General features: G+C 66.1%; 56 protein-coding genes, 4 tRNA genes and 1 pseudogene (1 of these 61 running past the window's edge). 24 read left to right on the plus strand and 37 right to left on the minus strand.

Features of this window, described 5'->3' with window-relative positions; all coding sequences use genetic code 11:
- From ACFR9U_RS12465 to ACFR9U_RS12495, 7 genes and pseudogenes are all read right to left on the minus strand, one after another.
- Positions 1-266 (minus strand): annotated as a pseudogene (locus tag ACFR9U_RS12465) (30S ribosomal protein S12); the annotation flags it as partial.
- Between the two features lie 594 nt (positions 267-860).
- Positions 861-1,286: a NusA-like transcription termination signal-binding factor gene (locus tag ACFR9U_RS12470; RefSeq protein WP_247380638.1), complete on the minus strand. Its 426-nt coding sequence runs from the start codon at positions 1,284-1,286 to the stop codon at positions 861-863.
- 6 nt (positions 1,287-1,292) lie between these two features.
- On the minus strand, positions 1,293-2,516 hold the full coding sequence (rpoA2, locus tag ACFR9U_RS12475; protein ID WP_247380636.1) for a DNA-directed RNA polymerase subunit A'': 1,224 nt from the start codon (positions 2,514-2,516) through the stop codon (positions 1,293-1,295).
- Positions 2,517-2,519: 3 nt separating this feature from the next.
- Complete coding sequence (locus tag ACFR9U_RS12480) at positions 2,520-5,435, minus strand: DNA-directed RNA polymerase subunit A' (protein WP_247380634.1); 2,916 nt, start codon at positions 5,433-5,435, stop codon at positions 2,520-2,522.
- The gene (gene rpoB, locus ACFR9U_RS12485) at positions 5,436-7,262 is read right to left on the minus strand and encodes a DNA-directed RNA polymerase subunit B (protein WP_247380632.1); all 1,827 of its coding nucleotides are present in this window, start codon (positions 7,260-7,262) and stop codon (positions 5,436-5,438) included.
- 4 nt (positions 7,263-7,266) lie between these two features.
- Positions 7,267-8,829, minus strand: a complete 1,563-nt coding sequence (locus ACFR9U_RS12490) for a DNA-directed RNA polymerase subunit B'' (protein WP_247380629.1) — start codon at positions 8,827-8,829, stop codon at positions 7,267-7,269.
- Complete coding sequence (locus ACFR9U_RS12495) at positions 8,829-9,056, minus strand: DNA-directed RNA polymerase subunit H (protein WP_247380626.1); 228 nt, start codon at positions 9,054-9,056, stop codon at positions 8,829-8,831. The genes ACFR9U_RS12490 and ACFR9U_RS12495 overlap by 1 nt, the downstream gene beginning before the upstream one ends.
- A gap of 358 nt (positions 9,057-9,414) precedes the next feature.
- On the opposite strand from ACFR9U_RS12495, the gene ACFR9U_RS12500 reads away from it, so the two are divergent.
- The 6 genes from ACFR9U_RS12500 (at position 9,415) to ACFR9U_RS12525 (ending at position 14,411) form a co-directional block, all read left to right on the plus strand.
- Positions 9,415-9,487: transfer RNA gene (locus ACFR9U_RS12500), tRNA-Asp, on the plus strand.
- Positions 9,488-9,526: 39 nt separating this feature from the next.
- Positions 9,527-9,599: transfer RNA gene (locus tag ACFR9U_RS12505), tRNA-Asp, on the plus strand.
- Positions 9,600-10,362: 763 nt separating this feature from the next.
- The gene (locus ACFR9U_RS12510) at positions 10,363-12,168 is read left to right on the plus strand and encodes a hypothetical protein (RefSeq protein WP_247380623.1); all 1,806 of its coding nucleotides are present in this window, start codon (positions 10,363-10,365) and stop codon (positions 12,166-12,168) included.
- A 163-nt stretch (positions 12,169-12,331) separates the two neighbouring features.
- The gene (locus ACFR9U_RS12515) at positions 12,332-12,988 is read left to right on the plus strand and encodes a hypothetical protein (protein WP_247380621.1); all 657 of its coding nucleotides are present in this window, start codon (positions 12,332-12,334) and stop codon (positions 12,986-12,988) included.
- A gap of 84 nt (positions 12,989-13,072) precedes the next feature.
- A complete protein-coding gene (locus tag ACFR9U_RS12520; RefSeq protein ID WP_247380619.1) occupies positions 13,073-13,372 on the plus strand; it encodes a winged helix-turn-helix transcriptional regulator in 300 nt (99 codons plus the stop codon).
- 82 nt (positions 13,373-13,454) lie between these two features.
- Entirely contained in the window at positions 13,455-14,411 is a 957-nt protein-coding gene (locus ACFR9U_RS12525) for an AAA family ATPase (RefSeq protein WP_247380617.1), read from the plus strand.
- A 3-nt stretch (positions 14,412-14,414) separates the two neighbouring features.
- On the opposite strand, the gene ACFR9U_RS12530 is transcribed toward ACFR9U_RS12525, so the two are convergent.
- The 8 genes from ACFR9U_RS12530 to ACFR9U_RS12565 form a co-directional block, all read right to left on the minus strand.
- Complete coding sequence (locus tag ACFR9U_RS12530) at positions 14,415-16,103, minus strand: DUF7519 family protein (protein WP_247380615.1); 1,689 nt, start codon at positions 16,101-16,103, stop codon at positions 14,415-14,417.
- The gene (locus ACFR9U_RS12535) at positions 16,100-17,452 is read right to left on the minus strand and encodes a DUF58 domain-containing protein (RefSeq protein WP_247380614.1); all 1,353 of its coding nucleotides are present in this window, start codon (positions 17,450-17,452) and stop codon (positions 16,100-16,102) included. The genes ACFR9U_RS12530 and ACFR9U_RS12535 overlap by 4 nt, the downstream gene beginning before the upstream one ends.
- The gene (locus tag ACFR9U_RS12540; RefSeq protein ID WP_247380612.1) at positions 17,452-18,165 is read right to left on the minus strand and encodes a DUF7269 family protein; all 714 of its coding nucleotides are present in this window, start codon (positions 18,163-18,165) and stop codon (positions 17,452-17,454) included. Before ACFR9U_RS12540 ends, ACFR9U_RS12535 begins: the two co-directional genes overlap by 1 nt.
- Positions 18,162-21,245 carry a transglutaminase TgpA family protein gene (locus tag ACFR9U_RS12545; protein ID WP_247380610.1) on the minus strand — a complete coding sequence of 1,028 codons (3,084 nt, stop codon included), beginning with the start codon at positions 21,243-21,245 and terminating at the stop codon, positions 18,162-18,164. Before ACFR9U_RS12545 ends, ACFR9U_RS12540 begins: the two co-directional genes overlap by 4 nt.
- 129 nt (positions 21,246-21,374) lie before the next feature.
- The gene (locus ACFR9U_RS12550) at positions 21,375-22,478 is read right to left on the minus strand and encodes an aminotransferase class V-fold PLP-dependent enzyme (RefSeq protein WP_247380608.1); all 1,104 of its coding nucleotides are present in this window, start codon (positions 22,476-22,478) and stop codon (positions 21,375-21,377) included.
- Between the two features lie 49 nt (positions 22,479-22,527).
- Complete coding sequence (locus tag ACFR9U_RS12555; RefSeq protein ID WP_247380606.1) at positions 22,528-23,505, minus strand: fumarylacetoacetate hydrolase family protein; 978 nt, start codon at positions 23,503-23,505, stop codon at positions 22,528-22,530.
- A 42-nt stretch (positions 23,506-23,547) separates the two neighbouring features.
- The gene (locus ACFR9U_RS12560; RefSeq protein ID WP_247380604.1) at positions 23,548-23,898 is read right to left on the minus strand and encodes a fluoride efflux transporter FluC; all 351 of its coding nucleotides are present in this window, start codon (positions 23,896-23,898) and stop codon (positions 23,548-23,550) included.
- The gene (locus ACFR9U_RS12565) at positions 23,898-24,311 is read right to left on the minus strand and encodes a fluoride efflux transporter FluC (protein ID WP_247380602.1); all 414 of its coding nucleotides are present in this window, start codon (positions 24,309-24,311) and stop codon (positions 23,898-23,900) included. The genes ACFR9U_RS12560 and ACFR9U_RS12565 overlap by 1 nt, the downstream gene beginning before the upstream one ends.
- Before the next feature lie 95 nt (positions 24,312-24,406).
- On the opposite strand from ACFR9U_RS12565, the gene ACFR9U_RS12570 reads away from it, so the two are divergent.
- Positions 24,407-24,850 carry a DUF7382 domain-containing protein gene (locus ACFR9U_RS12570; RefSeq protein ID WP_247380600.1) on the plus strand — a complete coding sequence of 148 codons (444 nt, stop codon included), beginning with the start codon at positions 24,407-24,409 and terminating at the stop codon, positions 24,848-24,850.
- On the opposite strand, the gene ACFR9U_RS12575 is transcribed toward ACFR9U_RS12570, so the two are convergent.
- The 5 genes from ACFR9U_RS12575 to ACFR9U_RS12595 all read right to left on the minus strand — a co-directional run bounded on the left by ACFR9U_RS12575 (position 24,851) and on the right by ACFR9U_RS12595 (position 29,688).
- Positions 24,851-25,591, minus strand: a complete 741-nt coding sequence (locus ACFR9U_RS12575; RefSeq protein ID WP_247380599.1) for a protein-L-isoaspartate O-methyltransferase family protein — start codon at positions 25,589-25,591, stop codon at positions 24,851-24,853. It abuts the gene before it with no gap.
- A 177-nt stretch (positions 25,592-25,768) separates the two neighbouring features.
- On the minus strand, positions 25,769-26,395 hold the full coding sequence (locus ACFR9U_RS12580) for a protein-L-isoaspartate(D-aspartate) O-methyltransferase (protein ID WP_247380922.1): 627 nt from the start codon (positions 26,393-26,395) through the stop codon (positions 25,769-25,771).
- 2 nt (positions 26,396-26,397) lie between these two features.
- The gene (locus tag ACFR9U_RS12585) at positions 26,398-27,069 is read right to left on the minus strand and encodes an HVO_0476 family zinc finger protein (protein ID WP_247380598.1); all 672 of its coding nucleotides are present in this window, start codon (positions 27,067-27,069) and stop codon (positions 26,398-26,400) included.
- Positions 27,070-27,155: 86 nt separating this feature from the next.
- Positions 27,156-28,112 carry an aminopeptidase gene (locus ACFR9U_RS12590; protein WP_247380597.1) on the minus strand — a complete coding sequence of 319 codons (957 nt, stop codon included), beginning with the start codon at positions 28,110-28,112 and terminating at the stop codon, positions 27,156-27,158.
- Between the two features lie 37 nt (positions 28,113-28,149).
- Positions 28,150-29,688 carry a long-chain-fatty-acid--CoA ligase gene (locus ACFR9U_RS12595; RefSeq protein WP_247380596.1) on the minus strand — a complete coding sequence of 513 codons (1,539 nt, stop codon included), beginning with the start codon at positions 29,686-29,688 and terminating at the stop codon, positions 28,150-28,152.
- A 103-nt stretch (positions 29,689-29,791) separates the two neighbouring features.
- On the opposite strand from ACFR9U_RS12595, the gene ACFR9U_RS12600 reads away from it, so the two are divergent.
- The 3 genes from ACFR9U_RS12600 to ACFR9U_RS12610 all read left to right on the plus strand — a co-directional run bounded on the left by ACFR9U_RS12600 (position 29,792) and on the right by ACFR9U_RS12610 (position 31,664).
- Positions 29,792-29,953, plus strand: coding sequence for a hypothetical protein (locus ACFR9U_RS12600; protein WP_247380595.1), 162 nt, complete (start codon positions 29,792-29,794; stop codon positions 29,951-29,953).
- Positions 29,954-30,144: 191 nt separating this feature from the next.
- Positions 30,145-31,164: a type II glyceraldehyde-3-phosphate dehydrogenase gene (locus ACFR9U_RS12605; RefSeq protein WP_247380594.1), complete on the plus strand. Its 1,020-nt coding sequence runs from the start codon at positions 30,145-30,147 to the stop codon at positions 31,162-31,164.
- A gap of 113 nt (positions 31,165-31,277) precedes the next feature.
- Positions 31,278-31,664, plus strand: coding sequence for an Hsp20/alpha crystallin family protein (locus ACFR9U_RS12610; protein WP_247380593.1), 387 nt, complete (start codon positions 31,278-31,280; stop codon positions 31,662-31,664).
- Between the two features lie 195 nt (positions 31,665-31,859).
- Here ACFR9U_RS12610 and ACFR9U_RS12615 read toward each other — a convergent pair whose 3' ends face one another.
- Complete coding sequence (locus tag ACFR9U_RS12615) at positions 31,860-32,231, minus strand: hypothetical protein (protein WP_247380592.1); 372 nt, start codon at positions 32,229-32,231, stop codon at positions 31,860-31,862.
- A gap of 152 nt (positions 32,232-32,383) precedes the next feature.
- Between ACFR9U_RS12615 and ACFR9U_RS12620 the strand changes: the two genes are divergently transcribed.
- On the plus strand, positions 32,384-33,223 hold the full coding sequence (locus ACFR9U_RS12620; RefSeq protein ID WP_247380590.1) for a hypothetical protein: 840 nt from the start codon (positions 32,384-32,386) through the stop codon (positions 33,221-33,223).
- A 10-nt stretch (positions 33,224-33,233) separates the two neighbouring features.
- Here the strand turns inward: ACFR9U_RS12620 and ACFR9U_RS12625 are convergent, their stop codons facing one another.
- Positions 33,234-34,100 carry an ATP-grasp domain-containing protein gene (locus ACFR9U_RS12625; protein WP_247380588.1) on the minus strand — a complete coding sequence of 289 codons (867 nt, stop codon included), beginning with the start codon at positions 34,098-34,100 and terminating at the stop codon, positions 33,234-33,236.
- Between the two features lie 89 nt (positions 34,101-34,189).
- Here ACFR9U_RS12625 and ACFR9U_RS12630 point away from each other — a divergent pair, with 89 nt between their 5' ends.
- On the plus strand, positions 34,190-34,468 hold the full coding sequence (locus ACFR9U_RS12630; RefSeq protein WP_247380586.1) for a hypothetical protein: 279 nt from the start codon (positions 34,190-34,192) through the stop codon (positions 34,466-34,468).
- 231 nt (positions 34,469-34,699) lie between these two features.
- Here the strand turns inward: ACFR9U_RS12630 and ACFR9U_RS12635 are convergent, their stop codons facing one another.
- Positions 34,700-35,230, minus strand: coding sequence for a 50S ribosomal protein L16 (locus ACFR9U_RS12635; protein WP_247380585.1), 531 nt, complete (start codon positions 35,228-35,230; stop codon positions 34,700-34,702).
- A 209-nt stretch (positions 35,231-35,439) separates the two neighbouring features.
- Here ACFR9U_RS12635 and ACFR9U_RS12640 point away from each other — a divergent pair, with 209 nt between their 5' ends.
- Entirely contained in the window at positions 35,440-36,486 is a 1,047-nt protein-coding gene (locus ACFR9U_RS12640; protein ID WP_247380583.1) for a glutathione S-transferase family protein, read from the plus strand.
- Here ACFR9U_RS12640 and ACFR9U_RS12645 read toward each other — a convergent pair whose 3' ends face one another.
- Entirely contained in the window at positions 36,487-38,529 is a 2,043-nt protein-coding gene (locus tag ACFR9U_RS12645; protein WP_247380581.1) for an HsdM family class I SAM-dependent methyltransferase, read from the minus strand. It lies immediately after the preceding gene.
- Positions 38,530-38,638: 109 nt separating this feature from the next.
- Positions 38,639-38,773 carry a hypothetical protein gene (locus ACFR9U_RS12650; protein ID WP_282594369.1) on the minus strand — a complete coding sequence of 45 codons (135 nt, stop codon included), beginning with the start codon at positions 38,771-38,773 and terminating at the stop codon, positions 38,639-38,641.
- A gap of 290 nt (positions 38,774-39,063) precedes the next feature.
- On the opposite strand from ACFR9U_RS12650, the gene ACFR9U_RS12655 reads away from it, so the two are divergent.
- The 5 genes from ACFR9U_RS12655 (at position 39,064) to ACFR9U_RS12675 (ending at position 41,579) form a co-directional block, all read left to right on the plus strand.
- Positions 39,064-39,555, plus strand: coding sequence for a hypothetical protein (locus ACFR9U_RS12655; RefSeq protein WP_247380579.1), 492 nt, complete (start codon positions 39,064-39,066; stop codon positions 39,553-39,555).
- 90 nt (positions 39,556-39,645) lie between these two features.
- Positions 39,646-39,822 (plus strand): hypothetical protein, encoded by a 177-nt coding sequence (locus tag ACFR9U_RS12660; RefSeq protein ID WP_247380577.1) that lies wholly within the window; start codon positions 39,646-39,648, stop codon positions 39,820-39,822.
- A 54-nt stretch (positions 39,823-39,876) separates the two neighbouring features.
- Positions 39,877-40,467, plus strand: coding sequence for a hypothetical protein (locus tag ACFR9U_RS12665; RefSeq protein WP_247380575.1), 591 nt, complete (start codon positions 39,877-39,879; stop codon positions 40,465-40,467).
- A 24-nt stretch (positions 40,468-40,491) separates the two neighbouring features.
- Positions 40,492-41,334, plus strand: coding sequence for an aldo/keto reductase (locus tag ACFR9U_RS12670; RefSeq protein ID WP_247380573.1), 843 nt, complete (start codon positions 40,492-40,494; stop codon positions 41,332-41,334).
- A 71-nt stretch (positions 41,335-41,405) separates the two neighbouring features.
- Positions 41,406-41,579 carry a hypothetical protein gene (locus ACFR9U_RS12675; RefSeq protein WP_247380571.1) on the plus strand — a complete coding sequence of 58 codons (174 nt, stop codon included), beginning with the start codon at positions 41,406-41,408 and terminating at the stop codon, positions 41,577-41,579.
- Position 41,580: 1 nt separating this feature from the next.
- Here ACFR9U_RS12675 and ACFR9U_RS12680 read toward each other — a convergent pair whose 3' ends face one another.
- Complete coding sequence (locus ACFR9U_RS12680) at positions 41,581-41,934, minus strand: cupin domain-containing protein (protein ID WP_247380570.1); 354 nt, start codon at positions 41,932-41,934, stop codon at positions 41,581-41,583.
- Between the two features lie 110 nt (positions 41,935-42,044).
- Here ACFR9U_RS12680 and ACFR9U_RS12685 point away from each other — a divergent pair, with 110 nt between their 5' ends.
- Positions 42,045-42,791, plus strand: a complete 747-nt coding sequence (locus ACFR9U_RS12685; protein ID WP_247380568.1) for a DUF429 domain-containing protein — start codon at positions 42,045-42,047, stop codon at positions 42,789-42,791.
- 63 nt (positions 42,792-42,854) lie between these two features.
- Here the strand turns inward: ACFR9U_RS12685 and ACFR9U_RS12690 are convergent, their stop codons facing one another.
- The 6 genes from ACFR9U_RS12690 to ACFR9U_RS12715 form a co-directional block, all read right to left on the minus strand.
- Positions 42,855-43,049: a cold-shock protein gene (locus tag ACFR9U_RS12690; RefSeq protein WP_247380565.1), complete on the minus strand. Its 195-nt coding sequence runs from the start codon at positions 43,047-43,049 to the stop codon at positions 42,855-42,857.
- A 2-nt stretch (positions 43,050-43,051) separates the two neighbouring features.
- The gene (locus ACFR9U_RS12695; RefSeq protein ID WP_247380563.1) at positions 43,052-43,246 is read right to left on the minus strand and encodes a cold-shock protein; all 195 of its coding nucleotides are present in this window, start codon (positions 43,244-43,246) and stop codon (positions 43,052-43,054) included.
- Positions 43,247-43,248: 2 nt separating this feature from the next.
- Positions 43,249-43,443: a cold-shock protein gene (locus ACFR9U_RS12700; RefSeq protein WP_247380561.1), complete on the minus strand. Its 195-nt coding sequence runs from the start codon at positions 43,441-43,443 to the stop codon at positions 43,249-43,251.
- Positions 43,444-43,967: 524 nt separating this feature from the next.
- Entirely contained in the window at positions 43,968-44,636 is a 669-nt protein-coding gene (locus tag ACFR9U_RS12705; RefSeq protein WP_247380559.1) for a hypothetical protein, read from the minus strand.
- 113 nt (positions 44,637-44,749) lie between these two features.
- Positions 44,750-46,282: a PQQ-binding-like beta-propeller repeat protein gene (locus tag ACFR9U_RS12710; protein ID WP_247380557.1), complete on the minus strand. Its 1,533-nt coding sequence runs from the start codon at positions 46,280-46,282 to the stop codon at positions 44,750-44,752.
- A gap of 285 nt (positions 46,283-46,567) precedes the next feature.
- A tRNA-Phe gene (locus ACFR9U_RS12715) sits at positions 46,568-46,641 on the minus strand.
- Between the two features lie 192 nt (positions 46,642-46,833).
- Here ACFR9U_RS12715 and ACFR9U_RS12720 point away from each other — a divergent pair.
- Positions 46,834-47,106, plus strand: a complete 273-nt coding sequence (locus ACFR9U_RS12720) for a hypothetical protein (RefSeq protein ID WP_247380556.1) — start codon at positions 46,834-46,836, stop codon at positions 47,104-47,106.
- A gap of 91 nt (positions 47,107-47,197) precedes the next feature.
- Here ACFR9U_RS12720 and ACFR9U_RS12725 read toward each other — a convergent pair whose 3' ends face one another.
- From ACFR9U_RS12725 to ACFR9U_RS12735, 3 genes are all read right to left on the minus strand, one after another.
- The gene (locus ACFR9U_RS12725; protein ID WP_247380554.1) at positions 47,198-47,545 is read right to left on the minus strand and encodes a DUF7344 domain-containing protein; all 348 of its coding nucleotides are present in this window, start codon (positions 47,543-47,545) and stop codon (positions 47,198-47,200) included.
- A gap of 80 nt (positions 47,546-47,625) precedes the next feature.
- Positions 47,626-48,291: a winged helix-turn-helix domain-containing protein gene (locus ACFR9U_RS12730; protein ID WP_247380552.1), complete on the minus strand. Its 666-nt coding sequence runs from the start codon at positions 48,289-48,291 to the stop codon at positions 47,626-47,628.
- Between the two features lie 314 nt (positions 48,292-48,605).
- Positions 48,606-48,679, minus strand: a tRNA-Val gene (locus ACFR9U_RS12735).
- A gap of 84 nt (positions 48,680-48,763) precedes the next feature.
- On the opposite strand from ACFR9U_RS12735, the gene ACFR9U_RS12740 reads away from it, so the two are divergent.
- Both ACFR9U_RS12740 and ACFR9U_RS12745 read left to right on the plus strand, forming a co-directional pair.
- A complete protein-coding gene (locus tag ACFR9U_RS12740; RefSeq protein WP_247380551.1) occupies positions 48,764-49,267 on the plus strand; it encodes a DUF192 domain-containing protein in 504 nt (167 codons plus the stop codon).
- A gap of 57 nt (positions 49,268-49,324) precedes the next feature.
- Complete coding sequence (locus ACFR9U_RS12745) at positions 49,325-51,259, plus strand: ABC transporter ATP-binding protein (protein WP_247380549.1); 1,935 nt, start codon at positions 49,325-49,327, stop codon at positions 51,257-51,259.
- A gap of 2 nt (positions 51,260-51,261) precedes the next feature.
- Here the strand turns inward: ACFR9U_RS12745 and ACFR9U_RS12750 are convergent, their stop codons facing one another.
- Positions 51,262-51,486, minus strand: coding sequence for a DUF7511 domain-containing protein (locus ACFR9U_RS12750; RefSeq protein WP_247380547.1), 225 nt, complete (start codon positions 51,484-51,486; stop codon positions 51,262-51,264).
- 167 nt (positions 51,487-51,653) lie between these two features.
- On the opposite strand from ACFR9U_RS12750, the gene ACFR9U_RS12755 reads away from it, so the two are divergent.
- Together ACFR9U_RS12755 and ACFR9U_RS12760 are read left to right on the plus strand one after the other, a co-directional pair.
- Positions 51,654-52,403: a creatininase family protein gene (locus tag ACFR9U_RS12755; protein ID WP_247380545.1), complete on the plus strand. Its 750-nt coding sequence runs from the start codon at positions 51,654-51,656 to the stop codon at positions 52,401-52,403.
- Between the two features lie 27 nt (positions 52,404-52,430).
- Positions 52,431-52,610, plus strand: a complete 180-nt coding sequence (locus ACFR9U_RS12760; RefSeq protein WP_247380543.1) for a hypothetical protein — start codon at positions 52,431-52,433, stop codon at positions 52,608-52,610.
- Positions 52,611-52,681: 71 nt separating this feature from the next.
- Here the strand turns inward: ACFR9U_RS12760 and ACFR9U_RS12765 are convergent, their stop codons facing one another.
- A protein-coding gene (locus tag ACFR9U_RS12765; RefSeq protein WP_247380541.1) for a DUF5790 family protein crosses the window boundary here: on the minus strand, positions 52,682-53,140 show its 3' portion. The gene runs 15 nt beyond the window's last position; the window shows 459 of its 474 coding nt (coding positions 16-474); its start codon lies off the right edge, out of view; its stop codon occupies positions 52,682-52,684.

The raw sequence follows: 53,140 nt of genomic DNA on the forward strand, positions 1-53,140 counted from the left end.
ATCGCGCCGTCACCAGGACAGAACGCAGTCACCTGCTTCCCGTTCTTGATGAGCTGGACGCGGACGCATTTCCGAACTGCGGAGTTCGGCTGCTTCGCTTCGACAGCTGTCTTTTCGAGCACGATACCGCGACCCTGAGGTGCACCCTCGAGGGGGTCGGACTTCTCGCGAAGTCCCCGCTCTCGGCGCGCGTACTTCGAGTCGGACCAGCGGTGCTGCTGCCGGTCCTTCTTGAGCTTCCGCGCGGCGTATTTGCCGTTCGCCATAGTACCGTCGAATATCCAACGGAGCTACTTAAGCACAGTCTTTCGGAGCCACCTTTTTTAACGGGAGAATCGCGCTCGCCTGTGGCGAGCGCTCAACCCCCGTCAAAAATCTGGACCAAAAAAGGCTGCCGGTTCGTCGCTGCTCACGGGCTTCGCCCGTTCGCTCCGAGACGCTCGCTGCGCTCGCGCCTCGCCCGCCTCACCGGCAGTGAACCGCGCGCCACTGGCGCGCGGATGCTTATGTCCAGTCCAATCCGTTGGAACTGTTTCAGATTCGAGGTTTCAACAAATCTTTTGACTGTGGAGTGGCCACTTACAGATGGCTTGAGGGTCATTCCGGGATTCATCCCCTCGGATGATTTTTCCGGACGATTACTGCGATACCACCAGGTCAGCGACCGAACTTTGCCGGTTATCCAGTGAGCACGAGTGACCACGGGGGAGCCCCCAAGACAAGCATCTGCGAGCGAAGCGAGCGGTTCACGGAACTCGCGCTCTGCGCGAGTTCCGCTTTTTTAGCGTGGATTTTTTGCGCGAGCGGTGCCCGCAGCGGGTCGAAGACCCGCGAGGACACCCGAGCGGAAAAAGGTACGCTCAGGTTAGCTGAATGTCGTCCACGTCGAAGTGGCGTTCGGCCATCAGCCGGGCGGCTTCGATGTTGCGCCCGCCCTTGCCGATGGCGACGCCGGTGTCGTCGTGGTCGACCTCTGCGTAGGCGACGGTGTCTTCGTTCTCGCTGATCGTGACGTTGTACACGGCGGCCGGCGCGAGCGCGTTCGCGACGAAGTCCGCGGCCGCGTCGGCGTCTTCGATGAGTTCGACCGGACGATCCAGTTTGTCTTCGATCCGCTCGACGTTGCGTCCCCCCGGCCCGATGGCATCACCCATGTCGCCGGCCTTCACGACGAAGATGATCCGGTCGTGATCCTCGTCGACCACGCAGTCGCGAATCGTCACGCCGACCTCGTCCTCGAAGAGGGCGATGTACCGGCGCTCGCGGTCCGAGAGGGTGACAGTCATCGGCGCTTAGTCGGCCCCTTCACCGTCGCCGCGGGCAGGCGAGGAACCCATCCGGAGGTTCACGTCGCCGGTACCGAGCTTGATGGGCTTGCCGACGATGACGTTCTCCGTGACGCCGTTGAGGTCGTCGACTTCGCCGTGGATGGCGGCGTCGAGCAGGTGGTTGACCGTCACCTCGAACGCTGCCCGGGCCAGCACGGACTCCTTGTTCCCGGAGATGCCGTGGCGACCGATGGACTCGATTGTCCCACGATTTGTCATGATGTCCGAGACCAGCATCAGGTGACGGATGTTCACGTCGTCGAGTCCCTGCTCTTCGAGCGTGTTCATCGTCTCCTCGATGATCGACTCGCGGGCCGCCTCGACGCCGAGGTTCCGGTAGATCTCGTGGATGTTGTTACAGGTCGAACGGCTGGCGTCGACGCCCTCGATCCCGAGGACGTCGCCCAGTTCGGACCCTTCGGTGTAGAGGACGAACTCGCCGTCCGGTGCCTGGTCGGTCTCCTCGCGGCGGATGACGACGCGATCGATCTCCTCGATCCCTTTGAAGACGATTTCGCGCAGGTCCTCGACGAGCTGGAGGAGTTCGCGGTAACTCGGCTGGTCCGGGCCGAACTCGATGACAGTCTCGTCGAGCTGGACGACCTCGACGCCGAGTTTGGACTCGATGGTCTCGGAGATCTCGGCGACGATGTCCGAGAGGCGGTCGACGGTCGGCCAGCGTTCCTGGAGTGTGTCCGGGTTGAGGTTCACGCGAACGAGCATGTCGGCGACGTCCGTCGAGATGTCACCGAGCGCGAGGATGCGCGTCGCCTCGATTTTCCAGACGACTTCGTGGGCGCGCTCGCGGTTCTCGGCGAACTCGTCCTCGAGGTGGACCGTCATCATCGGCGTGTCCGGCGTCTTCCGGGCGTCCACCAGCTCGATGAGCCGGGGCAGACCCTGGGTGACGTCGATCTCCGCGACGCCCGCGTAGTGGAACGTGTTCATCGTCATCTGCGTCCCCGGTTCCCCGATGGACTGGGCACTGACGGTGCCCACGGGGTCGAGCGGGTCGACGCGCGTGTCGAGATAGCGGGTCTCGACTGCTTTGGCGATGTCGTCGGCCTGTTCGACGCTGACGCCGTCGCGCTGTTCGATGGTGCTGTACACCTCGTCTTTCAGCCGTCGCGGGAGGTTGGTGTCCTCGACGACGGCCTCGATGTCTGCGGATACGTCGTACTCTGTCATTGTTTAGTCGTCACTCTGGGCCATCCACCAGTCGTCGGCGTGTTCGGAGAGGTTCGTCGGCGCGGCCTCCTCGCCGAGGAACTGCTGTTTCTCGGTCTCGTCCGCGAACTCCGCGTCCATGACGCGGTCCGCGATCTGTTCGACGTCGATGTCGTTCTCCTCGCCGGAGGAGACCTTCACCGGACTGGTGCCGTCTTCGCCGAACTCGAACTGGACGATGGTGTCGCTGGTGTCGCGCACCGTCCCGTCGTACTGCGTTTCGAGTTCCGAGAGGGCGTTGATGAGTCGGCGCTGCAGGTAGCCGGACTTGGAGGTACGGACTGCCGTGTCCACCAGGCCCTCGCGACCACCCATCGCGTGGAAGAAGAACTCCCGCGGGTTCAGCCCGCCGCGGTAGGAGTGCTCGACGAAGCCGTGTGCCTCCGCGGACAGGTCGTCTGGCTTGTAGTGAGACAGGGTGCGGTCCTCGTAGCCGCGGTTGATCCGCTCACCGCGGACTGCCTGCTGACCGACACAGCCGGCCATCTGGGTCAGGTTGAGCATCGACCCACGAGCCCCGGACTCGGCCATCACGACCGCCGGGTTGTCGTCGTCGAAGTGCTCCTCGGCGATGTCACCGGCGGAGTCACGCGCCTTCCCGAGCGTCTGCATGATCTTCATCTCCAGGGTCTCGTCGACGGTTCGGCCCGGGAGCGATTCGAGTTCGCCCCGGTCGTAGGTCTGGATGAGTTCCTGGACGCGCTCGTAGGCGTTCTCGATGGCTTCGTCGATCTGCTCTTCTGCTTCCCGGGAGATCGACTCGTCGTCGATCCCGATCGAGAACCCGAAGTGCATGATCGAACGCATCGCCAGGGACGCGACCTCGTTGATGAAGATGCGGGCACGCGTCTTCGAGTACACCTTGGCGATGGTGTCGACGATCTCGCCGCCGAACGCACCGACCGCGTCCTCGTCGATGGTGCCCTGCGTCATCTGGCCGTCCTCGATGACGACGGTGTCGCCCGCCGAGGACGTGAACTCGACGTTCAGGTCGTCGGGCAGCAGTTCCGAGAACAGCGACCGCCCGGTCCAGTACGGCACGCCGTCTTCCTCGCCGTCGGGTTCGGGCAGTTCGTCGATCCGCGTCGCACGGAGCAGGTCCAGCGCCTGCGTCTCGTTGAAGTGCGGGTTCTGGTTCGTGAGGAGATAGGTCCCGCTGATATGGTCCTGGATGGCCCCGATGATGTTCTCACCGAAGCGCGGGGAGAGGATCTGTTCCTGGACGCGCATCAGGACGCGGGCCTCGGCACGGGCCTCCTCGTTCTGCAGCGCGTGCATGTTCATCTCGTCCCCGTCGAAGTCTGCGTTGTACGGCGGGCAGACGACGGTGTTCAGCCGGAACGTCTTGTACGGCATCACGACGACCTCGTGGGCCATGATAGACATCCGGTGCAGCGAGGGCTGCCGGTTGAAGATCACGATGTCCCCGTCGATGAGGTGGCGGGACACTTCCCAGCCGGGTTCGACCTTCTCGGCCAGTTCCTCGCAGTTCTTCTCGGTGACCTTCAGGCGACGTCCGTCGGGCCGCTGGACGTAGTTCGCGCCCGGATGGGCCTCCGGTCCGTTGGAGACGTAGCGTCGTGCCTCCTCTAAGTTGCGCTCGTTGACGTTCATCGTCTGGGTCATCTCCGTCGCGACCCGGTCCGGCACGCCGACCTCGTTCAGCGAGAGCGTCGGGTCCGGCGAAATCACGGTACGCGCCGAGAAGTTGACGCGTTTCCCGGACAGCGAGCCACGGAAACGCCCTTCCTTCCCCTTGAGACGCTGGGAGAGCGTCTTCAGCGGACGACCCGAGCGGTGGCGGGCCGGCGGCGTTCCCGAGATCTCGTTGTCCATGAACGTCGTGACGTGGTACTGGAGCAGTTCCCAGAGGTCCTCGATGATCAGCTGCGGAGCACCCGCCTCGCGGTTCTCCATGAACCGCTGGTTGATGCGGATGATGTCCACCAGCTTGTGCGTGAGGTCGTCCTCGGAACGCTGGCCGTTGTCCAGCGTGATGGACGGGCGAGCCGTGACCGGCGGGACCGGCAGCACGGTCAGGATCATCCACTCGGGTCGGGAGCGGTCGGGCTCGATGCCCAGCACCTGGATGTCCTCGTCCGGGATGTCCTCGAACCAGTCCCGGATGTCGCTGGGCATCAGCTTGTTCATGTCCTCTTCCGTGAGATCGACGTCGAGCGCGCGCTCGATGGCCTTGCGGTCTTCCTCGCGCGGGCGGAACTCGCCCGAAAGGATGTCCTGGACGCGGCCCTGGTCGATGCCGGTCTCGTCGGCGAGTTCGACCGGGGAGACGCCGCGGTCGTCCTCGTCGTCGGGGTCCGGCTCCATCGCCTTCGCGATGCGGTCCGGGTACTCCGAGGAGAGCACCTGCTGGACCTCGTAGTACGTGGTCGGCTTCTCGTGGTTGATGTCGTACTGCTGGGCGCCGCAGAACGGACAGTGGTCCTTCTTGCGGGCCTGCCGGATGGCGGCCTTGGTCACGTCGTTCAGGTCGTCCTGCAGTTCGCGGGCGCGACGCAGGCGACTGACGAACTCCTCGCGTTCCTCGTCGTTGAGACAGAGCCGCGAGCACTCGCGGCAGGTCCCGCGCAGCAGTCGGCGGATGAGTTTCGCGAAGCCGACGTGGATGACGGGCGCGGCGAGTTCGATGTGGCCGAAGTGGCCGTTACACGACCCGGAGTGTTTCCCGCAGGTCTTGCACTCCAGCCCGGGGTCGATGACGCCGAGGCGCGGGTCCATCAGTCCCATGTCGATGGGGAACCCGTCGTCGTCGTAGGTGTCGGCCGTGATGACCTTGGTGGCGCTCATGTCCCGATACTCCTCGGGGTCCATCAGCCCGAAACTGAGCTGACCGATCTCTTTGGGTGCGTGTTGACTCATTTATACTGCGTCCTCCAGTTCGATGCGCGGCGCAATGCCGAGCGCCTTCATCTCGTCGAGCAGGAGCTTGAATGCGTACGACATCTCGATCTCGTGGATGTCCGTCTCCTCGTCGCAGTTCGGGCAGTACACCCGACGCTGGTCGACGTTCTCGACGGCCGCCATGCCACAGTTCGCACAGATGTAGATCCACTCGCGGTCGGACTCGTCTAAGAGCCGTTCCTTGAGCGTCATGGCCGCACCGTGTCCGATGAACACGTCGCGTTCCATCTCCCCGATACGCAGCCCACCTTCGCGTGCGCGACCCTCGGTGGGCTGGCGGGTGAGCACCTGCACCGGCCCGCGCGAGCGGGCGTGCAGCTTGTTCGAGACCATGTGGTAGAGCTTCTGGTAGAAAATCGTCCCGACGAAGATCTCCGCGTCGATCTTCTCGCCGGTGACGCCCGAGTACATGACCTCCTTTCCGCTGGACTTGAAGCCCTTCTCCTGGAGCCCACCGCGAAGCTCGTCCTCGTCCTCGCCGGTGAAGGCGGTCCCGTCGACGCGGCGACCCTCGAGGGACCCGACCTTGCCGCCGAGCATCTCCAGGACGTGGCCGACCGTCATCCGCGACGGCAGCGCGTGCGGGTTGACGATCAGGTCCGGGACGACGCCCTGTTCGGTGAAGGGCATGTCTTCCTGGGGTGCGATGTGGCCCACGACGCCCTTCTGACCGTGTCGCGACGCGAACTTGTCCCCGAGTTCGGGGATTCGCTCGTCACGAACAGAGACCTTCGAGAGCTTCGAGCCGTCCTCGCCCTCCATGAGCGTGACGGTGTCGACGACCCCGGACTCGCCGGAGCGCATCGTCACCGAGGTCTCACGCCGCTTCTGGGGCGAGAGACCGCCCATGTCGTCCGGTTCTTCGAGGAACCTCGGTGGACTGGTCTTCCCGAGGAGCACGTCGTTCTCGCCGACCTGCGTCTCGGGGTTGACGAGGCCGTCCTCGTCGAGGTGGGTGTAGGCTTCCTCGCCGCGAGCCCCGCGGACGTCGTCGTCCGGGATCTCGAAGCGGTCTTCCTGGCCGCCGGGATAGCGGCGTTCCTCGCCCTCGTAGGTCCGGAAGAAGTGCGAACGCGCGAGCGCGCGGTCGACCGAGCCGCCGTTGAGCACGAGCGCGTCCTCGATGTTGAACCCTTCGTAGCTCATGACCGCGACGACGAAGTTCTGTGCCGCCGGGCGGTCGTCGTAGCCGATCTGTTCGGTCGTCTGGGTCTTGACCAGCGAGAGCTGCGGGTAGTGCAGGAGGTGCTGGCGGGTGTCCGGCCGAATGCGGTAGTTCGCGCTCGGCAGGCCCAGCGACTGCTTGATCATCCCCGATCCCATCGTAATACGCGGCGAGGCGTTGTGTTCGGGGTAGGGAATCATCCCGGCACCGATCCCGAAGATGAGCTGCGGGTCGACTTCGAGGTGGGTGTGGTCCGTGGTGAGGTCGTCCTCCTCGACGGCGACCAGGATGTCCTCTTCCTCTTCGGCGTCGATGAATTCGACGTAACCGCGCTCGACGAGGTCGTCGAAGCCGAGTTCGCCGGCTTTCAGCGCCGCGACCTCCTCGTCGGAGACGAGCGGCTCGCCGTCCTCGACGATGAGGAGCGGGCGGCGCGCGCGGCCGGCGTCGGCGTTGACGATGACCTCGTCCGTGCGGTCCTTGACCGAGACGTTGACCATCTCGCTGACGTCGCCGCGTCGGCGCGCCTGTCGAATGTCATCTGCGAGCTTGTGCGGGTCGGGATGTGTCCCGACCAGACTACCGTTGACGTATACTTTCGCTTCTCGTCCTTGACTCATATCTTTAGTCGTCCGCTGGCTGCTCGATGGACTCGATGCCGGGGATCCCCTCGACACCCATCGACGCGAGTTCCTGTTTGAGGTGCTGCTGGTCTTCGATGTCCTGTGACAGCTCCATCGCCTGTGCGAAGTTCTTCACCAGCCCACAGTTCGGGCCCTCCGGGGTCTCGGAGGGACAGATGCGACCCCACTGGGTCGCGTGCAGGTCACGCGCCTCGAAGTGGGGCTGGCTGCGGGAAAGCGGCGAGCGAAGGCGACGCAGGTGGGACAGCACACCCATGTAGTCGGTGCGGTCCACGAGCTGGCTCACGCCGGAGCGGCCCCCGACCCAGTTCCCCGTCGCGATCGGGTGTTCGAGCCGCTCGGTCAGGACGTCCGACCGAACGACCGTCGACACGGAGAGCTGCCGGTTGCGCATGTTCGCGCGCTCGAGCTGGTACTTCACGTCGCGTGCCAGCTTGTTCAGCGCCGTCCGGAACAGGTCCTTCATCAGGTCGCCCGAGACCTTCAGGCGCTTGTTGGCGTAGTGGTCCTTGTCGTCGGATTCGCGCCGGCCGAGCGCGAGCTCGAAGCAGGCTTCGGCCATCCGGCAGAGGTAGTACGCCTTGTTGATGCGCACTTCTTCCTCCTCGACCCCGTCCTCGTGGAGGTGGGGCAGGAGGTACCGGTCGATGACGTAGTTGGCGCGCTTGAGCTGGTAGTTCTTGCCCTGGCCGGAGGCGACGCGCTTCCCGAGGGTCTCGATCGCCTCGTTGGTCGTCTGGACGTCGGCGGCCTCCAGGTTCTCGAGCATGAACTTCACGATCTCGGGGTCGTCGCTCACGCGGTGGACGATCTCCTCGTCGGATTCGAGTCCGAGCGCGCGCACGAGCGTGACGAAGTTGATCGAGCCCGAGACGGAGGGGAACGACACTTCGAGCAGGCCCTCGCGGTTGCGCTCACACAGTACGAGCGCGCGATAGCCCCGTCGCTGGCTGAAGGTTTTGGCGACCTGGATCTCGTCGCCGTACTTCGTGTCGTACTCGGCGAGGATCTTGTTCGGTGCGAGGTCTTCGGAGGTCATCAGCACCCGCTCGGACCCGTTGACGATGAAGTAACCGCCGGGGTCGGCGGGGTCTTCGCCGATGTCGATGAGTTCCGCATTGGAGAACCCGGAGATGTTGCACTTCCGGGAACCGACCATGATCGGCATGCGACCGATCTTCGTCTCGGTCTGGTCTACGACGTGTTCTTCTTCCTCGTTGCCACCCTTGATGATGGCCATCTCCATGAAGACGGGCGCGGCGTAGGTGATGTTCCGCAGCCGGGCTTCCTGGGGGTAGAGGAGTTCTTCGGAGCCGTCCGCCTCCCGCACGCGCGGGGTGACGACGCGAACGTCACCGAGTTCGACGTAGACGGGCTCTTCGCCCTCCTTGTCGCCGATGTCGGTTTCGATGGTCTCTTTTTCGTCGACCACCCGCTGCATTCCCCGGTCGAGGAAGGAGTTGAACGACCGGAAATGGTGTTCTGCGAGCCGTTCTCTCGAAAAGTACTCACGCGAAATCTCGCGTCGGTCTTGCGTATTCATTATTCCACCACGAGGCGATATACGGTCGCCTGATCGGTCGTGCGGGAGTCCCGGGTGATCTCGATGACGTCGCCCACCTCGGCATCATCGGGGAGCGCCGGGTCCGCGCGTTTGATTTTCGGCAGGTCTGTTCGATCGATGTTGTACTCTTCGAGGACCTCCTCAAGGACGTCCTCGTCGAGCACGCTATGCTCGGGTACGAGTTCGTGTTCGCTTACATCTACCATGGGTTGTGGCTGGACTGGCTGGAGAAGGTTGCTGTCACGAGATACTACAGCGTCCTTGCGCCGGAGCCCATTTAAGGCTTGTCAAAACACGTCGAGCGGCGCTATCCGACCCGCCCAGGGCCGACCGTGGGAGGGAGCGACGAGCGAACCTATCCCAACAGACGGGAACTGAGCACATAGGAGTTTGGGTTACCATGAGTAACTCCTGTGCGAGAGTACGGACAGGAGCGACCGTCGTACGATACTGAGCGGCGTGAGAACCGAGAGTCGATCGGCGGTGGAGTCGTGGGAACGCATGACGACGCAGGTTCGTTTGGAAAGTCTTAATACTCCCACCCGGAAAGGAGGAAATGCGTTCGCCCGGATGGTGTAGTGGCCCATCATACGACCCTGTCACGGTCGTGACGCGGGTTCAAATCCCGCTCCGGGCGTCCTTCTTCCGCGGACTTCAGGAAGAAGCTGATGTGTTCGCCCGGATGGTGTAGTGGCCCATCATACGACCCTGTCACGGTCGTGACGCGGGTTCAAATCCCGCTCCGGGCGCTTCTCTGAATTTTACTCACCCAGCGACGCGTTTCATCGCGTCGCGTTCGTAGAATGTGTGTACGACTGAAAGGGATTTGAACACAAGGAGTCGCAGCCGTCGAACGAAGCGAGACGGACCGTCTCCGCACGGGTTCAAATCCCGCTCCGGGCGTCCTTTTTCCGAACTCAGTTCGTGAGCGACCAGCTTGTCTGTGTCGCGAGCCCCGAGTTCGGGAAATAGCCAGTGGGATTTGAACCCTGCCAGTCGCGCGCAGCGAAGCGAGCACGTCTGGAGTCTGGTTCAAATCCCGCTCCGGGCGCTTCTCTGAATTTTACTCACCCCAGCGACGCGTTTCATCGCGTCGCGTTCGTAGATTCTGTGTGCGACTGAGAGGGATTTGAACACAAGGAGTCACAGCCGTCGAGCGAAGTGAGACGGCTCGTCTCTGCATCGGTTCAGATCCGTCACTCCAAGCGCATCTCTGCTATTCGTTCGCTATGGCGGTGTGTCGCCGCGTCCATCGAGAAAGCGGCCAGGGGACACGTCCACAGTCAGGGAGGTAATCCGCAGTGAACTGCCGAGTCGCGGTCGGAAGGATTCTCTGAGCGGGGACAGGAACGTCGGCAGACAGGTGTGAACGATTGGGCCACTTTAGGTAACTGCTCGGAATACTCCCGGTCGCGCCGAGCGGGACTGTCCGGCGCACGAGGTGGATAGTATGAGCACATCACGCAGGAATAGTCAGCAGTGTCGGGAGCCGTTACAGCGGAGGACGCGCCGATGACGCGACCACGAGCCGTTCGGCAACTCGCCGCACTCGCGATGGGAGTCCTCGTCGTCGTCGCGACTGTCGGGTACGCCGGGCCGATTCTGGCACGCGAGAACGCAGCGAACCAGCAAGACGCCATCGAAGCGGGCATCCAGAAAGGCGTCCGGCTAGCACAACAGCAGGGAGCGACTGTGACGCAGCGGCAGGTCGCAGCCATCCGACAGGGAGCGGAGGCTGCAGTCAGCCAACGACAGCAGGTCACGACCAAGCAGCTTCAGGCCGCCGTTGCAGGTGCGACAGTCGGAATCCTCACCCAGACGCAGCGAGCGTCGGTCAAACAGATCCAGGCGATCGCCAGCGGATCGATCAGCGGTGCCGTAACCCAGTCCCAGCGAGCGTCGGTCGAGCAGGTCCAAGCCGCCGCTCGCGGGGCCGCTAACGGCGGGCTTACGCAAACACAAGACGCCAACGTCAGGCAGTTACAGGCCGCCACCGCAGGTGCGAGTTCGGGAGCGGTCGCTGCCACGAGGCAGAACCAGCGAGCGTCGGTCGAACAGATTCAGATGGCCACCAAGGCGGGGGTCACAGGGTCGCTCACGCAGCGGCAGCGAGCGACCGTCACGCAGATCCAGGCCGCCGCCAGGGCCGCGTGTTTCGGGGCACTGACCCAGCGGCAGACGACCGACGTCAAGCAGATCCAGGCCGCAGTGCGGGGCGGAGCGAAAGGAGGCCTCGCCCAGACGCAGCGAGCGTCGGTCAAACAGATCCAGGCCGGCGTCGCAGGCGGGACGAGAGGAGCCTTAGAGCAGACCCAGACGACCAACGTTAAACAGATTCAGGCGATCGCACGGGGTTCGTGTGAAGGGGCCGTAACGCGGGCAGCCCAGGACCAGATTGTGAACGTGCGGCAGGTGCAGGCAGCCGCCCGAGGAGCGGCTTTCGGGGCCGGCAGCGTCACCCAGCGACAGGACGTGAGCGTCAGACAGCTCCAGACGATCACGGGTTCGAGTGCCGCTGGGGCACTCTCGCAGTCCCAGGTCGCAACCGTCGAACAGGTCCAGGCCGCTGCGACCGGTGCCGCAGGTGCCGCGGTCCAACTCAACGTCCAGACCGTCTCCATCCAACAGCTCCAGGTCGCCGTCGTCAACTCGGCGGCGTCGGCCGCTGAACGGGCCGGAGAGCGTGACTGGGCCGCCCAGCGGACTGCCGCAGCCGCGATCTCGAACGTCGACGCGGAGTTCTCCGGAGACGTCCGAATCGACGTCACGTTGCCACCGAGCGACGAACAGCCACTCACGCCGACAACGCCGACCACGCCGGAGTCACCAACGTCGCCCGAATCACCGACCACACCCGAGTCGCCAACGTCGCCCGAATCACCGACCACACCCGAGTCGCCAACGTCGCCCAAATCACCGACCACACCCGAGTCGCCAACGTCGCCCGAATCACCAGCCACGCCAGGATCGCCGATCACCCCAGTGTCACCGAGCTCGCCAGTGACGCCAGGGTCACCAGCTTCACCCAGTTCCCCGGAGTCGCCGATTTCCCCGGGGTCGCCGGTCACCCCGGGGTCACCCGTCACTCCGGTCTCGCCCGGGTCACCGATCTCGCCGAGCACGCCGGCATCACCGATCTCGCCGAGCACGCCGGCATCACCGATCTCACCTGGTGACCCAGTCGAAACGCCCTCGCCGGGAACGGCCTCACCCCAGGAGCCGGTCGAAACACCGGCACCCGTCGAGACGCCTGAGCCTGTCGAAACGCCGGAACCGGACGACGCTGAAGAAGGCGACGGGGCCACTGAAGACGGCTAACACCGTGAGCGGAACGCGAGGGGAACCAACCCCTTTCAGGACGTCACCGTCCAGACGGACTCGCGGTCAGTTTAGCTGTTCCGCGTCTCGAACGTCGGTAGACCCCTCTATCGAGTGATAGATCAGACCAAAGCGTATAGTGCCGGGGTGAGAAACGGAGGGTATGAGCAGCCGAGATGAAGCGCCGCGGGAGATGCCCAAGGCGCTGGTTGAGGATTTCCTCGAACAGGAAGCGGGGACGCGAGCGTTTCTGGACGAGTTACAGAAACTCGCGGCCGAGGGGCGACACGACGAGGTGCGCGACCGGCTGCGTGATTTCGCAGAACACTCCCAGGGAGCCTTCTTCACCGTCGCGCTGAGTCTGGGCGGCACCGCGCAGTTCTTCGCGGACGTCGAAGCGCAGATGGACGCCGAGACGGGCGAAATCCTTCGGGACCTGGAGGAGACGTACGGGACGCTCGCCGACGAGTTCAGCATCGTCCGGACGGAACAGACCCAGGACAGGAAGAACCCGGTCACGAGCATGAGCGCCTCGACGACGTACCGGGACGAAGAGGAGGTCCCGCTGATCGAGTACACGCCGCTCTCGGGCGAGATGGCGTTAGCCGAGAGCCGGGAGTCGCCGGAGGAGGTGCTCCAGGTCGCTCACTTTCTGGTCCAGTCGACGACGGACGCACTGGAAGTGGCGCTCGAGGAGGACCAGGCGGTCAACACCGAGGAGCTGAGTTCGCTCATCGACCGCCGAGAGGAGTTGGAGATGGAGCTGAGCACCCTGCGCGACCAGATCGACGAACTCCGACGAACACCGGTCGACGACTGACCTGACACCGCACGGTCTCGTCTCCGGTGAGAGAGTTGCAAGAGTTTTATGCCGCGGGTGGAAAGTGGTGGCAGAACGAACAGCATGGTCGAGAGGCTTCAAAACCAAGTCGAGAAAGAGGAACGCGATCTGCGTATCCTTCGCGAAGTAATCGCTGACGGACCGATCGGGATCGTGAAACTCGCCGACCGGACGGGGCTCCCGGAACACAAGGTACGGTACTCGCTGCGGATGCTCGAGAACGACGAGTTCGTCGAGCCGACGCCCAACGGTGCGATTCCGGCCGACGACATCGACGACCGGATCGCACACGTCAACGACGGACTCACCGAATTGATCGGGCGACTCGAACGGCTCCGCGACGCGGACGCGCCGTCGGTGTAATCGCACCGGTAGTCGGTCACGGGGTGTCACGCGACCGAGACGAGCCAGGCACTTATGTTGCTGCGAGTGCGCACGTGGGACAATGGCCGTCACCGACGCCACAGCGGAGTGTACGGCAGTACTGGACGAGGTGCAGTCTGCAGTCATCACCGACAGGCGATTTCTCAGGCAGGTCTTGACGGGGATGGTAGCGCGTGGCCACGTCCTCCTGGAGGACGTCCCCGGCGTCGGGAAGACGCTCACGGCACGGAGCATCGCGACAGCCCTGGGACTGGAGTTCTCACGGGTACAGTTCACGCCCGACCTCTTGCCGGCCGACGTGATCGGGACGAACGTTTACGACGAGCGCGACGGTACGTTCGAGTTCTCTGAAGGGCCGATCTTCGCCAACGTCGTGCTGGCCGACGAAATCAATCGCGCCCCACCGAAGACGCAAGCGGCCCTGCTGGAAGCGATGGAAGAAGGACAGGTGACCGTCGACGGCGAGACCCATTCGCTTCCGGAGCCGTTCTTCGTGCTGGCCACGCAGAACCCCGTCGAACAGGAGGGGACGTTCTCGCTGCCGGAAGCCCAACTCGACCGGTTCATGATCAAGAGCAGCATGGGCTACCCCGACCGCGACGGGGAACTCGACCTGCTCGACCGGCGCGCCGACCGGACGGCCCAGGCCCCGAGCGTCAGTTCAGTGCTCGACCACCAGCGAGTGACGGCGCTCCAGGAGATTCCAGAGACCGTGACGGTCGAGCCGAAGGTCCGCGAGTACGTCGTCGACCTGGGCCGGGCGACGCGAGAAGACAAACGGGTTCGAGTCGGCGTCTCGCCGCGCGGCATCCAGCGACTGTTCGAGGCGGCCCGCGCGTACGCTCTCATCGAAGGGCGGGACTACGTCGTTCCCGACGACGTCAAAGGGATCGCCCCCGCGGTGTTCAGCCACCGACTCGTCCTCACGGCGGAATCGAGCGTGCGATCGGTGTCGAAGCGCTCCGTCCTCGGCGACGTGCTCGACCGCGTGCCGGCCCCCTCGGTCGACGACGACTGAGCGCTATTCTCGCAGGACAGACGCCAGGAAGACGACCGTGCCGAACGCGAGCGTCAGCGCACCGGCGGCCAGCGCCGTCTCGGTGACGGCGGGGACGACGACCCGCCCGGCGATCAGCACTTCGAGGACGAACGCGCCGCCGACGGCGAGCAGGCCGACAGCGAGCGATGCCCCGACGTGAACGACCTCGCCGCGGGTGGTCGGCGCGTCGAGCGGGAGTTCCTCGCGCACCCCGACGGCGAACTCCCCCGCGTCCCAGACGACGAGCGCGAGCGCCGCGGTGATGAAAGCGAGCGCCGGCGAGCCACCGAACAGGACCAGGACGAGGGCGAGTCCGAACACCGACGTGCTGGCGAGGGCCGGCCCGAGCGCTCGCTCCGGGAGGATCGGCGACCCGGCGAGGAGCGTCAGCGCGATGAAGAGGGCGCCGACGACGATGAGAGAGCCGAAGGCGACGAGCAGCACGGCCGGGAGGAGCCCGCCTGCGAACAGCGAGCCAGCGGCCGGCCGCACGCTCGCCGGCACGGCCGCGAGCAGTCGCTCGGGCGTGGTCACCAGCGAGAGCACGGCGACCGTGAGCAGTGCGACCGAGACGGCGCCCACGGCGGGCAGCGCCGGCCGCAGCAGGTCGGCCTCGGAGCGGCGGCGCACCAGTCGGCGGAGTCGTTCGCCGACGAGGATGGCGGCCATGGCACCCATGACGAGCACGAAGAGCACGCGGAGTTCGACGCTGGACAGCAACCAGCGGGCGACACCGGCGAACGGCGGGTCGAGCAACCGTGCAACGGCGGCAGGCGACGTGGCTCCGACGAGGGCGGCACTCACGAAGATGCCGACCGCCGCGAGGGCGGCGACGGACACCACGCGGCCGAGCGCGCTACTCGCGTCGTCGATACGAGCGATGACCGTCGGGCGCTGCCGGGGCGGGAACAGGGTCTGGAGCGGGACGGTGCGGACGACCAGCCGGAACAGGAAGAGGACGGCGAGCGGATACACCAACAGAGTCAGCAGCGCGAAGCCGCCCTCGGGAGCCAGGAGCGTCCGGCCGACGGCCAGCAGCGGTTCGGGGCTGTCGACGACGAGGCGCGCGAGAAAACCGATCGTCGACTCCCAGGTGACGACGGCGACCACCGCGAACTGGGCGACGGTCAGCGGGACGAGCATCCCGATGTATCGCACGAACGACCCGGCCAGGACGGCGCCCTCGCTGAGCGGAACGGCCGTCAGCACCGCGGCGAAGCCCCCGAACACGAGCAGGAGAACCGTCACTTCGACCAGATGGCCGACCGGCGTGCCCGTCCGGAGTGCAAAGGAGACGCTGACCCCGAGCGCCGCCGCCAGCAGCACCGACGCCGGCGTCAAGATCACGCCCGACGCCAGCAGCAGCCACAGTCGATCACTGTTGAGTGCGTAGAGACCGAGCGCCAGCAGCCCCCCGGACGCGAGCGCCAGCGCGGTGAGCGCGAGCCCCAGGAGTCGGCTCCCGATCACCAGTGCCGCCAGTACCGCCATCAGGCTACTGACGGCAGCCGTCAGCTGCACCTTTGAGAGCGTCACCGCGACGCGGCGAGAGACGCGCTGCTCGGCGGCGAGACCCGACAGAGTCGTCGCCCGTCGGTCCGTTGCTCCGTCGGCGTCCGCCGTCTCGCCGCCGTCGGGTTCGAGCCGTTCCCCGGCTCCGTCGTCCGTCATCGCTGCCACCCGCCGTTGCGCGCGTCGATGACTCCGGCCAGCGCGACCTGGAGGGGCGTGTCCGGCTGCCAGTCGACGGCCGGGACGCCGAGTCGCTGGAGGTCGGTCAGCCGCGTCCGGCGTCTGAGGTCCGTTACGGCCTGGCCCGGCGTCGGGGCTGTGCCCGTCACCGAGCCCGTGACGTTCGGACTCAACACGGTGACGTCGTGGTGGTTCGCCAGCAGCGTCTCCACGACGGCGGTCGGGGCGTCGTCGGCCAGCGGCGTGCACAGGACGACCTGCGCGTGGGACGGGAGCCGCTGGACCAGGTCGAGACCGAGGTCCGTCCCGCCGGCCGTCTCGTGGGCGTCATCGTCGCCGCCATCGGCTGCGACGGCGCTATCCGGGCCGTCCGCACCCGCGGACGAGCCGCGACTGTCCGCGCCGTCCTGCAGGCTGTCGAACAGGTCGGTGGCAGCGGCTTCGGTGTTCGCACCGCGCCCGGGCGGGACCCAGGTGCGCTCCGCGGCCGGCGAGAGCGTCGTGACGCCGGCCTGGTGACCCTCGTCGGTCAGCGTGAGAAAGCCCTGGGCGGCAGCGTACACGGCGTAGTCCGTCGTCGACGGCCCGCCCTGTGGGAGGGAGAACGTCACCTCGGAGCGAGCGTCGATGACGAAGACGACCGCCGCCGCCCGCTCCTCGCGGTAGGTGACCGTCGCCAGCTCGCCGGTGCGGGCGAGTCGTCGCCAGTCGACGTGCGAGAGCGGGTCGCCCCGCCGGTACTCCCGGACGGAGTGGAACTCGATGCCCTCACCGCCCGCGTCAGTCGGATGCTGACCCGGGAACGGCATCGTCTGGTCCAGGAGCGGGAACTCGTCCAGGAGCGTGTCGCAAGTGACCGTCGTCGTCCCCGACGGTTCGAGCATCGCCGTCCCGACGAGAGTCCCGGCGAGGCTCCGACCCCGGACGGCCACGCTCCCGAACTCGTGTGTCCCACGCGGGGGCAGCACGTCGTACTCGACGGTCGCGGTCTCGTCGGGTCGCAGCGCGACACCGGCCGCGGGAGCGCCGTCGACGACCGCGACGTCTTCGGGAACGGTGTCGACGAGGCGCAGGTCCGGGATCGGCCGGTCGCCGTCGTTCCGGACGGTCACCGTCACCGTCACCGGTTCGCCGGGGTTCACGTGGTCGTCGCCGAGCGCACGCTCGATTTCGAGCGACGGCGGACCGAGTCCGGTGACGGAGCCGTAAACGACGTAGGCGAGCGGGATCGTCCCGATCAGCAGGACGGTGTGGTTCCCGACGTACAGTCCGACGGCACTCGAAAACAGCGCAGCGACGAGCGCGCCGTGCCAGCGAGCGACGGGCATCATCGTTCGGTCACCTCGGTCGTCTCGGACCCGCTCCCCTCGGATTCGCCGGAGGTGGCGTCGCCACCGAACAGGTCGCCGTCGCGGCCGGTCACCGACACGTCCGCGGACGCCTCGGTGCGGAGGGCGTAGAGCGCGCGGATCGTCCGAGTCACCTGGCGATAGAACGCGCCGTCCTCGCTGATCACGTCGCGGAACCAGAGACGCAGCGGGACGTCGGGAGCGTCCGGGCCGCCGACGAACGCCGCCGCGCTGGGGTCGTCGGTCCAGCGGCCTTCTTCGATGGCGCGGGCGGCCGTCTCCCAGTCGCAGCGGTGGACCTGCTTGTAGACGTCGGTCGCGAGTCGGCGCAGGTCTTCCCGGACGACCGCCTCTTCCTCGGTCGTCCGGCCGCCGATCCGCCCGGCAGCGGCGAGGTGCTCGTCGAACTCCGCGCCGGGGACGAGTCCGGCTGGCTCCCCATCGTCGGTGGAATCGACCGGCATCGCCGGCGGTGCAGACGGCGTCTTCGAGGACCACAGACCCTGAACGACGGCGATTGCACCCGCGACGAGCGCCAGCCCGGCGATACCCACTGTGTTCGCCACGTCGTCCATCAGCGAGACGAGGTGTGGCCGCGAGACCGGCAACAGCCCCGGTGCCAGCACGACGAGCGAGGCCACCGCCAGCAGGACGCCCGCCGTAACTGCGACCAGTCGCGTGCGTCCACTCATTCGTTCTCACCCCCGTCGGTCGCAGGGGGCGCCCCAGAGCGAGCGGCGTCCGCGTCCCTCGCGTCGGATTCTCCAGTGTCGGTTACGCGGGCGTCGCCGAGTTCGCGTTCGGCGGCCGCGACGTCGTCGAGGTAGCTGTCGGGGTCGCGTCGGCCGTACTCGATCGCCCGAATGGCGTCCCGGAGCGTGCCGACCGCGCCGCTCGGGAAGCCTTCCTCGATCCCGATCGCTGCGAGTTCGCCAGGCGTCTTCGTGCGGTAGTCAGCGACCGGGAGTCGCGCGCGGAACTCGCGCCAGGCGCGACGGACGCGTTCCCCCGGATCGAGGCCGGACGGCTCCACCTCGTCGACAGCCGCGGTGGTCTCGTCGGACCCGGCGTCGGTACTGAGTGCGGCCGACACGGACGACTCGGCACTGGTCGCCACCCCGCGAAGGGCTGCGAGTAGCCACGCGAGCATCGCGCGCGGTCCAGGCAGCGCGCCGAAGTCGAGCCGGCGTGCGCTGAGGGCAGCCACGACCGTCCGCCAGGCGGTCCGAAGCGTGCGGGCGACTCGCTCGGCGATCACCGGAAGCCGGGAACGGAGGCGTTCGACCTGGATCGCCAGACCGACGAGCGCGGCGACGAACGCGCCCGAGAGCCAGCGGAGCGTCGCGAGCAGGTGCTCGCGGACGGAGCGGCCGGCAGCACTGGCGCGTCGACGGAGGACGACCAGCACTGCACCGAGACCGAGCGCCAGCACCAGTGCGACGCCGGCGGTCACGAACCGATACGTCACCGGCTGGTGCTCGGTGATTCCGTCCGCCGTCTCGACGTGGACGGTGGCGCCCGTCGCCAGCGGCAGGGACACGCTCGCCGTTCCGTCCGGTCCAGTCGTCGCGGTCCGCCCGCCGACGGCGACAGTGGCGCCCTCGACCGGCGTCTCCCCGTCGGTAACCGACACAGTGATCGAGAGGCCGGGGAGTGCGAATCCCGAGGTAGCCACCGAGACGTTCGCCAGGCGGAGCGTTCGGTTGCCGTACGCCTCGCCGCGACTGACTTCGACTGTCGTTCGCTCCCGCCCGGGCAGCGACACGGCGAGCGTTCCCCGCTCGTCCGTCGTTCCCACCCGCGAGCCGTCGAGCGAGACTCTCGCGTCGGCGATCGGGCGGTCGTCGATCGTCGCTTTCACGGAGACAGTTTCGCCCGGATCGACCGGGCCGTCGACCGCGATCGCTACGTCGGTCGGCACGTCGAACGAGCGAGTGACGTTCGTTCCGTTCCGTTGCTGTACGGCGGTCCCGATACCTCGTCCGTCGGTGGACGCAAACGACCCCGGAACCGTCGCACCACCGGGAGCGAGAAGGGACCCAGTCCCCGCCGCCCGGCTCTCGTTGTCGCTGACGTCGATGGTCAGGCGACCGGCGAACGGAACTTCGCCGCGAACCATCCCGGACTCGTTCGTCCGGCCGATCCGCTCGCCGTTGAACCGCACCGTGACGCCGGCGGCAGGGTCGCCGTCACGCTCGACGAGAACGGTCACCCGCTGGCCGGGAACCGGGTCGTTCTGGAGAGCGATACTGTAGCTCGGACCCGGCGAAGGGTCGAACGATTCGCCGGGGCTCCCCTCCTCGGAGTGATTGTACGCGTCGGTCGCCTCGGTCGCGTTCGTCCCACCGGACCCGTCGTCGCTGGTCCGCGGCTGGTCGCCGGCAGTCTCGCTGTCTTCGCCGGTCTGGCCACCAGCCGACTCGTCGGGGGAGCCGCTCGCCCCGTCGCCGGACGACCCCTCGGCGGCCTGGTCGAGGAAGCGTCGCGCCGCCGCGTCGGCGTTCCCGGTCTCGGCGGCACGCTGGTAGGCCCGGAACTCGCTCTGCAGGCGGCTCCGGCCCGGCGTGGGGTCGAACCGAACCCAGCCGGTGTCGGGGAAGTACACCTCGACCCAGGCGTGGGCGTTCATCGCGCGCACGAGGTACGTTCCGTTCCCCTGGGGCTGGCCCGTCGAGTAGCCCACCACGTAGCGGGCGGGAACGTCCTGAGACCGGAGCATCACGGCCATCGAGGAGGCGAAGTACTCGCAGTACCCGCTGTCCATCTCGAAGACGAACTGGTCGGCCACGTCGCCGCCGTCGTGACTTGCGTTCAGCGAGTAGCGCTTGTTCGCCTCCAGCCAGGACTCGATGGCGACGGCTTTCGCGTAGGGCGTCTCCGCGTCCCGCACGATCCGGCTGGTCCGCCTCGCAACCCGGTCTGGCGTGCCCGCAGGGAGTTGCGTATAGGTCGTTTCGATCGACCTCGGGTAGTCCGTCCCGGCCTGTCTGAGACGCTCCGGGGTCCGCGGCGGGGCCTGGCTGACGACGGTGTACGTCGTGTTCGCCGGCATCGCCGAAGCGGCCCTGATGGTCCCCTGGTCAGTCACTCGCAGTTCGTCGGCGAACCCGCTCTCGACGTCGGTGGGCTCGTAGACGCCCGGCAGCGCGGTCGCGGGTTCGAGCAGGCGATACTCCTGGGTGACGGTCCGCCGATCGGCCGGCTTAGTCGACGGACGGCGCGGCCACTCGGCAGGGGCCGGCTCACCGCGCGTCGTCCAGCCACTCCCTGTGTAGGTCGTGAACGCGCCGGTCCGCCAGTACCCCGGTTCGGAACTCCGGACGAGAAGGTGCGGCGTCGCGGACTGATTGCGGAGACTGTCGCTCAGCAGGTTCTGCGTCGACCCGACGCCGGTCTGCGAGCCGGGATTGAGCGCACCGAACCCGCTGGACCCGCCCTGCCCCTGGCTGCTGGTCCGCTCGCGATCGCCAGCCACTACCTGGCCGGGACTGCCCGCCGAGAGGTTGCTGAGCAGTCCGTCGACCAGGGATTGTGAGTCGGCCGATCCCCCCGACGGAGAGCTAGAGCCGGCACTCTCCCCCCCGAGAGCTCGCTGCACGGCACTGCCCGCACCGCCGGCGTCGTCGCCGGTCGCGGACTGTGGAATCAGCGACCGGCCCGGTGCGTCGCTCCCGACGACGGGCAACACCGCGGCGACGAGGACGAACCCCACGACAGTCAGGAGGGCAACCACGGTCCGGTCACGTGACGGCTGCCCCGCATCGGACGACATTGTAGATGACCCCTACCGGGAGCCCGCGGCTCCCGTAATCTGTACCTAAAACTGCGGTAGGATTGGTTTAAACGTTGCGCGGATATTATCACGTTCGATTATCGCGGGAAGAAACCCTCCGGTGCGCCCTCAGAGCGTTGCGAGGAGCCGGTCGATGTCGTCGGCGGTGTTGAACACGTGAACCGACGCGCGAACGGCAGCGGGCTCGGGGAGCGATCGGATGACGATTCCCTCCGCTCCGAGCCGTTCGACGAGGGAATCGGGATCGTCGGCCGCGAACGTGACGAGGCCGGACTCGTACTCGCGGGGCGACAGCAGGCGGTCGCCGAGGCCCGCCTTGAGCCGGTCGGTCAATCGTTCGACGTGTGACTGGACCGTATCGAGACCGATGGCTTCGAACGTGTCCATCGCGGTCGCGAGCGCTGCGTGGGGCGCCAGCGAGGTCGTGCCGATCTCGAGTTGCCGGGCGTCCGAGTAGCGCTCGTACGTATCCGCGTTGGGGTCGGTCACACCGCGATAACTGATACGGCGGGGTTCGAGTTCGGCCGCGAAGTCCGACGACACCGAGAGGAAACCGCCGCCCCAGAGACCGAGGAGCCACTTGTGGCCCGCCGCGGCAACGGCGTCGGCGCCCCACTCGTGGACGTCGATGGGGTGTTGCCCCGGCGACTGGACGGCGTCGACGACGACGCGCGTGTCCGCGTCGTGGGCGATCTCGACCACGTCACCGATCGGAATCCGCGTCCCGTAGTTCCAGGAGAGCGAACTCAGACAGAGCACGCGCGCGTCCGCGACGACTTCCTTGACGGCGTCCAGGTCCACGCGTCCCTCGCGGGTTTCGAGGACCCGAACGTTCAGGTCGAACACGTCGGCGGCCCGCTCCCAGGGCAGGACGCCAGCGGGATGTTCGAGGTCGGAGTAGACGATCGTATCGCCCGGTTCCCAGTCGATGGCGGCGGCCAGCCGGGAGATGCCGTCACCCGTACTGTGCGTCAGGGCGATCTCGCTCGGGTCGGCACCGACGAACGCGGCCACGCGCTCGCGAACCTCGGCGAGTTCGCCGTAGAAGAAGTCGTAGGGGCTGCCGGTGACGTGGCTCTCGTACTCGTGGCGTTCGAGCACGTCGGTCGCGGCCTCGACGACGTGGCGCGGGCTCGGTCCGCTCGCGCCGGTGTTGAGGTACGCGGTCTCCTCGATTGCAGGAACGTCCGCACGCAGGTCCTCCGGGTTCATGGCGGCCCTTCGGACGGGACGGATTTGAACCCCAGCTTCTTGCCAGTCGTTACCGTGTGACGACCGTGTTCGTCAGCGTGCCCAGCCCCTCGACGGAGAGCGAGACGGTGTCGCCGGGCTCCAGAAACCGCCCGAGTTCCAGCCCACAGCCCGTCCCGACGGTGCCGCTCCCCAGCACGTCGCCGGGGTGCAGCGTCTCCTCCGCCGAGGTGTGTTCGATGATCTCGCCCCAGGAGTGCCCCATCTCGCCGACGGTCCCCTCGGACCACGTGTCGATCTCGCCATCCTCGCTCTCGACCTCGATAGTGAACGCGGCGTTCGGCAGGTCCAGTTCGTCGGGCGTCACGAGGTGCGGGCCGAGCGCGTTGGCGAAGTCCTTCCCCCGCGCCGGGCCGAGTTTGCCCTGCATCTCCTGGAGTTGCTCGTCGCGCGCGGTGAAGTCGTTGAACAGCGTGAAACCGGCGATGTACGCCTCGGCCTCGTCGGCGTCGACGTCGGTGCCTCGCGTGCCGACGACCGCGCCGATTTCGAGTTCGACGTCGAGCTGGTCGCTGTAGGACGGCCAGGACACGTCGTCCCCGGGGCCGACGACGGCGTCGGCGTTGCCCTTGTAGCAGACAGGGATCTCGTACCAGATATCGGGGACCTCACCCATGCTGTTGCGGACGTGCTCCTCGAAGGCCATGTAGTCCCGCAGGGAGTTGGGCCTGGGGAGCGGACTCAGCAGGTCGACCTCGGCGGGATCGTAGCGCAACCGCGCACCCCCGGGACCGGTAGAAGCGTCCGCGTCGGGCACGGTCTCGACGACGTCCCGGGCCGCGTCAAGCGCTCGGTCGCCCCGCTGGAGGAACGACAGCATGTCGGCAGGGGCGACGGTCTCGGCCACCTCGACCGGTGTGGGTTCGCCGCGCTGGTCGAGGACGTGAGCGTAGCCCGCCGTCACGTCCAGCAGCGTCCCGTCGTGGTCGATCCCCACCCGACGCATCGGTCCGACGGCCGTCTCGACCGCGAAGCTTGCGAGTCGCATGCCGAACAGAGAGGTTCGCTGACAGGTATAGTTTGCCCCGATTCACGCGAGTCCGTCCACGACGAGCCACCCGAGGCCAACGGCGCCGAGCGCACCGACCAGGTTGACCGCCGCGTTGATCGCCGCCCGACGTGGCTCGCCGGTCTCGGCCAGGCGCACCGTCTCGAACGCGAACGTCGAGAACGTGGTGAAGGCGCCACAGAACCCAGTTCCGAACACGAGAAGCGCCGAGTCGCCGATCGGTGCAGTCACCAGCGCTCCGAGGAGGAAACTCCCCACGACGTTGACCGCCAGCGTGTCCCGCGTCCGGGCGTCGATGCGCTCGCCGAGCAGGTGTCGCGAGAGCGCACCGAGGACGCCCCCAGCACCCACCAGGAGCGTGGGACTGACCATCAGGCGATCACCCGGGCGACCCAGCGCCCGCCGAGGATCGCCGTGAAGCCGAAGACGTAGTTCACCACCACGTTCGCGACGGCCAGCTCCGGGGCGAGCCCTGCCGTTTCGACCGCGAAGGTGCTGTACGTAGTGAACGACGAGAGGAACCCGGTCCCGATGACGAGCCGCGTCTCTGCACTCAGGACGCCTGCCAGGTGTGCTTCGTACAGGAGGACGCCCAGCGCGAAACTCCCGAGGACGTTCGCCGCGAGCGTGCCCCACGGCAGCGTCCCGGCCGGGAGCGCGACCGCGACGGCGTGGCGGAGCGCAGCGCCCACGAACCCCCCGACGGCGATCAACAGGAAGGGTTCGACGCGTTCGAGCGCGTGCATCGGCCCCGCAGCCGTCTCCTCGGACCTGTCAGTACCCATCTATCAGCAACCATGAGTGAACACCACTACGACCCTTTCGAAAGACGCGGCCCTGCGGCCAGAGTTTATCAACGGGGACGGACCCAGGCGGGTCCATGTTCGAGCGATTCAGCAGTGACGAACGGGCCATCGAGGGACTGCCGATTCGGCTCGTCATCGCCCTCGTCGTCGGGGTCGCGAGCCTCAGCGTGATGATGAACACCATCTCGGGGCTCAGTACCCTGGGCGTGTCGGAACTCGACGCACAGCCCGAGCCGGAGGTCATGGGAACTGGCGAGCAGTCGGTGACCGTCAGGGTCGTCGACGCGGACGGCGAACCGGTCACGAACGCGACGGTCGTCGCCACGGGCGGGACGGCGAACCTGCGCGGGATACGGACGGCGACGACCGGCCCGAACGGCCGCGGCACCCTCACGTTGAACGCGAGTCTCGGGCCGAATCAGGAAAAAGGGACAGTACAGTTAGACATCAAACCCCCAGCGAGCGGGCAGTACACGGACAAGCGGGCGAACACGAAGGTGCTAGTGGTCGCGAAGTGACTACACCTGTTCGTCCCAGTCAATCCAGTCTTGCTGCCAGCCGCGGCGCCGCTCGGCGTCTCTGCGCGCGTGCTCGCGGTCCTCGCGGCGCGTCCGATTGCGTTCGACGGTGTCGGCCTGCTCGCCCTCCACGAGCATCGGCTGGAAGGCGACGCCGCCGAGCCGTTCGGCCACGTCGCCGTCCTCGACGACGACGAGCGACTGTTCGTGCGCACCGAGGGGCATGATCAGTCGGCCGTCGTCGGCGAGCTGGTCGACCAGCGCGCGCGGCGGCTCGATCGCGGCCGCTTCCAGCAGGATACAGTCGTAGGGCGCGTACTCGGGGAGGCCGTCGATGCCGTCCCGGCAGTCGACGAGCACGCCCTCGTAGCCCGCGTTCGCGAGGTTCTCGCGGGCCTCGTAGACGAGCCGGCGCGTTATGTCGATGGCCTGGACGTTCCGATCGCCGACGATTTCGGCGACGACCGCGGCCGTGTAGCCGACGCCCGCACCGACCACGAGGACGTTGTCGCCCTCACTGGGGGCGAGGGCTTCGAGCAGTCGCGCGGCGGTACTGGGGGAGAGCACGCGCGTCCCGAACCGCTCCAGCGGACGGTCGGCGTAGGCCGCGCGGTCGTCCTCGACGAACTCGTGGCGCGGCACTGCCCGCATGGCGACGCTGATCGCGTCGCTGTGGACGCAGCCTTTGCTCTCGTGTTCGAGGCTGTCGACCATATCGTCGCGCAGTACCGCTGGTTCCATGTCCGGAGGTTAGTGTGGACGCTATTGAATCACGCGCCTCTTGCCGCCCGAACATGTCGGCGTCGCTCGGTTTCGCCGGGTCGGACAGGGGCTGTACCAGTCGAGTACGCTCCGGACAGGAACCCAGGATGCACGGCTGTATCTCGAACTGCCCGGTGTGAAACTCCCGTCCGACTCTCACTGCATCCGAACGAACCGAACGCCGCCGTGCTCCTCGCGGGCGAGCGAGCCGTCGGCCCGCCGCCGAGCGAGGACGAGCGTTTGTCGGTGTGCCCCCACTGGCGCGAGCACGAGGCCGCCGGGACGAACCTGTTCGACGACGTCCGCGGGAAGCTCAGATGCGGCGCAGGTGAGATACGCCCGGTCGTAGGGGGCGTGTTCTGGCCAGCCAGCCGCCCCGTCGCCCGCTCTGATCGAGACGTCGCCGTAGCCGAGGCGGTCGAGGCGGCGACGCGCGGCCTCGGCCAGCGATTCGCGGTACTCGACGCTGTAGACGTTCTCCGCGCCGACGAGTTCGGCCGTGACCGCGGCGTGATAGCCACAGCCAGTGCCGATTTCGAGAACGGTATCCCCCTGCTGGAGGTCCAGCAGGTCGGTCATGATCGCGACCATGTGCGGCGCGCTGATGGTCTGGCCCTCGCCGATCGGGAGCGGTGTATCCTGGTATGCCCCACTCCGATTCCCCTCGGGGACGAACTCGTGGCGCGGGACGGCTCGGATGGCGGCGAGCGTGGCCTCGTCGAGGCTAGAATCCCGGTCGCGGAGGTGCTCGACGAGGGCGTCTCGCTCGGCCGCCCAGTCCATGCTCACCAGGCCGACCAGGCGGTCGAGGTCTCGTCGCGGACGTACAGCCGCTTGACGTCCTTGGCGACGATGGTGTCGCCGTCGTAGTCGAGCTTGTCGAATTCGTACCCCTCGGCGTCGTCGCGGACGTGTGCGCCCTCGATGGTGAACTCCACGTCGCCGAAGTCGTCGGTCTCGCCGATGGTGAACTCGTAGTCGCCGGGGACCTGCAGGGTGTAACTCTCGGTGTCCTCGCGGCGGCCGTCCCTGGGATGTTGCGTGACGTTGACGCTGACGTTCTCGACCTCGCGGGTCCAGATGGTGTCGACGTCGGCTGCCTGGGCAGACTCGACGCGGCTGTCGTCGTCCAGTTCCAGGCTGGTAATGCGGACGGTCATGATCGCCACGTCAGTCTCGGCGACGAACTCCTCGCCGACGGCGAGGTCCTCGTCTTCGGGCACGTCGACGGTCGTCGTGAACGACTCGCCCTCCTGGGAGACGACGACTTTCCGTTCGACGGTGTCGTCCTCGGGCAGTTGCTCCTTGTGGACGTGTTCGCACTCGGTACAGCGAAGCGTCACTCGCCCGCCGCCGGTCGACAGCACCTCGTGGACCGTCTCCAGCTCGGGCGAGCAGGACGGACAGGGAATGGCGACGCGGTCGGGTAGCTCCGAATCGGACCCGGATTGGCTCATGGAGGCGTCTATTCGGTACAGACGTAAAAACACGCTGACCGCCTGGGAGCCCCGACACGGGGACACATGCGAGTTCGGTCTGGAGGTTACACGCCGGACGGCAGTTCGATTCGCTCGCCGTCGACCGACACCGTCGGATCGCGGATGACGCCGTCGAGGTGGATGGGCGCCTCGGTGTCACCGCCGATGGCGTGGTCGTCGCCGATCGCGATGTGCACGGTACCGGCGGCCTTCTCGTCGAGCAGGACCGAGCCGATCAGTTCGGTGACGCCGACGTTCGTTCCGATGCCGAGTTCGGCGAGATTGTAGGCGTCCTGGCCGACCTCGTCGGCGGCAGCCTCGAGTTCCTCGCGAACGGCGGCGTCGGAGACCTCGGTCACGTAGCCGTCGTCGACCTCGAATTCGAGAGTCTGCTCTTCTTCGAGCAGGCCGTGGGGCATCATCGTCCCGTCGACGACGAAGGTGCCGTTTGCGGTCTCCGGACTGAGGAACACCTCGCCGGCGGGGAGGTTCGACATCTCGCCGGCCTCGTGGACGATGCCGGTGTCCTGCTTCCACTCGCGGTCGCCGGGGCGGAAGACGATGTCCGTCCCGAGATCGGTCTGGACGCGGACGTTCCCGGCGCCCGAGACCTGCTGGTAGATCTCTTTGCAGCGTTGCTTGATCTCGGAGTAGTTCGCGTCCAGCCCGGTGACGAACACCTCCTCGGTGATGCCGGGGAGGGTGGCGACGCGAGCGCCGGCCTCGTTGGCGTCCGAGCGGGCGCGGGTGTGGCTCAGACTCTTCGTCGTCGGGGCGAGCACGACGTCGGCGTTGCGCATGGCAGCCGACACGGCGGCCGGTGGTTCCTCACCGTGCTGGTTCCCTGGCGGGTACCGGACGATCGAGGCGTCGTCGGTGCGTTCGTTGGCGACCTCGTAGAGGGACTCGCCGATCTGCTGACGCTTGTGATCGGTGACGATCAAGCAGGACTCGGTCGACTGGAGGCGCATGCACTTCCGGACGGCCGTCTCGGCGGGCGCTCTGAGACGCTTGGGTGGCATACCCGGAGCTGTGTCCGGGAATGGAATAGGTGTTGTCCTACCGCTCCTCGCGGAGTTTGAACTTCTGGACCTTCCCGCTGGGATTCTTGGGCAGTTCCTCGACGAAGTTGTACTCGCGGGGTCGCTTGAAGTCGGCGAGGGCGTCGCTCTCGCGGACGTATTCGTCCAGCGTCTCGGCGTCGGTCGCCCCGACGACGTAGGCGGCGACGACCTCGCCCCACTCCTCGTGGGGTTCGCCGACGACGGCCGCCTCGATCACGTCGGGATGGGAAAAGAGTGCGTCTTCGACCTCGGTCGGGTAGATGTTCTCGCCGCCGGAGATGATCATGTCGTCTTTCCGGTCGACGACGTAGAGGAACCCGTCCTCGTCCAGATAGCCCAGGTCGCCGGTGTAGTACCACTCTTTCCCGTCGGCCGTCCGGAGCGACGACTTGGTGGCGTCCGGCCGGTTCCAGTACTCGCGCATCGTACACGGCCCCGAAAAGAGGATCTCGCCGATCTCGCCCTGGTCGACCTCCGCGCGGGGGTCGGCGTCGGGCTCGACGATGCGCAGGTCGTGGTTGAGTGCCGGGACGCCGGCCGATCCCTGTTTGGGAATCTGCTCGTCGGGGTGCTGGAACGTGCCGCAAGGGCCGATCTCGGTCATCCCGTAGGCCTGGAGGTAGTCGTCGCAGAACGCGTCCATGCAGGCGTCCAGCACGTCCTCGGGCATCGGCGACGCGCCGTACATCCCGAGTTCGAGCGAGGAGACGTCGGCGTCGACCTGTTCTGCCGTGTGGGCCATCCCGTTCCAGGCCGTCGGCGCGGCGAACATCACCGACACGTCGTACCGCTCGATGTCCTGCAGTACCGCGACGGCGTCGAAGTCGTGGTGGATGACGCTTGTCGCACCGACCTGGATGCGCGGGAACAGGGCGGCGTGCAGTTCGGCGCAGTGGTACAGCGGGAGCGCCGACAGCCCGACGTCGGTCTTCCCGATACCGCCCTCGGCGGCCACGATGAGGTTGTGTTCGACCATGTCGCGGTGCTCGTGGACGACGCCTTTCGGCCGCCCCGTCGTCCCCGAGGTGTAAATGAACGCGTACACGTCGTCCTCCTCGACGACCGTGTCCGGCCGGTCCCCCGAGGCGTCGTCCAGCAACGGGTAGAAATCGTGGGCGAACGCGGGCGTGTCCTCGTCGATGTAGACGTAGTCTTCGACGGTGTCGAGGGCGTCGCGCGCGCCGTGGACGGCTTCGCGGGTGTCCGCCTCGTAGACGACGACGCGCGAGTCGGCGTCGTTCAGGATGTACTCGACTTCGCCGGCCGGAAGCCGGTAGTTCAGCGGATTGAACACGGCCCCGAGTTTCGCGCAGGCGAAGACGGTGAGGAGTATCTCCGACCCGTTGTAGAGCATCGTCGAGACGCGGTCGCCCTTCGTGACGCCCATCTCTGCCAGCGCGTTCGCCAGTTCGTTCGCCCGCTCGTCGAACTCGGCGAAGGTGAACCGCTGATCGCGCCGCGGGTAGATGATGGCGTCACGGTCGGGATACCGCTCTGCAGTGAGTTCGAGAGTCTCACGCAAGGTTGGGTACATGTAACACACCAAACTTGCCACCAGTACTTAATTTTTCGGCGAAGGTTGCAGCCGGTCGTCGCTGCCAGAACCGATCACTGCGACCCGGGTACCATGCCGGAACATGAAAGTACTTACCACCGTCCCTGCCAGTTCCGACATGGACCTCCGAACGATTCCGCGCCTGCTGAAGAACGGACTGATGATCGTCGGCCTCGCGGCCCTGCTGTTCGTCGTGTTCTCGTTCGGCTGGAACGGCGAACCACCGACGGTCGAACTGGAGTAACGGGGACGACGCCGCGCGAACACGGTTCTCCCGACACCGACCGCTGTTTTGCCGACCCTGCAGACACGCGTCGCTTGCAGAACGGATCACTTCACAGGGACAGTCGCAACGCCGGTCCGAACGCCGGCGCCGGCCGCGCGTCGCCGACGAACCTCGAAACGATTAACCGGGATGCTATGGGATTTCCGGGTATGATACAAGTCGGAATCAACGGCTACGGTACCATCGGGAAGCGGGTGGCGGACGCCGTCCGGGCACAGCCCGACATGGAAGTCGTCGGCGTCGCCAAGACGAGCCCGAACTTCGAGGCCGAGCAGGCGGTCAAGAAGGACTTCCCCCTGTACGCCGCCGTCGAGGAGCGGATCGAACTGTTCGACGAAGCCGGCATCGACCTGGCCGGCGAGGTCGAGGAACTCGTCGAGGCGAGCGACGTGGTCGTCGACACCACGCCGTCGGGCATCGGCGCGCAGAACAAGTCGATGTACGAGGAGTACGACACGCCCGCGCTCTACCAGGGCGGCGAGGACGCCGACCTCGTCGACGTGAGCTTCAACGCGCGCTCGAATTACGAGGAGGCCGCCGACGCCGACCACGTCCGCGTCGTCTCCTGTAACACGACCGGTCTCTCGCGACTGATCGCCCCGCTCGAAGACGAATACGGCGTCGAGAAGGTCCGCGCGACCCTCGTCCGCCGTGGCGGCGACCCCGCCCAGTCCGGCCGTGGCCCCATCAACGACACGCTGCCGGACCCGATCACGGTCCCGTCCCACCACGGCCCCGACGTCAACACCATCTTCCCCGATCTGGACATCGACACGCTCGGGATGAAGGTGCCGGCGACGCTGACCCACACCCACAGCATCAACGTCGAACTCACCTACGGCGCCGACACCGAGGAGGTCCGCGAACTCTTAAAGAAGGAGTCGCGCCTGTTCGTCATCCCCGAGCGGCTGGCCATCGACGGCTCCGGCAAACTCAAAGAGTTCGCGCTGGACTCGGGCCGCCCGCGCGGCGACGTCTGGGAGAACGCCATCTGGGGCGAGTCCCTCACGGTCGAGGACGACGAACTCTACCTGTTCCAGGCGATCCACCAGGAGTCCGACGTCATCCCCGAGAACGTCGACGCCATCCGCGCCGTCACCGAGTCGGCCGACCGCAAGGAGAGCATGGAGACCACCGACGAGGCGCTCGGCGTCGGCTTCGACCTCTGAGCAGCCGGGACAGAGCGGTTCCTTCGTAGGAACCACCCGTTCGACGCCGCGGCTCGATTCGAGTGTTGACAGTGCCAGAAGGCTTTTCCGGACTACAAACCTTACCGACGAGTATGAAGGACGACCGCGACGACCACGACCCCATCGACGACATCCTCCGGGAGATAGAGCGGGTGATGAACGAGATGATGGGCGACGACGTCCACATCGACCGCGGCGGGGCAACTGGCTTCGGCTCGGACCTCCACCTCGATGTGTACGAGGAAGACGGGGAGGTGCGTATCGTCGCGGACCTGCCCGGCGTCGAGAAGGACGCGATCGACCTGAAATGCGACGGGAAGGTCCTCACCGTGTCGGCAGCCAGCGACCGCCGCGACTACGAGGAGCGCGTCCGCCTGCCAACCCGCGTCGACGAACACTCCGCGGCAGCCACCTACAACAACGGCGTCCTCGAGGTCACCTTCGACCGCGCCGACGACTCGGCCGACATCGATCTCTAATCGGCTGTTTTCCTTTCCTCGCGAGTAGCTACCGATACGCCATCCGTCTCGAAACTCCGGATTCGAGCGCAGCCGAGTGATTTATTCCGACGTGGGAACGGGAGAACAGGGGCTCCAGTACTCGTCGAACCAGCCCGGAGGAAGGATCGACCGACGAGGGCCGGGCGATCGCGTTCTCCGGTTCGTCGGGCGCGGTCACCGCGACGCCTGGCCGCGCCGGATGCGTTCGCTGCCCAGTTTGTACAACTCGTAGCAAAACGCCGCGAGTGCGACGCTGAACAGCCCGAAGGGCATGAGCGGGCCGCGAATCCCCTGGACGTAGAGGAGCCGTGCGAACAGCATCAGGAACAGTGCACTCACCAGCGCACCGTATCGCGATTCCCTGAGAGGCCGGTAGCTGTACGCCAGCGAGAAAGCGATCAGTAACCCGCCGTAGGCGAGCGCCAGTTCGCTGTCGATACTAAACATCTCCGGGTACTGGAGATACCCGACCGCGAGCACACCAGCGAGGGCAGACCCGAGCACCAGGAACGGGAGACTCAGGTCGTCCCGCAGTGACGGGGGCATATCTTTCGGGATTTTGACGTGGCGGCTAATATATGTTGGTGTCGTGTCGAACGGGCGTGTGACCGGCGTCTGACGCCGTTTTACTCCGTTCGAGCCGGCCGACGTTCAGTTGGACCGCTGACGATTATGTGGCTGGGCACGTAGGGGTCACTGTGCCGGACGCCATCGACTGGGCGATCACCCGTGAACGGTCGCTGCTCCTCAGAGTCTGCCAGGACGGAGCGGTTGCAGTCCTCGGCGGACTCGTTCTGCTCGCCAGTATGGGGATGATCGCCTGGGTCGGGGCGGAGGCCCTGGAGAGGAATTTCGTGCCGCTCGTGCTCGCGCTCGTCGGTGGTCCGTTCTCGGTGCTGTACCTGTTGCCGATGCTCGCCGACGCGACACAGCGACCCGACCGCTCGCAGTTCCTCCCGGTGTGGCACTCTCCACGAAAGCTGCTTGGGCTGGCCGTCGGGGGTGCCGCCGGCCTCGTCGGAACCACCCTACTCTCCCCGCTCGTTGCCGTCCTGCTGGTCGTCGGCGTCACGTTCGGACTGGTACCGCTCGCCGGCTTCCTCGCCACGAACGGCCGGTTCGACCCGGAGACGCGGACGCTCACGGTCGACGGTCGGAGCGCGTCACTCGACGCACTCACCGGCGTCCGGCGAGTGTCCGTCGGCCGGGTCACGGTCACGTGGTTTTCCTACGCGCGCGAGGCCAGCCACTGGACCGTGCCGCGGCTGGTCGTCCTCCCGACGGCAGTCGAACAACAGCTCAGACAGCACGTGTCGGCAGGCATCGCGGCACCGATCGAGCCGCCAGACGACGCCGACGAGCGACGGGACGCGAACCGCACCGTGCAGGCGACGCTCGTCACGTTCGCCCTGCTCTTTCTCGGCGTCGCCGTCGGCCAGTTTTTCGTCGCCGACCTCCCGACGGCCGTCGCCCTCTGGGCGAGCAGCCTCATGGCCCTGTTCGCGCTGATTTTCCTGTGGCTGGCCGTCAGGGAATAGCCCATGTCGACTATTCGGCCGTCCTCCGAATCAACCCCGCCACGTCGTCCCAAAATCCGTCTTCGTACTTCGTCTCGCTGTCGATGGTCGGCCGGGCGTTCGTCTCGTTGACCACCGCTCCGTCGTCGGTCACGAGCAGGTCCACGCCCAGCCACGGAACGTCGAGCGTCTCTGCGGTCCGCTCGGCCAGGACTCGAAGCTCCTGGGGAAGGTCCACGCCGGTCGCCTCGGCACCGCGGTGGACGTTGTGTTTCCACTGGCCAGCGTCGAATGCGTCCGGCGGCAATCGACGCTCGACGGCACCGACGTACTCGCCGTCGACGACCATCACGCGGTAGTCCTGCGCGTCCGGGAGGAACTCCTGGACGAGAAACGAGCGGTCGCCCGTGGCGCGATAGTCGTGGACGAGATCGAGATAATCGATAATACCCAGGAAGGAATCGAGGTCGGTGGCCTTCGCGACGCCGACGCCGCGCGTCGCGGAGTTGGGCTTGACCACGACCGGCGGGTCGAACCGCTCGAACGCAGCCACGAGGTCGGCCTGTTCGACGGGATTCGAGACGACGACGGTCTCGGGAACCGGAATCCCGGCCTGGCCGAGTTCGGCGATGACGCCGGCTTTGTTTCGCGACGTAAGGATCGCCTCGCGGTCGTTGACCCACGGCACGTCGAGCAGCGCGTCGGCGACGGCGCCCTCCATGATCCGCGAGGGGTAGACGAATCCCACGTCGAAGCCGGCCCACTCCTCGCCGGGGTCGCCGAGCGGGATCGTTCGCTCGTTGGTCCGGACGTACTCGACGCGGATTCCCCGGTCGGCGAGCGGGGCCTGCATGCGCTCGTAGGTCTCGGCGTCGGTCGCGACCGCCAGCCGAAGCATGGCTGAGCCTTAGCGCGTATGATCAAAAATCCGCCGAACCCCTCAAAGCATTTACTGTGTTGTCAGAACATTAGACGTACTTCTCGATAATGGGGCCGAAGTACAGGTTGGACAATCCACTCGTCATCGCTAGCATCCTCACGGCGGTTATTGGACTGTTGGCGGTGCTATTTTTCTATTCATCCCCCACGTCGATTTTCGGACCGTTCTTCTGGCTCAGCAACTTGACCCTCTCTTTACTCGGAGTGCCCTGTAATGGATTCGGCTGTTACGCAGTGCTGCTACCACTCTCTGCCGGCTACATTGCGGGGTTCTGCGTCCTCGCCGTCATGGCTGGCAGCTACATCGACAAGCGGATACTGAGCTAAGAGTGCGGCCTGGCCAAGAGCGCATGGTCGCACAACTGGGCGACCTGCGCGACTCGGGGAAGGGAAGGAAAACAGCAAGCCACATCGAATGCACCGTCGCGCTCGCCTCCATGGCGAGCGCTGCGGTGCAGACTCAAGCGCGTGGCCAGCATCGCTGGCCTGCGCGCAATGTGGTGCCTGGTTGGAATACTAAGGGCGAGCGGACCCGCCAGGGTCCGCGAGGGCTTAGGCCTACGCGATCAGCAGTTCCTCGCCGCGCTCGACCTTGATGCGGCACGGCGGCGAGATCTTGTTGTAGGCGCGGCGGAAGGCGTCCTTGACGGCGTCGGCCTGGTCGACCTCACAGTACGCGGTGAAGAGGCGCTCGCCGGACTGGATGCGGGCGGCGGTGCCGACGATCTTCCCGAACGCCTGGCGCATCCCGTCGGACACACGGTCCGCACCCGCACCGGTCGCCTGCTTGTTCTCCCGGATGACGTGGTGGGGGAACTTCCGCAGGACCATCTTGTAGTTGCCCTCACCGAGCTCTTTGATGAGGTGACGGTTGGCGGACAGGCGGGAGGCCTCCATCGAGCCGTGGCGGAGCTGCACTTCCTCCTCGACGATGAGGCTGATCTGGACGGGGTAATCCTCAGGATCTGCTTCCTTGTTCCCCATCTGGTGCTGTGCGATCTTCGAACCCGGGATGCCGGTGATGTACTCGCGGCGCGTGTACGGCGGCTTGCTGATTTCCCGGTACATCGAGGCGGGCTTGTCGGACATAGATACTCTTGGCAAATCCGTGGCTGAGCGCGTAAATAAAGCCGTCGAACTACAGTTCTCGCTGGCGCGTGATCGGTTCACAGTCCGGACGGCCGCTGCTCACCCCGTGGCGACCACCGGAGACATCCAGCTCGAATCGCAAGACAGCAGGCGGTTACGCCGGTGTCACTGGCCTGTTTTTACAGCTGGCGGCCATATTCGGTGCCAGCATGAACCAGCTCGTAGACGGCGAGTGGCGGACCGGCGAGTACGAAACGACCAACGAGAACGGCGAGTTCGAGCGCCAGGAGACGACCTTCCACGAGCGCATCAAAGACGCCCCCGACGCCGAGTTCCCCGCGGAGGCGGGACGGTATCACCTGTACGTCTCCTACGCGTGCCCGTGGGCGCACCGAACGCTACTGGTCCGGGCGCTGAAAGGATTGGAAGACGCGATCACCGTCGACGTCGTCGACCCGTATCGCGACGAGGACGGCTGGCAGTTCACGCCCGAGAAGGACGGGTGCACGCCCGACACCGTCAACGGCTACGACTACCTCCGGGAGGCCTACACCGCGGCCGACCCCGACGCCACCTGCCGCGTGACCGTCCCCGTCCTCTGGGACAAAAAACGGGACACCATCGTCAACAACGAGTCCGCGGAGATCATCCGGATGCTCGACACCGAGATGGACGGCGTCGCCGCGAGCGGCGCGAGCGGCGGCTCGTCGGACGTGTCCGACGGCGTCGCGAGCCGCGACGTGGACCTGTATCCCGAGGGCTATCGGGACGAGGTCGACCGCATCATCGACGAGATCTACGAGCCGATCAACAACGGCGTCTACCGAGCCGGGTTCGCACAGAGTCAGGACGCCTACGACAGCGCGGTCACGGAGCTGTTCGACGCGCTCGCCCACTGGGACTCGGTGCTGGCCGAGCAGCGCTACCTCGCGGGCGACCGCCTGACGGAAGCGGACGTCTGCCTGTTCACGACGCTCGTTCGCTTCGATCAGGTGTACCACACCCACTTCATGTGCAACAAAAAGCAGATCCAACAGTACGACAACCTCTGGCCGTATCTCCGGGACCTCTACCAGACGCCGGGAGTCAGCGACACCGTCGATATGGACCACATCAAGGAACACTACTACACGACCCATCCCGACGTGACGCCCTCGGGCATCATCGCGGCGGGACCAGACCTGGACTTCGCGGCCGACCACGACCGCGACGAACTCCCGGGCGGCCCACCCGAGGACCTGCTCCCGCTGGCGTAGTCACTCCTCGACCAGCGGCGGGACGGCCTGTTCTCCGGTTCGCACCCGTCTACGCACCATCTCTTCTCTGAGTTCGCGACATCGGGCGACCGAGAGGCCCACGTCGATCGCGTCGAGGACCAGGCGGTCCAGCCGGCGGGCGGCGTCCCGATCGCCGGCCAGCAGCGCGTCGGTCGCCGCAGCGATGGCCTCGCTGGTCGCCGGCGAGAACGACCGAGGATCGGGCACGCGGAGCGTCTCCAGTTCGTAAGTCATCACCTGCAGTGCGCCACCGCCCTCGGACCGCCCCCAACACTCCAGCAGCCCCTTGGTGAGCGTGGTGTTGAGGACGCCGAGGAGCGTCCGTGCGTCCACGGCGTCGTCGACCCACAGGCAGTCCACGGCGTTGCTCGCCAAGAGCCCGTCGGGATTGGCGACGACCAGCACGCGCTCGTCGAAGAACTTCGGGACGAACACCGCCGGAGCGGTGAGGTCTCCGAGGTCGAACCACACCGACCGCGACGCACACGAACTGCGCTCGTGGAACCCCTGTCGCTCTCCCCACTCGACGTAGTCGCGCAGCGCGTCGTAGCCGTCACGGGCGAGGGCGTCAAGCACCGCGGCTTCGAGGTCGTCGCGCCCGTGCTCGGCCCGGACGGTCGTCACGTAGTCGTGGACGTCGAGGAGGGACCGGTCGGTGTCGCCGACACCGACGACCCGCTCGTCGACGTCGCGAATGCTCTTGATCGCGGGCGTTCGGAACCGGTCGGCGACGTCGGCAGCGCGACCGTCCGCGCCGAGGAAAAAGAAGTCGTTCGCGCCCGTCATGACGCCGCGGTGGACCGTCGTGAACGCGCCCAGCGGCGTGAGCGCGTCGTCGGCGAGCAACCGGATGAACGGCGCCGGCGCGTCGAGGTAGGGCATGTGTTTCGACGCGTCCGCGTCGGCGAGCGCGCGCTGGTGGACGGTAACCGTCCGGATGCCGTCCCCGTGGCGGACGGCCATCGACGAGTCAGCAGCGAGCGATCCGGCCGCCTCGATCGTCGAGAGAAGCGTCGCGACGGAGACCTGCTCGTCGAGCCGACAGAACCGAACGGGCGTCGCCCGACGTGCCGCCCTGCTGTCGCAGCGCTCGGCCATGAGGAGGACGGTATCGATCAACGCGTCGTCGAACGCGCGAGCGCCGAACCCGACGACGGCGACGACGCGGTAGTGGTCGAAGAGGAACCGCTGGAAGGATTCGCCGTATCTGGTCGTCAGCCACTTCGCGGGGAGCACGACGCCGAGCCGGCCGCCGTCGCGGAGGAACCGCGTGGCGTGCGTGACGAAGTAGACGTAGGCGTCGCTCCGTCGGCTCAGCGCGCGGTCGCCGTCGCGATACGGCGTCCGGCCGGCCGGTCCGAAGGCGCCGAGATGCTCCCGCGCTCGGTCGATGTCGGTGTGTTCCTGCCGGACGTACGGCGGGTTCCCGACGACGGCGTCGAACTGGCCAGCGCTCACCTCGGCTGCCGTGGCGGTGCACGAGCGGGCGGGACCGGGCGCAACGTCGAAGAAGTTCGCCTCGTACAGTTCGAGGGACGCCGTCTCGGCGTCGGCGGCAGCGAGCAATCGGTGCGCAGTCACCGCCAGCGGGATGGGGTCGGCGTCGATCCCGACGACCTGTTCGAGGCGGTCGGCGGGGGGCCGATCGGGTGCGATCGCGGCCAGTCTGTCGTGTGCGACCAGCGTGAACACGCCACTGCCCGTCGCCGGATCGAGCACGCGAGGGCACGCGTCGTCGGCCCGTGGCTGGATGGCCCACCGGCTGAGCGCCGTCGCGAGCGCTGGATCGGTCGTGAAGTGGCCGCCAGCCGCTCGTTCCTCCGCTGAGAGTCGGGTCTGGTAGGCAGTCGCGGCCGGCTCGTCGTCGCCTTCGAGGACGGCCGCTACGTCGGCCAGGCGGGCCCGGACGTCAGAATCCGTCGTTGCCTGTGCCAGCCAGTCCGGACGGGCGTTCCCATCGGCGGCCGCGACGAGAGCCTCGAATCGCGTCGCGAGTGCTGACGCGGACTGCCGGTCAGGCATGTCACTGGGAACTCCACGGCCAGCACCAAATACGCCAGGGTGGACCACCCCGGAAGCGATGGGCTACCGACCACTCGGTTACAGACGTCACGGAGAACAGGCGTCGGAACTAGACGCGCGGCGTGCGATGGCTGAGGACCTGCTCGTCGTGGTCCTCCCGGCCGGCGTTCGCAGTGTTTCGTCCCGTCACCATCGGGACGACCGGCGCACCGGTGTTCTCCGCGTCAGTGTACCGTCGTGTCATGGTTCGAGACGGCGACAGGCAGGCGAAAACCCCTCCCCCTGCACTCGTTCGCCGTATTCTATCACGGTCGTTCACCCAGCATAAACGTAATCATCTTTCATCTTAAACTATAGTTATTTTATAAGTCAGTATTAGGATTATGTATAAATCCGCGTATTATATTACGTAATAAAATCCCCTCGGCAGATAACCACCAGACTGCGAGGGGGAGAGTTGGAATAAGTGTTAGTGAAATGCTAGTACTCCACAGCCGGAAAGTCTTTTACTACCGATGAATGTGGGTTGTATATATGCGGCGACGCACCTTCCTCGCTGTTATGGGGGCGGGGACACTGACAGGTTGCAATGCACTGGGTGGGAACAGTACCTTCGAGTCGAAGAAACCGGGCGATGCCTTCTCGAACGTGGGGACGCCGTCCGGGTTGGGGAAAGGCGATACCGGGACGAGCGCCCGCGTCACCCTCGGGAAAGGGCAGTACACGAACCTCGGCTTCGAACTCGGTGAGCGATCCAAGATGGTCGTCACCGGGCAGGTCACCAAGAACGCGCCGATCGACATGTACGTCATGACCGCCAGCCAGTTCAACGATTTCAAGCGCAAGCCGAACCTGGTTCCATCGGAGACGGCAGCCGAAGGCGTCACGTCGATCGACGTCACGAATCGGTTCTCCTCGGGGAATTACTTCCTCGTGTTCGACAACACGCCCCTCGGACAGACGGAACCGTCCGGAGAGGCCGTGGCCGATTTCGAGTTCGTCCTGACGGGGACCGGAAACGGCTAGCACGCGAGTTCGACGACGCAACCGCCGTGAGATAGCGACCGAGCGGCACCCCGACGGCGATTTTTATGCGATCCACGCGTAGAGAGATCCATGACCAGTATCACCGACGGCGAGTCGCTCACCTGTGAGCACTGCGGGGCGACCGTCGATCCCGCGGACGCGACCCGGAGCAAGACGATGGGTGACCTGGATCCGACGAAGTGGCAGACGCTGTGTTGCCCAACCTGTGGCGGGCGGCTCAAGACGGTGTACGTCGGCGACGAGTGAGGGAGAACTGTTGAAAGTACAACTACTTGTGAGAGAGCGTGAAACTGTCGCGTCATGCGACGGCGAGCGCTGCTCACGACGGTCGCGGTCAGTGCCATAGCTGGGTGTCTCGATCGCGGTCAGTCCGGGTCACCGACCGAGAACGACGAGCCGTCCGCCGCCGACGAGACGCCACCGCGGACCGAGACGCCAACGCCGCTTCAGCGATTCGAGAGCGTCCCACCGAACGACGTGATCTCGGACGTCGGAACCCCAGCGGGGCTGGAGGCCAATGAAACCGGCACGAGCGCCCGCGTGCGGCTCGAACCGGGCGAATACACGCGCCTCGGCTTCCAGGTCATCGAGAACACGGAACTGGACGTCACCGGACAGGTCACGAAGGGTGCGCCTATCGATCTCTACGTCATGACCGGCGTCCAGTACAACGAGTACAGACGCGAGCCGAACGTGGTTCCCGCGGCGGCGGCGATCGAGAGCGTCACGTCGATCGATCTCACGAGAGGGTTCTCCGACGGTAACTACGTCCTCGTGTTCGACAACACGTATCAGGGGGAAACCAGCCCCTCAGGGCCAGCCGAAGCGACGTTCGACTTCGTTCTGCGGTCGGACGCCGAGTCCGACAGTGGCACGCCGGCCAACACATAACCGACTCGCGCTCACAGAGGTGATATGGCAGTCACGAACGAGAGCGACACGTTCGACATCGGCGGGGAGTTGACAGTCCATCGACTCGGCTTCGGTGCCATGCGGCTGTGCGGTCCAGAGGTCATCGGCCCGCCGGACGACGAGGCCGCTGCCCGAGAGGTGCTCCAGCGGGCGGTCGATCTCGGCGTGGACTTCATCGACACGGCAGATTCCTACGGCCCCGGCGTGAGCGAGCGACTCGTCCGGGAAGCCGGCGTCACCGGAGACGCCGTCGTCGCGACGAAGGCCGGTCTCTTGCGGAACACGGACGGCGACTGGCTCCCCCACGGCGATCCCGACTACATCCGCAACCAGGTGCTCGCGAGTCGGGATCGGCTCGGCGTCGACACCATCGACCTCTACCAGTTCCACCGTCCGGACCCGGACACGCCCTTCGAGGACTCCGTCGAGGCGTTCGCCGAACTCAAAGACGAGGGACTGGTCGACCACGTCGGCCTCAGCAACGTGACCGTCGATCAACTGGAGACGGCCCGCGACCAGGTCGAGATCGCGACCGTCCAGAACCAGTACAACCCCGGCAACCGGGACGACGCCAACGTGCTGCAGGCCTGCGAGGAGTACGACATCGGCTTCATCCCCTGGTTCCCGCTGGGTGCCGGCGACCTCGGCGAAAAGGCGGCTGTGCTCGACGAGATCGCCGACGAGCACGACGCGACCCGGATGCAGGTCGCCCTCGCCTGGCACCTCCAGCACTCACCGGTGACGCTCCCGATTCCCGGCACGTCCAGCCTCGACCACCTCGAAGAGAACGTCGCCGCCACGGCGATCTCGCTCAGCGACGAGGAAGTGCAGCGACTGAGCGAGTGACACAGAACGAACAGGTATGCGCCAGCGCGGGCCGAAACAGATAACAGCGGACGTGTGATACCACCGACTATATGGAAGACGAGGCGTGGCAATCTATCGACATTATCAAGAACAAGCAGGGGAAGCCACACGTCCTCCAGCAGAAGGTGAAGGTGTACACCAGCGGGATGACCGAGGAGTCGGCAGGATACACGAAGCCGCTGCTCGAACACCGGCTGGTGCCGCTGGAAAAGCTGACGAAGTAGGTCAGTCGTCCGTCTCGCGATCGGTCCAGAAATCGAACGAGCGGCCGGGAGCGAACACGTCCAGACCGACTGCCGTCGCGTCACCGGTGTTTTCGACGCGGTGTGACTCCCAGGGGTCGAGCCAGACCGAGTCGTACTGGCCGAGGGTCGCTTCCTCGTCTTCCGTGTAGATGGTGAGTTCGCCGGCGAGGACGAGACACACCTGGCCGTTCTCGTGGTCGTGCATCGGCGAGGAGTGGCCCGGCGGTTTCTCGAACCACTCCAGACTCACGTCGTCGTCCCCGGCGAGCGCGACGCGTCGCCAGCCAGCGTCCGGTTCGTACGCCTCGGCGTCGTCGAAATCGATTCGGTCCATGTGTCTGCTCAGCAGCGTCGAGCCTCTCGGTTCTGTCGGTTCGCCCCGAGCCTGCGGCGTCGGCCGGGATCGCCCCGCCCTTTTTGCGTGTCCGGTTGCTCTGTTCGGTGATGACCGACGACGCGCTGTTCCTGGGCGTCGCGTACACCGACGACGGCTGGCTGGCGGCCGCCTTCGACGCCAGCGGGTTCGCCCACGCCGACGTCTTCGCCGAGGTCGGCGAGATCTGGGCGCGTTACGAGGAGGTCGTCGAGCGGATCCTCGTGGACGTCCCCATCGGACTCGTCGACAGCGGAGAGACGCCCCGTCCCTGTGAGGAGCCAGCCCGCGCAGTGCTGGGTCCGCGGGCGACGGCAGTGACCGATCCGCCCGTGCGGGAGGCCGCTCGAAAGCGCCGCTACCCGGCCGCGGACCGCGTGAACCAGCGGAAAGCCGACCGCCGGCTCTCGAAATCGGCCTTCGCCGTCAGCGACGGCATCGTCGCGGTCGACGAGTTGCTCCAGGAAGTGACCGAAGCACGCCCGGTGTTTGCCGAGGCGCATCCGGAGGTCTGCTATCGCGCCTTCGCGGGGACGACGCTCGAACGGGAAAAACGGACCGCCGGCGGGTACGCCGAGCGGATGCGCGCGCTGGTGACGTTCACGCGTGACGCCCCGCCGGTCGTCCAGGAGTGCGCTGAGGCGACGGCCGGACACGACGTCGCCGTCCACGACGTGCTGGACGCCGTCGCGCTCGGGTACACCGCGCGCCCCGGACCGGGCTCGCTGCGGTCGCTCCCAGCGGACCCGCCGACCGACGCCACCGGGCTGCCGATGCAGATCGTCTACCGCGCCGAACAGCCGCTCGAACCGACGTGACCGACCAGCGCAGTCGCTCACCGGTGTGAAAGAAATGAAAATCGCAGTGCAGGTCTGAAACGCTTACAGTCGGGTGACGTTGGTCGCCCGCGGACCCTTGTCTGCTTGTTCGATGTCGAATTCGATCTCCTGGCCTTCTTCGAGGTCCGGGCCGCCGACGTCTTCCATGTGGAAGAACACGTCTTCGTCCGCGTCGTCAGTCTCGATAAAGCCGTAGCCGCCGGTGTCGTTGAAGAAATCGACTTTGCCTTCCGCCATCGTTAGAGACGCTCCACGTTGGTCGCTCGCGGACCCTTGTCGGCCTGCTCGATGTCGAATTCGATCTCCTGGCCTTCTTCGAGGTCCGGACCGCCGACGTCTTCCATGTGGAAGAACACGTCCTCGTCCGCGTCGTCAGTCTCGATGAAACCGTAGCCGCCGGTGTCGTTGAAGAAATCGACTTTGCCTTTCGCCATCGTTAGAGGCGCTCCACGTTGGTCGCGCGCGGACCCTTGTCGGCCTGCTCGATGTCGAATTCGATCTCCTGTCCTTCCTCAAGGTCCGGGCCGCCAACGTCTTCCATGTGGAAGAAAACGTCCTCGTCCGCATCCTCTGTGTCAATGAAACCGTAACCGCCTGTGTCGTTGAAGAAATCAACCGTACCGTTTGCCATTGCTTCTAAAGAGAACGGAGGGAGGGTATTAACACTTCCGCGACAAGAGATACCACGACCCGGCCGAAATTCCAGAGCCGACTCGGTCAGAGCCGCGGATACAGCCATACGAAAATAGACAGATTACAGAGAAGACACGATCGGACGTCGAGCCCGCAGCGAGTGGCCGCCGCCATCCGTTTCTCAGTTCCATCGCCGTCGCGTCACGGACAGTTCCGTCGACGATGTCGAAAAGCAGAGAGGTCTAGCACGCGAGCACGACACAGAGAACCGACGGACGGCGACGTGGTCGTTCGGATGGCACAGAGGCAACACCAAGCGTCGGGAAACCAGACAGCGTACCACGCACATGGCGGGCCGCGGGAACGACGCCCAGAGCGAACCAGCAGCACACACCGTCAGTGACGCGCTGACGCGAGCCTCGTCGGCCGATAGCTGCGAGCGTGCCAACGCTGTCGGTCGAACTGACCACAGGTCCGCCACGGACGTTCCGACAGTACCGAAAACAGCCCCAGAGTGTCGCATCAGTCGACGTGCGGCACGATCTCGTCCGCGAGGAACTCCAGGTACTGCCCAGAGTCGAATTCGGACGGCCGATACACCTCTACGTACCCGCTCCGGGCGGCCGTCATCTTCACGTCGCTGTCGTCGTAGGCGTAGGACAACCCGAGCTGGTTGAGCGTCGAGTCTTCGAGGGTTTCCCGGAGGTCGTGAGTCCGGCGCAGATCCTCGCCGTGGAAGATACCGTTCACGGCGTCGTCGCCGGTCCCGTTGAAGCCGGCTTTCCAGGGCGTCGCAGCCTCCTGTTCGGCGAAGAACGCGTCGAGATCGAGCGTCGCGCGTTCGATGGTCGTGTTCGTCTCGGCTCCGATGAGATCGAACGCGAACGTCCCGCTCCCGCTGTCGACGGCCACGAACTCGCCGGGCACCCCCACGAACTCCGTGTACCGCGTGACGGGCCCTGCCGCCTCAGTGACGTGAATCTCGCCGTCCTCGATCGACGTCTCCGTCCGGGCTGCGAGTTCCTCGACGGCGGCGCGACCGGCGAACGCCATGCCCCCCGACGGAAGTGAGAACACGCGGTCGATCACCAGACAGCGCTCGAGTTCGTGGTCGTCCTCAGTGACCGTCTCCGAGACGGAATCGACCGCCTTGAACGAGCCGTCGACGACGCCAAGCACTCCTGCCTTCATGTACACCCTCCATCAAAGCGACATATAATAACGTTTGACCTCGTTATCGGGCGACACATTCCGGGATCGTCCCGGTGTTCCGAAGTTCGTAGCTGCCCGTCGAGGAGCGCAGGTCACTCCGCTGCTCGCAACGCGCGCAACGGCCCACTCGGCTCGTTGAAGTAGGTCACGCCGTCCGCAACCGCAAGTGAGCCTGGGACGCTCGATGGGACGCGCTTGGCCCACAGTTTCTCGCCCGTCTCGGTGTCGAACCCGTACAGAGTACCCTGCTCGCTCGTGACGACGAGCACCCCGTCCGATGCCGACGGCGGCCCCAGCACACCGTCGGTCGCCTGAGACGCCCACTCGACGTTGCCGTTCGCGGCGTCGAGGCCGACCATCCGATAGTCGTTCGCACGCTGTGCGTACACCGAACCGTTCCCGACTGCGATGCGTTCTTCCTGGAACGGGCCAGGTGCGAACCAGCGTATGCGACCCTCGCTCAGATCGAGCGCAAGCAACTTCGAGGGAGTGAGCGCAAAGACAGTGTCGTAGGCGATGGTCGCAGCAGCGATCGGTTCGCTGCTGGCAGCCGTCCATCGGACGGAGCCATCCGCGACGTCGATGGCACGGAGCGGGTCGCCGCCCGCCAGGACGACGCCATCTGCAACCGGTGGCGGACCCGCCAACCTTCCAGCGGCGTCTGCCGTCCAGGTGACCTCACCCGAGGCCACGTCGATCGCGTGGAGCCGACCGTTCGACGTGTACACCCGCCCGTCGACGATGGTCGTGCCGCCGTCCCAGATCTCGCCGTCGGACGAGACTGTCCAGCGAACGTCGCCACTGCCGGCCTCGACGGCGCGGACGTCTTCCGGAGTGCCGAACGCGACGACGCCGTCCCCGACTGCGAGCGTGCTGGTTCGGGCGGCCCCCTCGTGGACCCACTGCTCGGTGCCGTCTTCGACGGACAGCGCCCGGACGTTTCGACCGGCGTACACCGTTTCGTTTGCGACGACCGGGCCCGACACGTCGTAGGCGTACTCGACTGCCGAAACGGACCACGCCGACGTCGGGCGGGAGCGAGGTGCCTCCGTCCCCGGGGTAGCCGCGCTCGCGCCAGGGTCGTACGCGACAGCAGGCCACGCGTCTCCGCCGGCGACGGCTGATCGACTCGACGGCGTCACGAGTCCCGGATAGTCCGCGTACACCTCGTCGTTCTCGAAGGTCGCGTCGAAGCGGAACTCGCCTTCCTCCGGTCGATCGAAGCCATCCTCCCCGACGAACCGCGGCTGGAACGCGAGGACGACTTCCCGTTCGAGGCCGGACGCAAGGAGCACGGGTCGTTTCCGATCGATCGACCCCTGTGCCTCCGTGTGAGACAGTTCCAGGACGAGCGTGGCCAGCCGTGCCGCATCACCGGTGTTTTCGACAGTCACAGCGACTTTGACCATCTGCCCCTCGCCGTCCAGGCGTTCAATCCCGTTCACCTGCAGTGGACCGCTGTATCCGGACTGCCCGCCGCCCTCGTCCGGCGTTTCGGAGTTGCCCGGCGTCTCTGACTCACTTGCGTCGTCGAGAAATCCCAGACAGCCAGTCAATCCACCGAGTGAAACGACAGCCCCGGTCAGATAGCGACGGCGCGTCACCAGTGATCGGTCATCAGCCATACCCACCAGTGAGGGACAAATGGTAAATAAATCTATACAAATTGGTGTCAGGCACGCTCCTGTCCGTACACAGGACGATTCACCCCTGTCGGCGCTGGGGTTGCAGAAATCGACTCACGTTCACGGGACACGCCCCGCTCGGCGTTGTTGCGTCGCCGAAAGGGATGCCGCCTCCCGGATTTGAACCGAAATCAGACGTGCTCGCTCCGCTGCGCGCGACTGATAGGGTTCAGAAATCCGCTCGGGTCGCATTTCTGTCGCTCACGGAATTGTTCGCGACAGAAATGCCGCCTCCCGGATTTGAACCGGGGACAGCCCGATCTTCAGTCGAGTGCTCTCCCAGTCTGAGCTAAGGCGGCACGCCGTCAGGCGTATCTCGAACGATGCGGGTGGTAGAAAAAAGGATTTCGAAAGTCTCGTCAGGAGCGATCCCAGCCAAACCAGGGCCACACCAACTGCCTGGGACCGAACGGAGGGCCTACAGTCATCGCCGCCGAAACCCGTCTATGGACGGCGACGGCGGAGGTCCAACCTCGACCAACCCATCCCGAATGGACGTCCCCGAACTGACAGCGGCACTCTACCGGCACCTCGCGGCGACCGAACAGTTACCGCTCGATCCCGTTGCGAATCGATGGCTCGGGGAAGCGCAAGCGGTAGCGGCCGATATCGCCACCAGTGACGTGACCCCGGCGGTAGCGATCGACCGTGCGGCGACCGTCGTGCAGTTGCTGGAGAGCACTGGCGACATCGACAACCCGGAGGCCAGCGAGCACGTCGCCACCAGCCTCACACTCGCTCGGGAACTCGCAGCCAGAGCGTGACTGCATGTGCGGAGAGCGCGTCAGCGGGACCGATCGGAGACAGGGAACTCCTGACCGAGCGTCGAGATGCCTCACGTCGTGACCGGCGTGGTCACTCGTCGCGCTTGACTGCGAGGAATTCGAGGAACGGCGTGAGTTCCTCGATCGTGTCGAGCGACTCGGCGACGTTGGCAGCCGGGTCGTACGTGATGATACCGAGGCTGTCGAGTCGCGGAAGGTGGTTGTGATGGAGTTCGGCCGCGATTCTGTCCGAATCGTGAATCGGCAACGCCGTTCCGATCGCCAGTTCGTCTGCCAGTTTCTGGACCCCCATAGCACCGTCACTGGCAGTGAGCAACCGCAGGACCGCTCGCCGCTGGTCGTTTTTGAGTGCGTCCAGCAGGGACTCGACCGGGAGTCCCTCGCGGTCGGGGCGGTTGTGAGAGAGTTGGCGAGGCATACCCGGCTGTATTCGCGGCACTACCAAAGGATTAAATCGCGAACGCCAATCACGAACTGATTGCTCACCCCGACGGCGCGTCACACGTCCCGCGTCTGTTCGGCATCGACGAGTCGGTCGAAGAACTCGCTCGCCCACCGACCGGCAGCAGGGGTATCGTTGCTGAGGACGGCTGCACTCTCGTCCGGCGCCGCTGGAACCACGATCACGACGGTCTGGTCAGCCACCAAGACCTCGTAGGGCGCTGTGGTCGACGCCTCGTAAATCTCCGCGCCGGGGGCCGCACCGACGGCGTCGAGGACAGTCGCGTTCGTCGGCGGAACGTACGCTGTGAGCTCGGTCGCGTCACGGAGCGGCCCAGCAGCCTCACTGACTGCTGTCGTCACGTCGCCGCCATCGGCCCGGGAGAGCGACGCACCGTCGAGCACCCGAGTGTCGATGCTGGCGTCTGCAGGCAGTCGCGACAGCACCTCCCGAAACTCGGCCATTGTTCCGAGACCGTCCGTCGTGTGGCGGAAGTTCTGACAGAACAACTGTCCGAAGTTCGTGAGAGAGTACCCATCCGCCGTCGAGGTCAGGATTCCCGCCTCCTGGAGTTCCCGATACGCGCGGTCCAGCGTCGGCCGCGAGACGTCGACCTGCGCGGCGACCGCCTCCTTGTCGAGCGTGCCGTCGGCGATCAACTGCAAAAGAGCGGCTCGATTGTCCATGAGACGAAAGAGTTCGACGACCGAATCGGAACCCATTGACATCTGATTTATGTGTTGGGAACAAAACGATACTGGTTGTCAGGACCCGAATCCAGAGACAGCGATTCGATGCGAAGGGTTCGGACGGATTCGAACTAGATGCAGACGTGCTCACTAACGTTGCGCGCGACTGCCAGAATTCGAATCCGCCGAACGTTTTGTACACGCGGCGCTCGGAGGTGAGCGCCGCGAGAACCGCAGTGGGTTCGGGCGGATTCGAACCACGCGGACGTCGCTTCGCTCGTCCGCTGGGCCGCGAATCGCCCTCACGTACGATTCCGTCGCTCGCGGGTTGCTCGCGACAGGAATAGTGGGTTCGGGCGGATTCGAACCACCGACCTCGGCCTTGTAAAGGCCGCGTCATAACCAACTAGACCACGAACCCTACACCGGACAATACCCACGCCGAAGAATAACACTTTCTCTCTCGGTCGATACGCTTACCCGGCTCCCAGTAGACCACACTGCCATGCCCTCGAAGGTGGCCGCCTCGGCGACGGCGGGCGTCTTTGCGATCATCGTCGCCGCCGTCGTCGTCCAGACCGGCGTCCTCGCACCGCCGCTCGACGAGAGCGACTACGAGACCACCACCGTCACCCTCCAGGACCAGGACGGCACGAATCGCTCGACCGTCGACGTTCGCATCGCCGACACCGACCGGAAGCGATACGTCGGCCTCAGCGAAACCGCCTCGCTCGGCGAAGACGAAGGGATGCTGTTCGTCCACGAGCGCGAGGAGCGCCACGCCTACGTGATGCGGAACATGTCCTTCCCGCTCGACATCGTCTTCATCGACGCGAACGGGACGATCACCCGCATCCATCACGCCGAGACGGAGCCGAACACCGCCAACCGGGACCTCACCCGGTACCCGGGGACCGGGAAATACGTCCTCGAGGTCGAGCGCGGCTACACGAATCGGACGTGCATCGAGGAAGGAGACACCGTCGTCATCCCCGACGCCGTCGACTAACCCCGGGAAACACCCGGATGCGACGCCCTTTTGCGGATCGACCACCTGTTGAGAACGATGGACATCCACGCGGCTGAGGAGGACGACCCGTTCGAGGAGGCACGCGAGCGGGCGGACAATCCGATGCGGCGGCTGTTCACCGAGTACGGTCGGGAGAACGATCGCGCGTTCGCGGTCGGCGTGTTCGGCAGCGTCGTCGCCCGGATGCTCGATCTGTTACCGCCGGTGTTGCTCGGCCTCGCCGTCGACGCCATCCTGCGCAACGACAAAGCGTTCGGCCTCCCGCTGGTCCCCGACGGGCTGCTCCCGACGACGCAGACCGGCCAGCTCGTCCTCACCGTCGGTCTCATCGCGGCGGCGTTTTTCGGCGGCGCTGCGTTCCACTGGCTACGCAACTGGGGCTGGAACGGGTTCGCCCAGCACATCCAGCACGCCATCCGGACTGACACCTACGACAAGATGCAGCGGCTAAACATGGATTTCTTCGCCGACAAGCAGACCGGCGAGATGATGTCGATCCTCTCGAACGACGTCAACCGGCTGGAGAACTTCCTCAACGACGGGATGAACTCCATGTTCCGGCTGTCGATCATGGTACTCGGCATCGCCGGCATCCTCGTCTGGATCAACTGGCAGCTCGCCGTCGTCGCGCTCGTCCCGGTGCCGCTGATCGCCTTCTTCACCCTGAAATTCATCCGCACGATCCAGCCCAAGTACGCCGACGTCCGGGCCTCCGTCGGCAAAGTCAACTCCCGGCTGGAGAACAACCTCGGCGGGATTCAGGTCATCAAGAGCGCCAACACCGAGGGCTACGAGTCCGACCGCGTCGCCGACGCCTCGCGGGACTACTTCGACGCCAACTGGGACGCTATCGGGACGCGCATCAAGTTCTTCCCCGGCCTGCGCGTCATCGCTGGCGTCGGCTTCGTCCTCACCTTCGCCATCGGCGGCTACTGGGTGCTCGTCTTCGAGCAGACCGGGGCCGCCCCCTGGCTGTTCACCGAGCCGCTGTACACCGGCGAGTTCGTCACGTTCATCCTCCTGACACAGCGATTCATCTGGCCGATGGCACAGTTCGGGCAGATCATCAACATGTACCAGCGCGCCCGCGCGTCGGCCGAGCGCATCTTCGGCCTCATGGACACGCCCGCGCGGATCGCCGAGAACCCCGACGCCGAGCCGCTCTCCCTGGACGGCGGAGACGTCGCGTACGAGCACGTCTCCTTCAGCTACGACGACGAGCCCATCCTCGACGACGTGTCATTCACCGTGGACGGCGGCGAGACGTTCGCGCTCGTCGGTCCGACGGGCGCCGGGAAGTCCACGGTCCTGAAACTACTGCTCCGGATGTACGACGTGGACGACGGGGAGATTCGCGTCGACGGCCAGGACCTCCGGGACGTGACCATCCAGAGCCTCCGCCAGGCCGTCGGCTACGTCAGCCAGGAGACGTTCCTGTTCTACGGGAGCGTCGCCGAGAACATCGCGTACGGGACGTTCGACGCGACTCGCGAGGAGATCGTCGAGGCCGCCAAACTGGCCGAGGCCGACGAGTTCATCACGAACCTCCCGGACGGCTACGACACCGAAGTCGGCGAGCGTGGCGTCAAGCTCTCGGGCGGGCAGCGCCAGCGCATCGCCATCGCCCGCGCGATCCTCAAAGACCCCGAGATCCTCGTCCTCGACGAGGCGACCAGCGACGTGGACACGGAGACGGAGATGCTCATCCAGCGCTCGCTCGACCGACTCAGCGAGGACCGCACGACGTTCGCCATCGCGCATCGGCTCTCGACGGTCAAAGACGCCGACCAGATCGTCGTGCTCGACGACGGTCGGATCGTCGAGCGCGGTACCCACGAGGACCTGCTCGCAGAAGACGGGCTCTACGCCAACCTCTGGGCCGTCCAGGCCGGCGAGATCGACGAGTTGCCCCAGGAGTTCATCGAGCGCGCCACGCAGCGGCGCGCCCAGACGGACGCGGACGACGACTGAGATCAGCGCCAGTCTTCGAGCGAGACGTACGCGCCCTCCTGGGCGGTCATCCAGCGCGTCATGATCGTCGCGTCGGTGACGCCGGCCGGATACAGCGTCAACTCGTCCGGCCCGTCCGCGTGGGGAACGAGGATACTTTCGAGGCGAGCCTCCTCGGCTACCGCTGCCTCCTCGGCCAGCTGCTCGTCTCGCGTGCGACCACCGTCGTCGGGTTCTGAGTACGACATCGTGTGTTCACCTCGCTCACGTCACGCGGCGTGACGCCTAGTTAGCGATACGAGAGACGACCATAAAACGGCAGCAGTCGATTCCCATCCCGCAGGAACGAAAGCCATACTTCCCCAGCGACCGAAAACCGCCGACGGTTTTTGCCGGTGGCGCCTGACACGCGAGTATGCACCTCGCGGACGCCACCTGGACCGACATCGACGACGCGGACGCTGACCTCGCCGTCCTCCCCGTCGGCAGCACCGAACAGCACGGCCCACACGCGCCCCTGGGAACCGACTACCTGACAGCCGAGGCCATCGCCGACGCGGGGGCCGACGCACACGAAACCGCGGCCGACCAACCGGTCGTCGTCGCGCCGCCGATTCCTGTCGGGGTCGCCGAAGAACACCGCCAGTTCACCGGGACGCTGTGGGTCAGCGAGGACACCTTCCGCGCGTACGTCCGGGAGACCGTCGAGTCGCTCGCCAGTCACGGGTGGACGCGCGTCGTCGTGGTCAACGGCCACGGCGGCAACGTCGCGGCGCTCCGGGAGCTCTGTGGCGACGTGACGCGCCACACTGACGCCTACGCCGTCCCGTTCACCTGGTTCGACGCGGTCGATCCAGAAGACGTGTCCATGGGCCACGGCGGTCCCGTCGAGACGAGCGTCCTCCAGCATCTCCATCCCGACCTCGTCCACGAAGACCGCCTCGACGAGGCGGGCGACGGCGCCGCCGACGGCTGGGGCGACTGGCAGAGCGGCGTCAACCTAACCTACGACTCCGCCGAGTTCAGCGAGAACGGCGCCGTCGGCGATCCGGGCGAGGCGAGTGAGGAACTGGGCGAGCAGCTGTTCGACGCGGCGGTCGACGCGCTGGCAGATCTCCTGGCACGCGTCGCCGACAGAGATGTCGATCAACCGAACCACAAGTGACTTTCACGACAGCCGACGCTACTGCGTATGGGACGCGACACGATCGTTAGCTGGGAGACGTTCGCGCTCTTTCTCCTGTTCCCACCGCTGGCAGTGCTGGCGATCGTCTTCTTTCCAGTGACGCTGCTCGTCGTCTTCTACCTGTACTACCGTGGGCGAGAGAAAGCGAGAGCGGCAGGGGACGGCCGGTCGTCCTCGCTGGAGTGACGACAGCGACGAGGGCGTCTGGGCAGGGGCTCTCCGCGACGAAGCTGGCTGCGGTTCGAGACCCGGCGCGGCTAGTCCGCGGCTTCCGCCTCTTCGGCGTCCGCGTCGGCTTCGGCGTCTGCATCGTCGGCGTCGCTCTCGTCGGTCTCGGCCGCTTCGTGAGCGTCGTCGAGTGCGCCGCGGAGTTCGGGGACGGTGCTCGCGAGATCGCTGACCTGCTCGTGGGCGTCCTCGATGTCCTCGAAGACGGCGTCGAGGGTCGCGATCTGTTCCTCGAGGTCGTCGGGGTCCTCGAACGCGTCGGCACGTTTCCCCATCGTGTACCACTTCTTGGCGTCGGTGAGGTGGGCCGCCGCATCGTCGGTGTCGAGCGCCGAGCGCAGGCCGTTGAGCACGCCGAGCGTGTTGTCGGCGTCGGCGTTCCAGATGGTGTCCGACTCGGGTAGTGCCTCGCGGGCTTTCGTCAGCGAATCCTCGACGTCGTCGCGCATCTCCGAGGCCGCCTCGTCGAACAGTTCGTCGTCGTCCAG

Source organism: Halorientalis brevis, from assembly GCF_042678165.1.
Classification (GTDB): Archaea; Halobacteriota; Halobacteria; order Halobacteriales; family Haloarculaceae; genus Halorientalis; species Halorientalis brevis.

Excerpts from the sequence above, each read along its gene's own strand:
- ACFR9U_RS12470 (WP_247380638.1), bottom strand. The coding sequence starts at position 1,286 with ATGACTGTCACCCTCTCGGACCGCGAGCGCCGGTACATCGCCCTCTTC.
- rpoA2 (WP_247380636.1), bottom strand. The coding sequence starts at position 2,516 with ATGACAGAGTACGACGTATCCGCAGACATCGAGGCCGTCGTCGAGGAC.
- ACFR9U_RS12480 (WP_247380634.1), bottom strand. The coding sequence starts at position 5,435 with ATGAGTCAACACGCACCCAAAGAGATCGGTCAGCTCAGTTTCGGGCTG.
- rpoB (WP_247380632.1), bottom strand. The coding sequence starts at position 7,262 with ATGAGTCAAGGACGAGAAGCGAAAGTATACGTCAACGGTAGTCTGGTC.
- ACFR9U_RS12490 (WP_247380629.1), bottom strand. The coding sequence starts at position 8,829 with ATGAATACGCAAGACCGACGCGAGATTTCGCGTGAGTACTTTTCGAGA.
- ACFR9U_RS12495 (WP_247380626.1), bottom strand. The coding sequence starts at position 9,056 with ATGGTAGATGTAAGCGAACACGAACTCGTACCCGAGCATAGCGTGCTC.
- ACFR9U_RS12510 (WP_247380623.1), top strand. The coding sequence starts at position 10,363 with ATGACGCGACCACGAGCCGTTCGGCAACTCGCCGCACTCGCGATGGGA.
- ACFR9U_RS12515 (WP_247380621.1), top strand. The coding sequence starts at position 12,332 with ATGAGCAGCCGAGATGAAGCGCCGCGGGAGATGCCCAAGGCGCTGGTT.
- ACFR9U_RS12520 (WP_247380619.1), top strand. The coding sequence starts at position 13,073 with ATGGTCGAGAGGCTTCAAAACCAAGTCGAGAAAGAGGAACGCGATCTG.
- ACFR9U_RS12525 (WP_247380617.1), top strand. The coding sequence starts at position 13,455 with ATGGCCGTCACCGACGCCACAGCGGAGTGTACGGCAGTACTGGACGAG.
- ACFR9U_RS12530 (WP_247380615.1), bottom strand. The coding sequence starts at position 16,103 with ATGACGGACGACGGAGCCGGGGAACGGCTCGAACCCGACGGCGGCGAG.
- ACFR9U_RS12535 (WP_247380614.1), bottom strand. The coding sequence starts at position 17,452 with ATGCCCGTCGCTCGCTGGCACGGCGCGCTCGTCGCTGCGCTGTTTTCG.
- ACFR9U_RS12540 (WP_247380612.1), bottom strand. The coding sequence starts at position 18,165 with ATGAGTGGACGCACGCGACTGGTCGCAGTTACGGCGGGCGTCCTGCTG.
- ACFR9U_RS12545 (WP_247380610.1), bottom strand. The coding sequence starts at position 21,245 with ATGTCGTCCGATGCGGGGCAGCCGTCACGTGACCGGACCGTGGTTGCC.
- ACFR9U_RS12550 (WP_247380608.1), bottom strand. The coding sequence starts at position 22,478 with ATGAACCCGGAGGACCTGCGTGCGGACGTTCCTGCAATCGAGGAGACC.
- ACFR9U_RS12555 (WP_247380606.1), bottom strand. The coding sequence starts at position 23,505 with ATGCGACTCGCAAGCTTCGCGGTCGAGACGGCCGTCGGACCGATGCGT.
- ACFR9U_RS12560 (WP_247380604.1), bottom strand. The coding sequence starts at position 23,898 with ATGGTCAGTCCCACGCTCCTGGTGGGTGCTGGGGGCGTCCTCGGTGCG.
- ACFR9U_RS12565 (WP_247380602.1), bottom strand. The coding sequence starts at position 24,311 with ATGGGTACTGACAGGTCCGAGGAGACGGCTGCGGGGCCGATGCACGCG.
- ACFR9U_RS12570 (WP_247380600.1), top strand. The coding sequence starts at position 24,407 with ATGTTCGAGCGATTCAGCAGTGACGAACGGGCCATCGAGGGACTGCCG.
- ACFR9U_RS12575 (WP_247380599.1), bottom strand. The coding sequence starts at position 25,591 with ATGGAACCAGCGGTACTGCGCGACGATATGGTCGACAGCCTCGAACAC.
- ACFR9U_RS12580 (WP_247380922.1), bottom strand. The coding sequence starts at position 26,395 with ATGGACTGGGCGGCCGAGCGAGACGCCCTCGTCGAGCACCTCCGCGAC.
- ACFR9U_RS12585 (WP_247380598.1), bottom strand. The coding sequence starts at position 27,069 with ATGAGCCAATCCGGGTCCGATTCGGAGCTACCCGACCGCGTCGCCATT.
- ACFR9U_RS12590 (WP_247380597.1), bottom strand. The coding sequence starts at position 28,112 with ATGCCACCCAAGCGTCTCAGAGCGCCCGCCGAGACGGCCGTCCGGAAG.
- ACFR9U_RS12595 (WP_247380596.1), bottom strand. The coding sequence starts at position 29,688 with ATGTACCCAACCTTGCGTGAGACTCTCGAACTCACTGCAGAGCGGTAT.
- ACFR9U_RS12600 (WP_247380595.1), top strand. The coding sequence starts at position 29,792 with ATGAAAGTACTTACCACCGTCCCTGCCAGTTCCGACATGGACCTCCGA.
- ACFR9U_RS12605 (WP_247380594.1), top strand. The coding sequence starts at position 30,145 with ATGATACAAGTCGGAATCAACGGCTACGGTACCATCGGGAAGCGGGTG.
- ACFR9U_RS12610 (WP_247380593.1), top strand. The coding sequence starts at position 31,278 with ATGAAGGACGACCGCGACGACCACGACCCCATCGACGACATCCTCCGG.
- ACFR9U_RS12615 (WP_247380592.1), bottom strand. The coding sequence starts at position 32,231 with ATGCCCCCGTCACTGCGGGACGACCTGAGTCTCCCGTTCCTGGTGCTC.
- ACFR9U_RS12625 (WP_247380588.1), bottom strand. The coding sequence starts at position 34,100 with ATGCTTCGGCTGGCGGTCGCGACCGACGCCGAGACCTACGAGCGCATG.
- ACFR9U_RS12630 (WP_247380586.1), top strand. The coding sequence starts at position 34,190 with ATGGGGCCGAAGTACAGGTTGGACAATCCACTCGTCATCGCTAGCATC.
- ACFR9U_RS12635 (WP_247380585.1), bottom strand. The coding sequence starts at position 35,230 with ATGTCCGACAAGCCCGCCTCGATGTACCGGGAAATCAGCAAGCCGCCG.
- ACFR9U_RS12640 (WP_247380583.1), top strand. The coding sequence starts at position 35,440 with ATGAACCAGCTCGTAGACGGCGAGTGGCGGACCGGCGAGTACGAAACG.
- ACFR9U_RS12645 (WP_247380581.1), bottom strand. The coding sequence starts at position 38,529 with ATGCCTGACCGGCAGTCCGCGTCAGCACTCGCGACGCGATTCGAGGCT.
- ACFR9U_RS12650 (WP_282594369.1), bottom strand. The coding sequence starts at position 38,773 with ATGACACGACGGTACACTGACGCGGAGAACACCGGTGCGCCGGTCGTC.
- ACFR9U_RS12655 (WP_247380579.1), top strand. The coding sequence starts at position 39,064 with ATGCGGCGACGCACCTTCCTCGCTGTTATGGGGGCGGGGACACTGACA.
- ACFR9U_RS12660 (WP_247380577.1), top strand. The coding sequence starts at position 39,646 with ATGACCAGTATCACCGACGGCGAGTCGCTCACCTGTGAGCACTGCGGG.
- ACFR9U_RS12665 (WP_247380575.1), top strand. The coding sequence starts at position 39,877 with ATGCGACGGCGAGCGCTGCTCACGACGGTCGCGGTCAGTGCCATAGCT.
- ACFR9U_RS12670 (WP_247380573.1), top strand. The coding sequence starts at position 40,492 with ATGGCAGTCACGAACGAGAGCGACACGTTCGACATCGGCGGGGAGTTG.
- ACFR9U_RS12675 (WP_247380571.1), top strand. The coding sequence starts at position 41,406 with ATGGAAGACGAGGCGTGGCAATCTATCGACATTATCAAGAACAAGCAG.
- ACFR9U_RS12680 (WP_247380570.1), bottom strand. The coding sequence starts at position 41,934 with ATGGACCGAATCGATTTCGACGACGCCGAGGCGTACGAACCGGACGCT.
- ACFR9U_RS12685 (WP_247380568.1), top strand. The coding sequence starts at position 42,045 with ATGACCGACGACGCGCTGTTCCTGGGCGTCGCGTACACCGACGACGGC.
- ACFR9U_RS12690 (WP_247380565.1), bottom strand. The coding sequence starts at position 43,049 with ATGGCGGAAGGCAAAGTCGATTTCTTCAACGACACCGGCGGCTACGGC.
- ACFR9U_RS12695 (WP_247380563.1), bottom strand. The coding sequence starts at position 43,246 with ATGGCGAAAGGCAAAGTCGATTTCTTCAACGACACCGGCGGCTACGGT.
- ACFR9U_RS12700 (WP_247380561.1), bottom strand. The coding sequence starts at position 43,443 with ATGGCAAACGGTACGGTTGATTTCTTCAACGACACAGGCGGTTACGGT.
- ACFR9U_RS12705 (WP_247380559.1), bottom strand. The coding sequence starts at position 44,636 with ATGAAGGCAGGAGTGCTTGGCGTCGTCGACGGCTCGTTCAAGGCGGTC.
- ACFR9U_RS12710 (WP_247380557.1), bottom strand. The coding sequence starts at position 46,282 with ATGGCTGATGACCGATCACTGGTGACGCGCCGTCGCTATCTGACCGGG.
- ACFR9U_RS12720 (WP_247380556.1), top strand. The coding sequence starts at position 46,834 with ATGGACGTCCCCGAACTGACAGCGGCACTCTACCGGCACCTCGCGGCG.
- ACFR9U_RS12725 (WP_247380554.1), bottom strand. The coding sequence starts at position 47,545 with ATGCCTCGCCAACTCTCTCACAACCGCCCCGACCGCGAGGGACTCCCG.
- ACFR9U_RS12730 (WP_247380552.1), bottom strand. The coding sequence starts at position 48,291 with ATGGGTTCCGATTCGGTCGTCGAACTCTTTCGTCTCATGGACAATCGA.
- ACFR9U_RS12740 (WP_247380551.1), top strand. The coding sequence starts at position 48,764 with ATGCCCTCGAAGGTGGCCGCCTCGGCGACGGCGGGCGTCTTTGCGATC.
- ACFR9U_RS12745 (WP_247380549.1), top strand. The coding sequence starts at position 49,325 with ATGGACATCCACGCGGCTGAGGAGGACGACCCGTTCGAGGAGGCACGC.
- ACFR9U_RS12750 (WP_247380547.1), bottom strand. The coding sequence starts at position 51,486 with ATGTCGTACTCAGAACCCGACGACGGTGGTCGCACGCGAGACGAGCAG.
- ACFR9U_RS12755 (WP_247380545.1), top strand. The coding sequence starts at position 51,654 with ATGCACCTCGCGGACGCCACCTGGACCGACATCGACGACGCGGACGCT.
- ACFR9U_RS12760 (WP_247380543.1), top strand. The coding sequence starts at position 52,431 with ATGGGACGCGACACGATCGTTAGCTGGGAGACGTTCGCGCTCTTTCTC.